The organism is Nocardioides sp. (genome assembly GCF_964229035.1).
GTDB lineage: Bacteria > Actinomycetota > Actinomycetes > Propionibacteriales > Nocardioidaceae > Nocardioides.
Genome location: NZ_CAXRAZ010000056.1, coordinates 1 through 53,839, shown reverse-complemented (window position 1 = coordinate 53,839; position 53,839 = coordinate 1). Strand labels below are relative to the sequence as shown.

The window sequence follows — 53,839 nt, the reverse complement described above, 5'->3', positions numbered from 1 at the left end:
GCAGCGCCGCGACCCCGTCGTAGATGGGCCCGTAGACCGCGTCAGCCGCGTCCGGCGCGCGCTCGAGGGGCGGGTTGGTGAGGGACGGCGGACACCGCCCGAGACGCCCCCCGGCGGTGCGCCGGGGGGCTTCTCGGTCGGAGTCGAGGGCGCGTGCGGGCGTGACGCTGGCGTCCCGCTCGACCGCGACCTCTGGCTCAGGCGTTGACGTTGACGACGATCTCGTGCAGGCCGCTGGCACCGTTCGGGAACGGCTCGGCGCGCGCGGCGGTCTGCGCCTCGCCGGTGCCGGCCACGGCGCGGGCGGCGATGCTGTGCGAGCCGTCCTCGGCCGACCACTTGTAGAACCACTGGCGCCAGTAGTTCTCACCGCCGTCGGGGCCGAGCTCGGCGTCCATCCACGGGCCACCGTCGATGCGCACCTGCACCTTCTCGATGCCGTCGCGCTCCTGGGCCCAGGCCACACCGCCGATCACGACGTCGCCAGGCTTGGACGACGACAGCGGCTTCGGGGTGTCGATGCGCGCCGAGATCTTGATGGGGGCGTCGGTGTCCCACTTGCGCTGGGTCCAGTACGCCTTCTGGTCGGCGTAAGTGGTGAGCGTCAGCCGCTCGAGCCACTTGGTCGCGCTGATGAAGCCGTAGAGGCCCGGGATGATCATGCGCACCGGGAAGCCGTGCTCGCGCGGGAGGGGCTTGCCGTTCATGCCCACCACGATCATCGCGTCGCGGCCGTCGGTGGCGAGGTCGAGCGGCGTGCTGATCGTCATGCCGTCGAAGTCGGTGGAGAGGATCTGGTCGGCCTTGGTGTTCTTGTAGCCGGCCATGTCGAGGACGTCGGTGAGCTTCACACCGAGCCAGGTGGCCGAGCCGACGTACGGTCCGCCGACGCTGTTCGAGACACAGGTGAGCGTGATGTCGCGCTCGATCATCGGCATGTCGAGCAACTGCTGGAAGGTGATCACGGTCTTCTTCTCGACGTCGCCATCGATCGTGAGCGTCCAGTCCTCCGCGCCCACGACGGGGGTGTCGAGGCGGGTGTCGACGCGGTAGAAGTCCTTGATCGGGGTGCGGAAGGGCGTGATGCCCGGCACCTGCTGGTCGAGGCCGCGGGGAAGCGCCGGCGCCGGCGAGGCGGGCGTGGGGAGCTTGATGTCCTCGGGGCGCAGGCGCAGGTTGCCGATCACGCGACCGGCGACACCGCCGGCCAGCGCGACGGCGCCGACACCGGCGATCGTGAGCAGCACCGTGCGTCGTCCACCGGTCTCGGTGGTGGCCGCCTTCTCGTTGGCCCGCGCGAGCAGCACCAGGCCGGCGGGGCCGGTGATCGCTGCCACGAGGGTGGGGATGACGTCGACGAGCTCGACGCTGGGCCGGGTGAGCACCGCGGTGCCCGCGATGGCCACGAGGACGACGAGCATGCCGGCGCCGACCGCGAGACGGCGGCGGGCCAGCACACCGGCGACGGCGGCGAGCAGCAGCACGCCGGTCATCACCGAGCCGACGAGGATCACCTTGTCGGCGCTGCCGAAGTTGCGGATGGCCCACTCCTTCATCGGGGTGGGGGTCAGGTCGATGACGGCCGAGCCGACAGCGAGCACCGGCGAGGACGCCGGGTCGATCAGCGCGGCGACGACGTGCGCCAGGCCGATCCCGAAGAGGGTGGCCAGGACGCCGTACCACGCCCAGAGGAGGAATGACTTCATGACAGTTGTTCGGCGCCGGTCGGGGGCGCGGATGGGAAGCAGAGCCCATCGATTGCGGTGATCATCAGGGGCTCTCGCGATCAGGAGGGGGTGGGAGCCCGGCGATACCCCGCGGAGAGCCGCTGATCCGGGCGCCCTCAGTCGACGGGATCGTCGCTCGCGGCGAGCGGCGACAGCACGTCGTCCCGGGGGTCGGGCGCAGGCACCTCGACCGGGTCGGGCGCGTCGGGCACCGCGATGTGCACCAAGGCGTCGCCGGCGTTGACGATCGGCGCTCGGGTGACGCCGATGACGATGCCGGCCCGATCGGCGTGGACGAGGCGGACGCGTCGTCCGAAGGTGTCGCTGAGACCGCCCAGGCGCCGTCCCTCCTCGACGTACTCGCCGAGGCGCACCTCGAGGTGGAGGATGCCGGTGCCGCGGGCACGCACCCAGCCGCTCGCGCGGGCGGCCACCGGGCGGGGCGTGTCGGCGGGCGGCTCGGAGATCTGCGACGGATCGCCGGCGGGATCGTCGAGGCGCTCCCCGGCGGGGTCGTCGGGCACGTCGTCCGGGGGGAGCATGCCGAGCGAGCCCATCACCCGCAGCACGCCGGCCACGCCGACGGCGATCGGCTCGTCCTCGAAGCGCAGCGCCTCGCCGGCCTCGTAGAGCAGCACCCGCGCGCCCGCGTCGCGCCCGGCCTGGCGCAGCGAGCCGTCGCGCAGGCGCGCGTGGAGCATCACCGGCGCGCCGAAGGCCTCCGCGAGGCGCAGCGTGCCGGGGTCGTCGAGGTCAGCGCGGATCTGCGGGAGGTTCGCGCGCCGGTCGGCGGCGGTGTGGAGGTCGATGCCGACGTCGCACTTGCTGACGACCTCGGTCATGAACAGGTGCGCGATGCGGCTGGCCAGCGAGCCGCGCGCGGAGCCGGGGAACGAACGGTTGAGGTCGCGACGGTCGGGCAGGTAGCGATCGCCGGCCATGAAGCCGAGCACGTTGACCACCGGCACCGCCACGAGAGTGCCGCGCAGCGTGCGCGGCGATAGCGCCGCCACCACCCGGCGGATCACCTCGACACCCATCACTTCGTCGCCGTGGATCGCCGCGTTCACCCAGACGGTCGGCCCGTCCTCGCGGCCGTGCACGACGCGGACCGGGAGGCTGACGTCGCCGCCGGTGACGAGGCGGGTGATCGGCAGCTCGACCTCCTTCATCGAGCCCGCGCGCACCCGCACCGACCCGATCGCGAAGGACTCGCGGGGCATGCTCAACGCCCCCGGTTCTTGCGGCGGACCCGGCGCGGCGGGCGTCCGCCGAGGTAGGAGCGGGCGGCGTCCACCAAGAAGCCCTGGCGCAGCGCCTCGCGCCCCACCAGCATCCGGAAGCCCATCTCGTCGCGGCGGGTCAGCGTGATCTCGGCGGTGACCGTGCGCCCCAGCAGCTCGATGGGCGCGAGGACGACGATCCGCTCCTGCGCGTGTCCCGTGGAGCTGCGCACCACCCGGCGGTCGTGCACGGGCCACTCGACGGTGACCGCGTCGTCGTCCGAGCGCTGCCACGGGTGGACGGCGAAACGCACCCACGCGGCGCCGTCGCGCTCGAACTCCTCGGTGTCGAAGGTGTGGAGTGCCGAGGACCGGGCACCGGTGTCGAGCTTGGCCTTCACCGAGCCGACCCCCCACGCGGGCAGACCGACCCACTCGCGCCAGCCGGCCGCGACCGGACTGCTTAGATGGGTGTCGACCACACCGCAATCCAATCAGGTCGGGAATGAAGCTCGCGATCCTCTCCCGCGCTCCGCGGTCCTACAGCACGCAACGTCTGCGCACGGCGGCCCTCGACCGGGGTCACCACGTCAAGGTCCTCAACACCCTGCGCTTCTCCATCGACCTCTCCGGCGAGGAGCCCGACCTGCAGTTCCGGGGCAAGCAGCTGAGCGACTACGACGCCGTGCTGCCACGCATCGGCAACTCGATCACCTACTTCGGCACCGCCGTCGTGCGCCAGTTCGAGCAGATGGACGTCTACACGCCCAACACCGCCAACGGCATCAGCAACTCGCGCGACAAGCTGCGCGCCTCCCAGATCCTCTCGCGCCACAACATCGGCATGCCCGAGACGACCTTCGTGCGCGACCGCGCCGACGTGATCCCGGCGATCGAGCGCGTCGGCGGGGCGCCCGTGGTGATCAAGCTGCTCGAGGGCACCCAAGGCATCGGCGTGATCCTCGCCCCCGAGATCAAGGTCGCCGAGGCGATCATCGAGACCCTGCAGAGCACGCGCCAGCAGGTCCTCATCCAGCGCTTCGTCGCCGAGTCGAAGGGACGCGACATCCGCGCGCTCGTGGTCGGCGACCGCGTGGTGGCCGCGATGCGCCGCGTCGCCAAGGGCGACGAGTTCCGCTCGAACGTGCACCGCGGCGGCTCCGTCGAGCCGGTCTCGCTCGACGAGGAGTACGAGCGGGTCGCCGTGCGCGCCGCGCAGATCATGGGCCTCAAGGTCGCCGGCGTCGACATGCTCGAGGGCGACGACGGGCCGCTGATCATGGAGGTCAACTCCTCCCCCGGCCTCGAGGGCATCGAGCAGGCCACCAAGCTCGACGTCGCCGGCGCGATCATCGACTACATCGACAACCAGGTCGCCTTCCCGCAGATCGACGTGCGCGAGCGCCTCAGCGTCTCCACCGGCTACGGCGTGGCCGAGCTCGTCGTCCACGGTGACGCCGACCTCGTCGGCAAGACGCTCGGGGAGTCGGGACTGCGCGAGCGCGACATCACCGTGCTCACCCTCCACCGCGGCACGACGGTGGTGCCCAACCCCTTCGATCGCCACCTGCTCCAGGCCGAGGACCGACTGCTGTGCTTCGGCAAGCTCGAGGAGATGCGCTCGATGATCCCCACCCGCCCGAAGCGCCGACAGCGGGTGAAGAAGCTGCCGAAGAAGCCGATCATCGAGGGGTGAACTCCCGCGTTGGCGGTGGGTGCGCCGGTTGTCGGAGGGTTGCGGTTTGGCGCCAATCCGCAGCATTCGGCCCCGATCGGTTGCGGTTTGCCACCAATCGGCGCCCGTATGGAGCGCGCTCGGCACAGCCGGGCGGCGCCACGGCAGGATGAACCCATGACCGACACCACCGAGCGTCCCGAGCTCGTGCACCTCGACGTCGCCGACGCCGTCGCCACCATCACCCTCGACTCGCCCCACAACCGCAACGCGCTCTCGCGCCAGCTGATCACCGAGCTGCGCGCGCACCTGGCCACCGTCGAGGACGACGCGTCGGTGCGCGTCGTCCGCCTCGTGTCGTCGGGTCGGGTGTTCTGCTCGGGTGCCGACCTGTCGGAGGCCTCCACGGTGCCGATGCAGGAGGGGGCTCGCGCGATCTGCGACCTCCAGCGCCAGATCGTCGCCCTGTCGAAGCCGGTGGTCGTCGTCGTGAGCGGGGCGGCACGCGCGGGCGGCATCGGGATCGTCGCGGCAGCGGACGTCGCCGTGGTCGCCGAGGACGCCACCTTCGCGCTCACCGAGGTCAAGCTCGGGCTGACGCCCGCGGTCATCTCGCTTACCGTGCTGCCGCGGCTGACCTCGCGGGCGGCATCGCTGACCGCGCTCGGGGGCGAGGTGTTCACCGGCGCCGAGGCGGCCGCCTACGGCCTGGTGACCCGCGCCGTGCCGGCCGATCAGCTCGACGCGACCGTCGACAGCATCGTGGCCTCCCTCGCCACCGGCGCCCCCCAGGGACTCGCCGAGACCAAGAAGCTGCTCAACGCCGATCTCCTGCACCGCATCGACACCGGCGCCGACGATCTCATCGAGCTCAGCGCCCGCCTCTTCGGCTCCGACGCCGCCCGCGAGGCGATGACGGCGTTCCTCAGCCGCGGCAAGGGCTGAGCGGCCGCGCCGGCGGCCTCTCGACCCCGACCTCGACCAAAGAAGAGGACGACGCGTCAGGCGCCGCGCAGCTTGTCGACGAACGTGGCGTCGGCGCGCTGCGCCAGGCCGGCGAGGACGACGTCGAGGTCGTCACCCACGACGGCGTCGTCGATCACGTCCTGGCGCACGAACCCGGCGTCCACGAGCCCCTGCAGCGAGTGCAGGAACGGCTGCCAGAAACCGCCCACGTCGAGGAACGCGACGGGGTCGGCGTTGAAGCCGATCTGGCGCCAGCTCCAGACCTCGATGATCTCCTCGAGGGTGCCGAGGCCTCCGGGCAGGCAGAGGAAGGCGTCGGCGAGGTCGGCCATCAGCGCCTTGCGCTCGTGCATGGTCTCGACCACGTGGAGCTCGGTGAGGTCGTCGCGACCCCACTCGCGCTCGACCATCGAGCGCGGGATCACGCCGACGACCTCGCCCCCGGCATCGAGCGCGCCCTGGGAGACCGCGCCCATGAGCCCGTGCCCCCCGGCGCCGTAGACGAGGCCGATGCCGCGCTCGGCGAGGCCCCGGCCGACGGCGGTGGCGGCGTCGACGAGCGCGGGGTCCGAGCCCGAGGCCGACCCGCAGAACACCGCCACCCGACTCAGCCGGCGCACGGTCGATCGTGATCGAGACGACTCCGGTTGCGAGATCCCTGCCATGGCGTGCAGTGTCGCAGCAGCCGGAGTCGTCCGGTCAGGACCGGTCCTCCAGGTAGGCGGTCAGCGCCGACACGAGCGTGCGGCGCGCCCGGTCGGGATCGGTCGGCGCGCCGAGCAGCGTGTCGGTGCGGAAGCCGCGCAGACCGCTGGCGAGCACCACGGCGACGTCGCGCAGGCGCTCCTCGTCGACGTCCAGGCCGTGGAGGAACTTCACGAACGCCCGCGACCATCGCTCGTCGAGGTCGTGCAGCACCGCAGCGGTGCGCGGATGCGTCTCGACGAGGACGTCGAAGTTGCGCGGCAGCGCGGCCCGCACGGTCTCGACGGCCACGCCGTGAGGCGATCCGAGCACCTGCAGGTAGAGGTCGGCGACCTCGGCCAGGCGGCCGCCGACGGTCGCGCTGGTCGGAGCGGCCCACATGCTCGGGCCCGCCTCGATGATCGAGGCGACGACCGCGGCCCAGAAGCCGTCGGCGTCCTCGAAGAGGTTCTGCACCGAGCCCCAGCTGAGCCCGGCCTCCTTGGCGATGAGATTGACCGAGGCCGCCTCGGTGCGACCGGACGCGAGTTGGTCCAGCGCGGTATTCATCAATTTCTCGCGCGCTGCGATTCCGCGCTTGTTCGGGCGCTTGGGCGCGCGACTATCCGTTACCCCCACTACAACCCCCCTTGTTGTGGTCGGCGATGGCGACATTAGAGCAGGGATCGTGAGGTGGTGTGATCCGAGGCACGCCGGTGGACGCCTGCCCCTTCACGAAAGGAGCCACACCTTCAATTTCCTTTGTCGAAAGGAAATTCAGGAACGCCGAGCGGAGGGTGACAAATACTGCTCCCACCCCGGCCGGCGTTCTCGATCACCGACACGACGACCGCCCGTCGCCGTCCGCGCGGGGCCGGGCGACTACAGTGAGGCGCTTGCCGCAGGGCGGTGAGCCCGACCCGCACGGGTCGGGGAGGCAACGGGAGCACAGGGGCGTCGAGCGGTGGCAGAGGAGCTCGTGGAGCGCGAGGTCGCGGCGGAGCAGACCTTCGTCGACCGGGTCTACCAGCAGCTGGAGAAGGCCGGGCGCAATGCGGAGGAACTCGCCCGCGAGGGCCACTCGCGCGGGCGGCTGGGCCACGAGGGCGGTCTCGTCGAACGCGACGCGATGGTCTTCCAGGCCGCCAAGCGCATCGCGCAGCTGGATGCCGCCCACGAGGGCCTCGTCTTCGGTCGCCTCGACCTCGACGCCGCCGTCGACCCCGAACCCCGCTACGTCGGCCGCATCGGCCTGCGCGACGAGGACCGCGACTCCCTGCTCATCGACTGGCGCGCCCCCGCGGCCGCGGTGTTCTACCAGGCCACGGCCGCCGAGCCGCAGGGCGTGATCCGACGCCGGGTGCTGCGCAGCACGGGCCGCACGGTGGTCGGCGTCGAGGACGAACTGCTCGACGCCGAGGCGCTCAGCGCCGCCGAGCAGGAGGGCCGCGAGCTGCCGATCGTCGGCGAGGGAGCGCTCATGGCGCAGCTCTCCCGCGCCCGCGACCGCTCGATGCACTCGATCGTGGCCACCATCCAGGCCGAGCAGGACAAGGCGATCCGCGCACCCGGCAAGGGCGTCGTGTCGATCTCCGGAGGTCCAGGCACCGGCAAGACGGTCGTCGCACTCCACCGTGCGGCCTACCTGCTCTACAGCGACCGCGCACGCTACGAGCGCGGCGGCGTCCTCGTGGTCGGACCATCGGGCGTCTTCATGCGCTACATCGAGCGCGTGCTGCCCTCCCTCGGCGAGACGGCGGTGGCGCTCCGCAGCCTCGGCGAGGTCGTGGACGACGTCCGCGCGACGCGTCATGACGAGCCCGCCGTGGCCGACATCAAGGGCGCGGCCCGGATGGCGGAGCTGATGCGCCGCACCGCGCGCCAGCAGGCCCCCGGGAGCCCGCGCGAGTTCCGCGTGTTCTGGCGCGACGACGTGCTCCGCCTCGACCGCGGCCGCCTCGGCCAGCTGCGCCGCCAGCTGATGTCGCAGGGGCTACGCAACAGGCAGCTGCCGCGCATCTCCCGCGCGCTGCTCGACGCGCTCTGGCGTCAGGTGCGCAGCGAGCGGGGCCGCGAGGAGGGGCGGGAGAAGTTCGATGACGAGATGCTCTCGCGCGAGGACTTCCTCGACTTCGCCCTCGGCTGGTGGCCGCCGCTCGACGCGGCCACGGTGCTGTCGTGGCTGGGCGACGCCGAGTTCCTGGCCCGCGTGGGCGAGGGGCTGCTGAGCGCCGAGGAGCAGGCGCGCGTGGTGAAGACGTGGGAGGGCATCGACCCCGCACGCCCGATCGGTCCGCAGATCTCGATCGAGGACGTGCCGCTGCTCGACGAGCTGCGCTACCTGCTCGGCGACCTGCCGGCGAAGGCCGACGACGAGCGCGACGACCCGGTCGGGCTCATCGAGGGTGCCGTCGACATCCAGGAGCTGATGACCGCCGCGGATCGCGAGTTCGCACCCGCCGGCCGCTCCTGGCGCCCGCCGACCTCGAGCATCGAGGACGACGGCTACGCGCACGTGCTGATCGACGAGGCGCAGGACCTCACGCCGATGCAGTGGCGCATGGTCGGACGCCGCGGCCGCACTGCATCGTGGACGATCGTGGGCGACCCCGCGCAGTCGTCGTGGCCCGTGCCCGCCGAGGCCGCCGCCGCCCGCGCCGAGGCGCTCGAGCGCAAGCAGCTGCACGAGTTCCACCTGTCGACGAACTACCGCAACTCCGCCGAGATCTACGCCCACGCGGCGGCCTACGCCCGTCGCGTCGGCCTCGACGCGGACCTCCCCGACGCCGTGCGGCGCACCGGCGAGGAGCCTCGTCACGTGGAGGTCGACGAGGCGGACGGGGCCGACGGGGCGCTCGAGGCCGCCACCCGCGCAGCCGTGCTCGAGGTCGCCGGCCGCGTCGCCGGCACCGTGGGCATCGTGGTGCCGGTGGCCCGCCGCTCGGAGGTCAACGCCTGGCTCGCCGGCTGGCCCGAGCTCGCCGCCGACGCCCCCGGCGCTCGCGCCGCCGTCGACTCCACCGTGCAGCCCTCCGGCGAGGACCGCGTCGTCGTCCTCACCGGCCTCGACACCAAGGGCCTGGAGTTCGACGCGATCGTGGTGGTGCGTCCGCAGGAGATCGAGGACGAGTCCGCCACCGGCCGCGCCACGCTCTACGTCGTCCTCACCCGCGCCACTCAGCTGCTCACGACCGTCGGTTGAGGGCGGCGGCCGGGGGCGGATTCACCGGCCGGCCGGTGAAACTGGCACTGGGACGACGGAGTTCCATCGGCCAGGTGCTAGAAACGTCGTCCCAGTCGCGGCAGAAACCTCGGCCGGCCGGTGAAACTGCCGCACGGCCGAGCGCCGCTCAGCCGCCGTCGGGCAGGGCCATCTCGAAGCGGGCGAGGGCGGGATCGCGCAGGCCGACGGCGTCGTGTTCCCACCACACCTCGCGGTAGACGACCCGCCCGGTCATCCACGGCTCGTGCGCCGAGAGCGCGGCCACCTGGAAGGCGGGGCCGGGGATGCGCGGCGACGGGGCGTCGATGCCGTAGGCCGATGCGGGCACGAAGCCGTGACGGCTGTAGTAGCCCGGTGCCCCCTCGAGGACGACGAACGGCGCGCCCGAGCGGTCGGCCTCCGCGAGGGCGGCCGCGAGCAGGCCGGCACCGATCCCACGGCGCTGCTGCCCGGGGGCGACCGCGAGAGGGCTCAGCAGCAGGACGTCGAGGCGCTCGCTGCGGGTGTCGAGCCAGGCGTGGCTCAGAGCGACGTGCCCGACGACCGTGGACGACGCCCCACGGCCGCCGCTCGGGATCTCACCCGCGGGGGCGAGCGCCACCAGCTCGACGCCGACGAGCTCGCGCGCGCGGACGTCGTCCACGAGGTCGGCGACCGCGGGCCCCTCGTCGGCGAACGCGGTGCGCAGCAGGGCGGTGATCGCGGCGTGGTCCTCAGCGGTCACGGCGCGGACGGGGACGGGGCCGTCGGGGGCAGCACTGCTCACCCGCCGACCGTAGCGCCAGCCGTCGGTCGGCGCGGTCACCTCCCGCCGTCTCGTTCCGCCGGCGCCCCGGCAGTGCGGCGACTTCATCCGTGAGACGCGCGGGTCGTGTCGGGGGAGTGTCGTACGGTGCGTGACGCCGATCACCTCACGGCGTCGGCGCCCTCGTCACCCCACGCGGGTGTGCCACCCGGCCCACCCGTTCCGGTGCCCCCCGGAAGGAACACCCATGCCTCGTCGTCCTCTGCTCGCTCGACTCACCGCACTGGTGGGCCTGCTGCTCGCCGCCCTCGGCGCCACCACGCTGGCGCCCGCACCCGCGCGCGCCGCCGACGCGCCGCTGCCCGTGCCCTACGGCTTCCTGCCCGCGGCGATCCTGGGCGGCACGCCCGGAGCGAACGCCCCGGGCACCAACGACTTCACCTGCAAGCCGAACGCGGCGCACCCGCGGCCCGTCGTCCTCGTGCACGGCCTGCTCGGCAACCGCTCGACGAACTGGCCGACCTTCGGGCCCCTGCTGAAGAACGAGGGCTACTGCGTCTTCGCGCTCACCTACGGCGTGCAGCTGACCACCATCCCGGGCGCCGACACCTTCGGCGGGGTGGGCGACATGCGCGTCAGCGCCCGCGAGCTCGCGACCTTCGTCGACAAGGTCCTCGCCGCCACCGGCGCCAGCAAGGTCGACCTCGTCGGCCACTCCGAGGGCACCGTGATGCCGCAGTACTACCTGAAGTTCCTCGGCGGCGCGGCGAAGGTGCAGAACTACATCGGCATCGCCTCGATCTACCGGGGCACCGCGATCGCCGGCACCCCGCAGCAGCTGCTGGGGCCGCTGCTCCCGGCGGGCTACGCGAACCCGCTGTGCGTCTCGTGCCTGCAGTTCTCGCCCACCTCGGACTTCTACGCCGAGCTCAACTCCGGCAACGGCATCCTGCAGCCGGGGGTCAGCTACACGAGCATCGTCACCAAGTACGACGAGCTCGTGATCCCCTACACCAGCGGCATCTACCCCGGCGTCAACAACATCGTGCTGCAGGACGTCTGTCCCACCGACCTCTCCGAGCACTTCCAGATCGTCTCCAGCCGCACCACGGCGCAGATCGTGCTCAACACCCTCGACCCGCAGCGCCGCAAGCCGGTCACCTGCTCGGTGGTGCTGCCCTTCCTGGGTGAGCTGGTCCCCGGCCTGCTCTGAGGTCGGGTCAGGCCGATCCGGGGAAGCGAGCCGAGCTGGCCACCAGCATGAAGGCCAGCAGGATGCCGATCGCCGCCGCCAGGAGCACCTCGCGACCGAGGCGGCGGCGAGCCGGCAGCGCCAGCAGCACCAGACCGACCACGCCGCCGAGCGTCGGGATGATCGGCAGCGGCGAGAGGGGCTCGATCACGGCCGAGGCCACGCCGAGGCCGCCGCCGATGGCCGCGACCCGGGTCAGGCTGACCGGCTGCGCACTGCGCGGCAGCGCGACGGTGGTGACGGGTCCCCCGGAGGCCAGCTGGTCGGGCGCCAGCGTGCGCAACAGCAGCGTGGACGACGCGGGGTCGACGACGACGACCACGTCGCGGTAGCGGTCCTCCATCGCGTGGCGGCGCACCAGCGTGTCGAGCTGGTGACCGCGGTCGGCGGGCGGGAAGCGCACCGGGGCGAGGAGGAGCTCGACCTTGGGCTGCGCGCCGAGCTGCTTGACCACGCGCGCCGCCTCGGGAGTGGGGCCGGTGAGGACGAGCGGGTCGCGCCCGAGGCGACCGCGGATGCGGGCGAGCTCGGCGTCCTCGACGCCGACGCTGACCACGCGGATGAGCTGGCGTTCGGGCACGTCTCGACGATACGCGGGGGTTCCCAGGGCCGGCGGCCGCGATCCCGGTCGGAGCGACGACGACCGGGCAGGGCAGCGCCCGTCGTCCACCGGCATCGGCGGTGCGGGCCGGAGAGCGGAACCGGGCGGCGTGGGAGCCGCGGGCGCGCCTAGGCTTCGCCCATGTCGTCCGCGCCTGCGCCCCGCACCGCCCTGACCGCCCGGGAGGCCATCGCGGCCGTCCAGGGGCACGAGGCGTGGGCGATCATCCGGCGCTCGACCCGGGCCGGCGACCGCGACACCGTGGGTGTGCTCGGCGGCACTCGCAGCGTGGTCGAGCAGATCATGGACATCCCGCTCAGCGAGGGCGCTCCGGCCCCCGGGCGCACCTGCGACCGCCTGGTCGCCGTCCCCTTCCGCCAGGTCACCGAGCGCGGATTCGACGCCCACGACGACGGCACCCCGCTCGTGGTGGTGGACGTGGCCGAGGAGCACGAGTTCTCGGTCGCCGAGGTCGTCGAGGCGATCGACGAGGTGCCCGTGGAGTTCGCCGACCGCGGCGGCTTCGACCTGGACGACGACGCCTACGCCGCCATGGTCGAGCGGATCATCCGCGACGAGATCGGCCAGGGCGAGGGCGCCAACCTCGTCGTGGGTCGCACCTTCCGCGCCCGGGTGGCCGACTGGGGCGCAGCCACCGCGCTCGAGGTCTACCGCCGCCTGCTCGAGCGCGAGCGCGGCGCCTACTGGACCTACATCTTCTTCACCGGCGATCGTTACCTCATCGGCGCCAGCCCCGAGCGCCACGTGTCGGTGCACGGTGGCGACGTGCGGATGAACCCGATCTCCGGCACCTTCCACCTGCGCCCGCCGGCCGGCGAGAAGCGCTCGACCGAGGAGCGGCTCGCGGCGTTCCTGCGCGACGAGAAGGAGATCTACGAGCTCTTCATGGTGGTCGACGAGGAGCTCAAGATGATGTGCGACATCTGCACGGAGGGCGGGCAGGTGCTCGGGCCGTTCCTCAAGCCGATGACCCATCTCATCCACACCGAGTACCTGCTCGCGGGGCGCACCACGCGCGACGTCCGCGAGGTGCTGCGCGACACGATGTACGCCGCCACCGTCACCGGTTCGCCGGTGGAGAACGCCTGCCGCCTGATCAAGGCCTACGAGCCGGAGGGACGCGGCTACTACGCGGCCGCCCTCGCCCTGTTCGGTCGCGATGGCGACGGCGCGCCCGTCGTCGACTCCCCCATCGTCATCCGCACCGCCGACGTCGACCTCGACGGCAACCTGAAGGTCACTGCCGGCGCCACGTTGGTGCGCGACTCCGTGCCCGCCTACGAGGTGGCCGAGACCCATGCCAAGGCAGGCGGCATCCTGTCGGCGTTCGGGCTCGTGCCGCCGGCGCCGGTGCCCACCACCGACGTCGCCACGCTCGTGGCCGACGAGGAGGTGCTCATCGCCCTCGCGAGCCGCAACAACCGGCTCTCCGGCTTCTGGCTCGCCGACCAGGCCGGAACCCCGGTCGACCCGCGGCTGATCGGCAAGCGCGCAGTCATCCTCGACGGCGAGGACGACTTCGTGAACATGCTGCGCCACATGCTCACCCGCATGGGCGTGAGCAGCGCGGTGGTGCGCCACGAGGACTACGCCGACGGCGTCCTCGACGACTACGACCTCGTCATCGTCGGCCCGGGTCCGGGCGACCCGCGCGCGGACGACGACCCCAAGATGGCCAACCTGCGGGCGGCCGTGGCGCGCCTGCTCGAGCGGCAGCAGCCGTTCCTCGCCGTGTGCCTGGGCCACCAGGCGCTGTGCCACCAGCTCGGCATCCCGCTGGCCTACAAGGACATCGTCTTCCAGGGCACGCAGGCCCAGGTGTGGCTCGACGGCAGGCCGCAGCGGGTGGGGTTCTACAACACCTTCGTCGGCCGCCCGGACGACGCGACCGTGCTCCCTGCCGGCGTGCGCGTCGACGCCGACCCCGACACCGGCGACGTCCACGCCGTCGCCGGACCGCACTACCGGGGCGTGCAGTTCCACGCCGAGTCGATCCTCACCGAGCGCGGATTCGAGATCGTGCACGACCTCGTCTGCGCGGTGCTGCTGGGCTGAGCGGCGCGAGGCGAGCGTGGCCGCGCGGGCTCCCGACGTCGTCGTGGTCGACCACCACGACTCCTACACCTGGAACCTGGTGCATCTCGTCGCGCAGGTGACCGGCGTGCTGCCGAGCGTGGTGCAGCACGACGAGGCCGAGCCGGACGACGTGCTGGCCCACGAGTTCGTGGTGCTCTCGCCGGGGCCGGGACACCCCGCGGTCGAACGCGACTTCGCGGTGGGTCGCGCGGTCCTCGCGGCGGGGCGTCGTCCGGTGCTCGGGGTGTGCCTGGGCCTGCAGGGGATCGTGACGACCTTCGGCGGCGTGGTCGACCGGGTCGCGCCCGGGCACGGCGTGCTGGCACGGGTGCGCCACGCCGGCACCGGACTGTTCACCGGCGTGCCCGACGGTTTTGCCGCCGTTCGCTACCACTCGCTGGCCGCCCTGCGCCTGCCGGAGTCGCTCGCCGCCACGGCCACTGACGAGCACTCGGACCTCACGATGGCCGTGGCCCACCGCGACCTCCCCGTCGCGGGCGTCCAGTTCCACCCCGAGTCGGTGCTGAGCGAGTACGGGGCCGCGATCGTGGCGAACTTCCTGGCGGGACGATGAGCGCCGCGGCGGGCACAGCGGGCAGCAGCGCGGAGGAGTTCTTCGCGCAGGTCGCCGCACAGCATCGGCGCTGCGTGTGGCTCGACGGCGGTGGCGCGCGGGACTGGTCGCGTCGCCGCTCGGTGATCGGCTGGCTCGACGACGACGACGTGTCCCTCAGCTACAGCGCAGCGCGGCGCGAGGTCACCCGGCACGCCGCCGGGCGCTCGGAGGTGGTGGGCGACGACCCGTTCGTCGTCCTCGAGGCGGAGCTGGCGGCCCCGGGCGGGCGACCCGACCAGTGGTTCGGCTACTTCGGCTACGCCGCCCGCACCGACCTGCCGGCGCGCCCCGACCCCGACCTCCCGGACGCCGTGTGGCTGCGGCCCTCGCACCTGCGCTCGTTCGAGCACGACGCCGACGGTGTCACATCTGCCCCACAGGCCCCAGTGGGACGAGGTTTCTGGCACATGGACGACGGAGTTCCGTCGTCCATGTGCCAGATTCACCGGCCGGCCGGTGAATCCGGCCCCTCGGCCGCCCCCGACTACGTCGCCGCCTTCGCCCGGGTGCAGGAGGCGCTGCACGCGGGCGACTCCTACGAGGTCAACCTGACCCGCCGGCAGCAGGTGACGAGCGTCCACGGGCCGGTGGCGGCCTACCTGCGCCTGCGCGCGATGAACCCCGCCCCCTACGCCGGCTTCCTGCAGCACGACGTGGACGACGCCCGCGCTTGGCTGCTCAGCAGCTCGCCCGAGCGCTACGCCCTCATCGACGCCGACGCGCGGGGCCGCGTGATCGAGACCAAGCCGATCAAGGGCACCACCCAGCGCGGTGCCACGGCAGCCGAGGACGACGCCGCGCGGGCCCACCTGGCCAGCGACGCGAAGTTCCGCGCCGAGAACCTCATGATCACTGACCTCCTGCGCAACGACGTCGCGATGGTGAGCGAGCCGGGGTCGGTGGAAGTGCCGGCGCTGATGGAGGTCGAGTCGTACGCCAGCGTGCACCAGCTGGTCTCGACCGTGCGCGGCCGGTTGCGCGACAACATCTCGACCCTCGGCGCGTTGCGGGCGCTGTTCCCGGCCGGATCCATGACGGGTGCCCCGAAACTGCGCACGATGGAGATCATCGACGCCGTCGAGGCCACGCCGCGCGGCGTCTACTCGGGGGCGTTCGGCTGGATCGCCGGCGACGGCCGGGCCGACCTCGGCGTGGTCATCCGCAGCCTCGTCACCGACGGCACCGTGGACGACGCCGGGCGCACCGCCTACACGCTCGGCACCGGTGGCGGCATCACGGTCGCCAGCGAGGTGGGCGACGAGTGGGCCGAGACGTGCTGGAAGGCCGAGCGGCTCCTGCGCGCGCTCGCCGAGTGACCGCTACGCCGCTGCCCGCCCCGGGCGCGACCGCCGCCGGCCGCGGCCTAGATCGAGGGCGGCAGCTGCAGGCGCTGGGTGGGCTCCTCGGCAGCCTCCGCTCGCGGCGGGAGGCCGGGGATGTGCTGCTTGATGACCTTCTCGGTACGCGGGTCGAGGACGATCTCGTGGGTGTCTCCGTCGCGGCCCTCGAAACGCACCGACACCGTCTCGAAGCCCTTGTGCCGCTGGGTCTGGGCGTACATCGCGTAGGCGCGGCGGTCGGCGTCGGTGAGGTCGACGGCATCCGTGAACGGAGTGAGCAGCGCGCGGGGCCACAGCCGTCGCGCGAGGACGACGTTGACCTCGATGCCCAGCACGCCGGCGACGGCGAGGATGTAGAGCAGGCCCATCAGACCGAGCACCAGACCGAAGGTGGGGTCGATGCCGTTGCGGTCGGTGGAGTTCAGGGTGTTCTTCACATAGAGCGTTCCGAGGTGCTGGGCGATCTGCCACAGCACCGCGATCGTGTAGCCGCCGGGCGCGGCGTTGACCACCTTGGCCCGGGTTGCCCGGGCCGCGGCCAATCGCAGCAGCACCGTGAGACCGGCACCGAGGAGGATCACCGTGACGATGCGCACCAGCCAGGTGAACCACCACTGGTCGGAGATCGAGCCGATGAGATTGGTGGAGGTGAGGATCGCCGAGCCGACCGAGACGATGAGGATCAGCGTGCCGGCTGTGGCGAGGAGCACCAGGCTGTTGAGGCGGGTCATCACGGGGTGCGGGCGGGTGTTGCGCGGCACCGCCCAGGCGGCTGATTGCACGTTCTGCAGCGCCAGCCCGAGGCCGACCGCACCGTAGAGCGCGCCGAGGGCACCGATGATGACGCCACCCGTCGATCCCTGCAGGCCGTCCGGTCGACCGAGCCGGTCGCCGATGATCGGGAACTGGGCCAGGGCCGAGTCGAGCACCTGCTGCTGCAGGTCGGGGTTGCCCTGCAGGACGAAGCCGAGGATCGAGGTGCCGAGCAGCAGGAGCGGGAAGATCGCGAGGAAGGCGTAGAAGGTCAGGATCGCCGCGAGGTAGTTGCCCTGGTCGTCGAAGAACTTGTAGATGACCGCCAGCGGGAAACCGACGACCGAGCGCTTGCGCTGCGCGCGGTCGAGATCGCCGACGAAACCCACGGGGGCAACTTAGGGCATCGACCCCGCGGCACCGGGGAGGACCCAGGTTCGCGGGGCCGAGCCCAGCTCGACCTAGCGCCGGGGACGGTCGCGGACCTGGCCGACGATGCTCTCGCCGACCGCCACGCCGATCACGACGGCGATCGCGGTGAGCCCGAGCGTCACCACCTTGCCGCCGGCCGAGTCGTCGCTCAGCAGCGTGGTGACGAGGGTGATGAGAAAGATCAGGACGCCGGCCAGGCGGCCGGGGTGGTCGATGAGGTGCTGCACCGGTGCGGGGCGGGCCATGGGGGATCCTTCGCGTGGACTGGGTGGACCTTGACGGAAACGGGTGGACAGGGAAAGGGACCGCGCGGGGCTGGTGACCATCAGACCACCCGCCCCCGACGCCCGGGTCCACTCCTCCCCAGGGACTCCCGGGGAGGAGTGGTGGCCGTCGCGGTCAGAGACGCCGGGCACGTGATGGTGCCGCCGGTGTCACCTCTTCTCGAAGTAGGTGGCGTACGGCGGCGTGAGTCGCGAGGTGAGGCGGTAGCCGCGGTTGTAGTAGACGTCGACCGTGGCGTCCGAGACGTACTTCAGCGCCTGGAAGACCGTAGCCGCCGCGGCCGCGCACAAGGCGACCTGGGGGCCGGCACAGAGAGTGCCGAGCGCGGCGCCGGTGGCGGTGAGGCCGAGACCGGCCAGCTTCTTGGCCTCCGAGCGCGACCAGTGGGCGAACAGGCCGGTCCACCCGACCTTGAACGACGGGTCCGCGGTGATGGGGTAGACGGTCGACTCGGTCGGCGTGACGGTCTGCAGGAGCGTCATGCCGCGCACCTCGTAGCGGGTGGGCACGGGGGCTCCGGTGGCGTCGAGCGCCCAAGGAGCGGCGAACTCGCCGACGACGGCCTCGCCCGCGGCCTCTGCCCCGGCACCCGCCGCAGCCGCATCGACCGCGTCGACGCTCGGCGCCACGAGATCGACGGTGCCGTCGTCGTCCGCGACGAGGCGTGCACCCTCGCCGGCGCTCACCGGGAAGGACAGCGAGTGCGGCGCCTGCGGGGAGGCGAGCACGGCGACCAGCTGCGTGCCGCCCTCAGCGGTGGCGGTGGCAAGCAGGCTGGCGTCGGGGGCGACCCCGGTGTAGACGGCGCCGCCCGCGGCGTCCTGCGCGGGCGCATCGCCGCTGCCCGGCAGCCCGATCTCGACCGCGTTGCCGCCGCCGGAGATCTGCACCGCCCCGGACGCGTCGGAAGGCAGCTGGACTGCCGCGTCGGACGTGGCGGGCACGGTGGCCTCGACGAGTTCGCCGGCGGCCTCGACGGCCTGCTCGACGGCTGTGACCGAGGGCGCGCCGCTCGCGGCGATCGCCGGTGAGGTGGCCGAGGGAGCGAGGACGCCGAGCACGGCACTCCCCGCGAGGAGAAGGGCAGCAGGGGCCCGATGGAAGTACGACATATCCCGAGAGTTCCGTTTCAGTGCTGGGCCGAAGCCCGCAGTCGACCATCGACTGGTGACCACATCAAAGTGTCACCATCTTCGTATGTCAATGCTCGTCTGATCGGCTGTGGAGAACCGTGGCGCGAGGACGACGCTGCCCCGCCGGCGACACCGGCGGGGCAGCGAGGAGGAGCAAGGTGCGGCTCAGTACGACTTCGGCAACCCGAGCGAGTGCATGGCCACGAAGTTGAGGATCATCTCGCGGCTCACCGGGGCGATGCGGCCCAGGCGCGCGGCCACCAGCATGTTGCCGAGGCCGTACTCCTGGGTGAGGCCGTTGCCGCCGTGGGTGTGGACGGCGACGTCGGTGGCGTTGCAGGCAACCTCGCCGGCGGCGTACTTGGCCATGTTGGCGTACTCGCCGGCGGTGAAGTCGTCGCCGGCGTCGTAGAGCGCGGCCGACTTCTGCATGAGCAGGCGGGCCTGCTCGAGCTCGATCTTGATCTTGGCCAGCGGGTGGGCGATGCCCTGGTGGGCGCCGATGGGGGTGTCCCTCCACACCGAGCGCTCCTTGGCGTAGGCCACGGCCTTGTCGAGCGCGTACCTGGCCATGCCGAGGCTCATCGCGGCACCCATGATGCGCTCGGGGTTGAGGCCGGCGAAGAGCTGCCAGAGTCCGCCGTCCTCGTCGCCGATGAGGTGGTCGGCGGGCAGGCGGACGTCGTCGATGAAGAGGGTGAACTGCTTCTCCGGCGCCGACCACGACATCGGGATCACCTGCTTGGTGAAGCCCGGGGAGTCGGTCGGGACGACGAACAGCGCGGGCTTGAGCTTGCCGGTCTTGGCGTCCTCGGTGCGCGCGACGATGAGCACCGACTGCGCCTCGTCCACACCGGAGATGTAGGTCTTCTGACCCGACAGCACCCACTCGTCGCCGTCGCGGCGCGCGGTGGTGGTGATGTTGTGGGAGTTCGAGCCCGCGTCGGCCTCGGTGATGCCGAAGGCCATGAGGTGGGTGCCGTCGGCGATGCCGGGCAGCCAGCGGCGCTTCTGCTCCTCGGTGCCGCAGCGGGCGATGATCGAGCCGTTGATGGCGGGCGAGACCACCATCATCAGCAGCGGGGCGCCGGCGGCACCGGCCTCCTCCAGCACCGCGGCGAGGTCGGCCATGCCGCCGCCACCGCCGCCGTACTCCTCGGGGATGTTGACGCCCAGGAAGCCGTGGGCCCCCATGTCGAGCCACATCTCCGTCATCTTGCCGCCCTCCTGGGCCTGCTTGACGACGTACTCCTGGCCGTACTTGCCGGCGAGCTTCGCCACGGCCTCGCGCAGCGCGACGCGCTCCTCGGGCTCGGTGAACATGGTCTCGGTCATCACTGCTCTCCTTGTGCTGCGCCGGCGGCGGCCGACTCTGAACCGGATTCAGCGGCCGCCTCGGCGGCCGGCTCGACGACAGCGAGCACGGCGCCCGCCTCGACCTGCGCCCCGGCCGTGGCCGGGAGCTCGCTGACGGTGCCCGCGTAGGGCGCCGAGATCGTGTGCTGCATCTTCATCGCCTCCATGACGACGATGGGCTGGCCCTCGGCCACCACGTCGCCCACCGATGCCCGGACGGCGACGACGCTGCCCGGCATGGGCGCGAGCAGCGACCCGGCCGCGACCTGCGAGGCGGGGTCGACGAAGCGCGCCACCTTGGTGAGCGGGTAGTGCCCGGCGGGCGAGTCGACGTCGACCCGGTCGCCGTCGATGCTCACCTCGATCGTGGTGGCGAGACCGTCGTGGACGACCTCCACCTCCCACCCCGTCGCCGTACGCACGGCACGGGGGGCGGTGAGCCCCTCGACCTCGCCGTAGGCGTCGACGAAGCGGTAGCCCCCGCTGCGCTCGGGCCGCCACCCGACCTCCACCTCGGTGTCGCCCAGCGCGAAGCGGACGACGCGCGGGCCGGCGTCCACGGTGCGGAAGCCGGGGCGGATGCGCTGCTGCACACCGCGCCGCTCGACGGCCGCCTGGGTCCACGCGACGGCGGCCGCGAACAGCGCGGCGGCCTGGTCGACCGGCCGGCCGGGGGTGCCCGGGCTCAGCGATCGCAGGTCCTCGGTGTCGAGGAAGGTGGTGGTCATGCGGCCCTCGACCACCACCGGGTGGCGCAGCAGTTCGACGAGGAGGTCGCGGTTGGTGGCGATGCCGTGCAGCCGCGAGCGCTGGAGCGCCCCGGCGAGGCGGCGCAGCGCCTCCTCACGGGTGGGCGCGTAGGCGATCACCTTGGCGATCATGGCGTCGTAGAAGGTGCCGATCGCATCGCCGGTGCCGACGCCGGAGTCCAGGCGCACGCCCGCCTCCGCCGGGCCGGCGAAGGAGGCGACGACGCCGGGCACCTCGAAGCGGGTGAGCCGACCGCTCTGCGGCTGGTAGCCGTGGGCCGGGTCCTCGGCGTAGAGGCGCACCTCGACGGCGTGCCCGCGCGGCTCGCCGACCTCGACGTCGGGCACGCGGCCCTCGGCGACGGCGATCTGGAGCGCCACGAGGTCGAGGCCGTAGACCGCCTCGGTGACGGGGTGCTCGACCTGCAGGCGGGTGTTCATCTCGAGGAAGTAGAAGCGGTCCTTGGCGGCGTCGTAGAGGAACTCCACCGTGCCGGCGCCTCGGTAGTCGATGGCCTCGGCGGCCGCCTTGGCCGCTGCGTGCAGCGCCGTGCGGGTGGTGGCGGGCAGGCCGGGCGCGGGTGCCTCCTCGATCACCTTCTGGTGGCGGCGCTGCACCGAGCAGTCGCGCTCGCCGAGCACGATCGTGCCCTCGGGGGTGCCGAGCACCTGGACCTCGATGTGGCGGCCGGTCTCGACGTACGGCTCGACGAACACGGTGCCGTCGCCGAAGGCCGAGACCGCCTCCGAGGAGGCCTGCTCGACGACGTCGCCGAGGTCGTCGAGCCGGCGCACGATGCGCATGCCGCGCCCGCCGCCGCCCGCGCTGGCCTTCACCAGCAGCGGGAGGTCGGCCTCGGTGGCGGTGTCGGCGGTGAGGTTGCCGAGCACCGGGACGCCGGCGGCCTCCATGAGCTTCTTGGACTCGATCTTCGAGCCCATCGACTCGATGGACGCCGGGTCCGGGCCCACCCAGGTGAGGCCGGCGTCGACGACCGCGCGGGCGAACGCGGCGTTCTCGGACAGGAAGCCGTAGCCGGGGTGGATCGCGTCGGCTCCGGCCTTGAGCGCGGCGGCGATGACGAGGTCGCCGCGCAGGTAGGTCTCGGCCGGGGTGTTGCCGGGGAGGCGGACGGCGACGTCGGCGTCGCGCACGAACGGCAGGTCGGCGTCGGCGTCGGAGTGCACGGCGACGGTGGCGATGCCGAGGTCGCGGCAGGTGCGGAAGACGCGACGGGCGATCTCGCCGCGGTTGGCGACGAGGAGCCGGGTGATGGTGGTCATGGCTGCTCTCCCTCAGAGCCTGAAGACGCCGAAGTTCATGGCGCCCTCGATCGGCTGGTTGGCGATCACGCTCAGGCAGATGCCCAGCACGGTGCGGGTGTCGCGCGGGTCGATGACGCCGTCGTCGTACACCAGACCCGAGAGCACGTACGGCAGCGACTGCTCCTCGATGGTGGCCTCGACCATCGCCTTCACGCCGGCGAAGCCCTCGGCGTCGAAGGGCTGGCCCTTCTTCTGCGCCGACTCGCGCGCGACGATCTCCATGACGCCGGCCAGCTGCGCCGGACCCATCACGGCCGACTTGGCCGAGGGCCAGGTGAAGAGGAAGCGGGGGTCGTAGGCGCGTCCGTTCATGCCGTAGTTGCCGGCGCCGTAGGAGGCGCCCATGATCACGGTGAGGTGCGGCACGGTGGAGTTGGAGACCGCGTTGATCATCTGCGCGCCGTGCTTGATGATGCCGTTCTGCTCGTACTCCTTGCCGACCATGTAGCCGGTCGTGTTGTGCAGGAACAGCAGCGGGGTGTCCTTGGCGTTGGCCAGCTGGATGAACTGCGCGGCCTTCTGCGCCTCCTGGCTCATCAGCACCCCGCGGGCGTTGGCGAGGATGCCGATCTCATGGCCGTGCAAGCGCGCCCACCCCACGCACAGGGCCGTGCCGTAGAGCGGCTTGAACTCGTCGAAGGCGACCTCGTTGCCGGGCCCCGCGCCGTCGACGATGCGCAGGATGGCCTCGCGCGGGTCGAAGGGCTCCTTGAGGTCGGTGGGGATCAGGTCGAGCAGCTCGTCGGGGTCGAGGTCGGGCTCCGCGTAGTCCGTGGACGGCGTGGGGCCGGCCTTGCGCCAGTTGAGCCGGGCCACGGTGCGGCGCGCCAGGCGGATCGCGTCGCGCTCGTCGACGGCGAGGAAGTCGCTCAGTCCCGAGGTGCGCGAGTGCATCTCGGCGCCGCCGAGGCTCTCGTCGTCGGTCTCCTCGCCGGTGGCCATCTTCACCAGCGGCGGGCCGGCGAGGAAGACCTTCGCGCCCTCCTTGACCATGATCACGTAGTCGCTCATGCCCGGGATGTAGGCGCCGCCGGCCGTGGAGTTGCCGAAGACCACCGAGATCGTGGGCTGCTTGCGCGCGGAGGCGCGGGTGAGGTCGCGGAAGCCGCGGCCGCCGGGGATGAAGAGGTCCTTCTGCGTGGGCAGGTCGGCGCCGCCGGACTCGGTGAGGTTGATGACCGGGAGGTTGTTCTTCTCCGCGATCTCGTTGGCGCGGAAGGACTTGCGCAGCGACCACGGGTTGAGGGCCCCGCCCTTGACGGTGGGGTCGTTGGCCACGATGAGGCACTCGACGCCCTCGACGACGCCGATGCCGGTGACGAGCGAGGCGCCCACGGCGAAGTCGCTGCCCCAGCCCGCGAGCGGCATCAGCTCGAGGAAGGCGGCGTCCTCGTCGATGAGCAGCTCGATGCGCTCGCGCGCGGTGAGCTTGCCGCGCTGGCGGTGGCGCTCGATGTACTTGCCGCCCGCCTCCACGGCCTTGGCCAGCTCGGCGTGCAGCTCGTCGAGCTTGGCCTCCATGGCCGCGCGGCGGGTCTCCTCGACGCTCGGCTCCGGGTTCGACCCAGGCCCGGGCCCGGGTGCCTGCTGCTCGTCCTGGACGGCGGTCATGCGCCGGCTCCCTTCTGCTGCTCGACGACGGCGCGCATGCGCTCGAGCGTGGTGCGCATGCCGCGCTCGTTGGTGCGGCTGCGCAGCGGGCCCAGCAGCGTCCAGTAGATCCGCACCGGCAGGGCCGGGCTGAGGCGGAAGTACTCGGTGACCCGGGTGCCGCCGTTCTCGGGCTGGATGCGGTAGCCCCAGGTGTTGATGGGGTTCTTGTCGAGCCCGACGGAGAACTCGAAGCGCTCGTTCGGCACGCAGTCGGTGACGGTGCACGGCGTCCAGTAGGTGGGGCCGACGCCGTTGCGCTTCACGTGGCCGCGGAAGCGCGCGCCCTTCGCGGGGCCGGTGGCGCCGTGGGTCCACTCGGCCTCGAAGGTCTCGGGCGAGAACTCCCCGATGCGCGTGACGTCGCTGATGAGGGCCCACACCTGCTCGACCGGGGCCGCCATGTGCACGGTGACCTCTCCGCCGAGCGGCCTGATGAGCCCCTTGAGCGCGGCCATCAGGCGTAGCCCAGCATCTTCGCGGCGAGGTCGGTGAGCACCTCGGTGGCGCCGCCGCCGATGGGCAGCAGGCGGGCGTCGCGGTAGTGCCGCTCGACCTCCATGCCGTGCATGTAGCCGGCGCCGCCGAAGAGCTGCACCGCCATGTCGGACACCGCCACCGCGGCGTCCACGGCCGTCTGCTTGGCCAGGCAGGCCTCGGCGATGACCTGCTCGCCCGCGACGTGCCGGGCGGCGACGTCGAGGGTGTAGGTGCGCGCGACCTCGGCCTGGCGGCGCATCTCGACGAGCTTCGCGCGCACCACCTGGTTCTTGATGAGCGGCTTGCCGAAGGTCTCGCGGTCGCGGGCCCACTGCGCGGCCAGATCGACGCAGCGCATCGCGTGGCCGTAGCCCATGAGGGCGAGGAAGATGCGCTCGACGACGAACTGCTCGGCGATGTAGTAGAAGCCGTGGTTCTCCTCGCCGACGAGGTTCTCCACCGGCACGCGGACGTCGGCGAACGACAGCTCTGCGGTGTCGGAGCAGTGCCAGCCCATCTTCTTGAGGCTGCGCTGCACGGTGAAGCCGGGCGTGCCCTTGTCGACCACGATCAGCGACACCCCGGCGTGCCCGGCCTCGCCGGTGCGGCAGGCGGTGACGACGAAGTCGCCGCGCACCGCGGAGGTGATGTAGGTCTTGGCGCCGTTGATGACGTAGTGGTCGCCGTCGCGCACCGCGCGGGTGGTGATGCCCGCGACGTCGGAGCCGCCGCCCGGCTCGGTGATGCCGAGCGAGCCGATCTTCTCGCCGGCGAGCGTCGGACGCACGTAGGTATCGACGAGGTACGGGCTGCCGTTGGCGATCATATGCGGCACTGAGATGCCGTGGGTGAACAGCGAGGCCATCAGACCGCCCGACGCCCCGGCGTCCATGAGCCCCTCCTGCAGCGCGCAGGCGTCGAGCAGGTCGCCGCCGTCGCCGCCGAACTCCTCGGGGTAGCCGACGCTCAGCAGCCCCGCCTTGGCGGCGGCCTGGGTGAGGCTGCGCGGCAGCTCGCCGGCGTCCTCCCACTCCTGCAGGCTCGGCACGATCTCGCGGTGGGCGAACTCGGTGGCGGCGGCCTTGAGCGCGGTGCGCTCCTCGTTCCAGCGCATTCAGCGCTCCTTCGGGTGGGTGGGGTGGGTGGCGGGCCGGGGGTCGTCGATTGGTGCCAAACCGCAACAAAAGCCCGGCAAATGTTGTGGTTTGGCGCCAAACCGCAACCCCCGACCAACGAGGGCGGCGGACCGCACAGCGGCGAAATGGGTCATACGAGGTCCTCCTGCACGTGCACGATGCGGCTGCGCAGCCACTCACCGAGGCCCTTGGCCTGGGGGTCGAAGCGCGTGGACGCCGCGACGCCGTCGCCCAGCAGGCCCTCGATGACGATGTTGACGGCGCCGAGGTTCGGCAGGAGGTAGACCTCGACGGGCAGGTCGCGGGCCTCGGGCACGAGCTCGCGCACCTTGCGGGGCTTCATCAGCTTGGCCAGCCACTGCACGCGCGCGGCGTGCTTCGGCGAGCCGTCGTTCTTGACCCAGAGGCCGATGTTGGCGTTGCCGCCCTTGTCGCCGGAGCGGGCGTGGACGAAGGTGCCGAGCGGCATCCGGCGGGTGATCGAGTCGGCGGGTGCGGGGTACGGCGACGGGCGCACACCGAGCTGCGGGTCGAGCTCGTCGGGAGCGGTGTGCTCGACGAAGACGGTGGGGTCGGCGATCACCTCCCGTCGTCCGTCATGGTGGACGACGGTGTGCTCGACCGCGGATCGCTCGACGTACTCGGGCGTGTAGACGCCGAACGGGGACGGCTTGCCGGGAGGGCCGGTCATCGTGAAGCCCGGGTAGGAGGCCAGCGCCAGCTCGACGGCGGGGCCGGTGAAGGGCTTGCCGACCGGGCCGGGCTGGGGGTCCTTCGCGATGCATCGCAGGAGCACCGAGGCGCCCTCCTCGGTGTCGGCGTCGCCACCGCGGGCCGGTGTCTGGGTCCAGGTGACCTCGGCGGCGGTGAAGGCATCGTCCAGCTGCAGGCGCAGCCAGTCGGCCTTGGCGTCGACGTCGAGCCCGGTCAGCACGAACTCCATCTGGTTGCGGTAGCCGCCGAGCTTGTTGACCGCGACCTTGAGCCTCTCGGCCGGCGGCAGGCCCTGCACGCCGCTGATCTCGACGCGGTCGTCGCCGACCTCGCGCAGGCGGATCGTCTCGAGCCGGGTGGTGACGTCGGGGTTGAGGTAGCGGGTGGTCTGGATCTCGTAGAGCAGCTGCGCGGTGACGGTGTCGATCGTGACGGCTCCGCCGGTGCCCTCGTGCTTGGTGATCACGCTCGTGCCGTCGGCGGCGATCTCGGCGATCGGGAAGCCGAGGGGGGCGCCGAGGCGACCGGCGCGGGCGAGCTCGCGGAAGCCCGAGAAGTTGCCGCCGGTGGCCTGCGTGCCGCACTCGATCACGTGCCCGGCCACTACCGCACCGGCCAGCGCGTCGAGGTCGTCGTGACCCCAGCCGTGGTGGGCGATCGCGGGGCCGACGACCACGGAGGCGTCGGTGACGCGGCCGGTCACCACGACGTCCGCGCCCTCGCGCAGGGCGGCGGCGATGCCGAACGCGCCGAGGTAGGCGTTGGCCGTGAGGGCGCCGTCGAAGCGGCCGGTGGCACGCAGGTCGTCGCCCTCGACATGGGCGACCTTCACCTCGACCCCGAGCCGCTCGGCCAGCTCGCGCACCTTCGCGGCCAGTCCGGCGGGGTTGAGCCCGCCGGCGTTGGCGACGATGCGCACCCCGCGCTCCAGGGCCGTGCCGAGGGTGTCCTCGAGCTGGGTGAGGAAGGTGCGGGCGTAGCCGAGGCCGGGATCCTTGAGGGTGTCCATGCCGAGGATGAGCATGGTGAGCTCAGCGAGGTAGTCGCCCGTGATGACGTCGACCTCGCCGCCCTCGAGCTGCTCGCGCAGCGCAGAGAGCCGGTCGCCGTAGAAGCCGGAGCAGTTGGCGACGCGCAGCGCCGTGCTCATGCCGCACCTCCCGTCGCCGCGCGCCCGCCGCCGGCCGGCCCGGCGAAGGCCTGCGCGATGCGCAGCCACTGCTCGGCGCCCTCCCCCGCGGCGACGAGGTCGGTGTCGTCGCGGTGCACGCGCTGGGTGACCAGGCGGCAGAAGTCCCACGCGGATCCGCTCACCCGCTCGCTCGCGTCGTCCGCGCCCCAGGTCCACACCTCGCCGTTCGGCGCGGTGAGCTCGACCCGCACCTCGCCCCCGGGCGCCTCCAACCCGTTGTTGGCGAACGAGAAACCCCGCGTGCGGACGCCGATGTGGGCCACGTGCCGGATCCGGTCGCTCGCCTGCGCGGGCACCCCGAGGGCGTCGTGGACGTCGAGCGCGTGGGCCCAGGTCTCCATGAAGCGCGCCGTGGCCATCGAGGTCGGCGACATCGGCGGCCCGAACCACGGCATCTTCTGCCCCTCGGGCACGGCGTGGAGCGCGGTCGCCAGCGCGGCGCGGCCGGCGTCCCAGCGGGCGAGGAGGTCGGCGGGAGCCGTGGCGCCGACGGTGAGCGCGCCGGCGTCCACGAAGCCGTCGGGGTCGGCGATGGCTCCGAGGACGACGTCGTCCCAGGCGGCCTTGCCCTCCGCCGTGTGGGCGCCGGCGGCGAGCACGGCGACCTCGTCGGTCCACGCGAGGTGGCCCACGGTGGTGGCGATCGACCAGCCCTCGGCCGGGGTGGGCCTGGCCCAGCCAGCGTCGTCGAGACCGGCCACGAGCGAACGCAGCGCGTCGCCCTCGGCGGTGAGATCGGCCAGGACGTCGTCGAGGACGCTCATGCCTCGCCTTCCGGTGTCGCGAGGGCCGCGTCGAAGGTGCGCGCCCACTCGGTGAGGATGCGCCGGCGCCGGGCGGCGTCGTCGCTGATCGTGTTGGCGAGGCCGAGTCCGCGCACGAGGTCGAGGGTGGCCTGCACCAGCTCGCGGACGCCGGGTCGCGACTCGTCGGCACCGAGCAGCTCGACCGTGAGCCGGTGGGTCTCGCGACCGACGTGCTGCTCGAGCGGGGCGACGGCGGCCAGCAGCGTGGCGTCGGAGCGCGCGGCCACCCACAGCTCGAGGGCGGCGGTGAACACGGGCGAGCTGAAGTGCTCGCCGAGCATGTGCATCACGGCCTCGGTGCGCCCCGGGCCCTGCGGCAGGCGCGCCGCAGCAGCCTCGAGTTCCGAGCCGCGGATCTCGGTGATGTGCGCGACCGCCGCGACCACCAGGTCGTTCTTGGTCGGGAAGTGGTGAAGCTGGGCGCCGCGGCTCACCCCGGCCCGCTCGGAGACGAGCGTGGTCGTGGTGCCCGAGAAGCCGCGCTCGACCAGGAGCTCGACGGTGGCCTCCATGAGCCGCAGCCGCATGACGCGGGTGCGCTCCTCCTGGGGCACCCGCGTCGTCGTCATGCGACCAGGATGGGCCCGTCACTTACAAACAGTCAAGCCTGACTTTAAGTTGTCCCGCTGGCCGACGCCCCCTCAGTCGATCCGAGCCACGAGGGGCAGGCGACCGCGGGCGGCGAGGCCGACGGCGCCCGCGGTGAGCAGCGGCAGCCCGAGGACGACGATCGCCACCTGCAGCCACGGCACGGCGAAGACGTCGCCGGCCTGGGAGGCGCCGATCGCGTGGCCGATCGTCAGGCCCGGCACGAAGCCGACCCCGGTCCCGAGCACGGCACCGACGCCGCCCACCACCAGCGCGTAGGACGCCGCGACCCGACGCCGTGTGCGCGGCCGGGCGCCGACGGCCGCCATGGTGGCGAGGTCGGGACGGGCGTCGGAGAGCGCGAGGAAGGTGGCGGTGAGGGTGCCGCCGAGCATCAGCACGGCACCGAGGAGCACGAGCACCCAGCGGATGATCCGCGACGCGTCATCCGGCTGGTAGCCGCGCTCGACGTAGAAGTAGCCGCCGCTGCCGATCGCGGCCACGCTCTCGCTCACGGCCTTCTGCTCCTCCGCGCTGATGCCGGGCGGCACGACGAGGCCGGCCGGCGTCGCGGTCAGCTTCAGCCGCGGGAGCAGCGAGGGCGGGACGATGCCCGACGCGGAGGTGTAGGTCGCATCGATCGCCACCACGTGCACGGGTGCGGTGAGCGTGGTCTGGGTCTGCTCGCCGGACTCGGCGAAGAGGTCGACGGTGAAGCGAGCGTCGGGGATCTCGCGCGAGCCCTCGTTCGCGGCGGGAACGAGCGCCACCACCTCGCCGCGCCCCAGGGCCGCGCGGGCCGCGCGCTGCTGGCCGTCGGGCACCCCGAGGAAGGCCGGCACCGCGTCGTCGACCACCCACGACGTGCCGAGGGAGGAATAGGTTCCGAAGGGCAGGGACTCCTCGCCCTCGCTGATCGAGAGGTCGCTGAACTCGACCCCGTCGCGCGGCGAGGCCAGGCCGGAGACCGTCGTGGCCCGCCCCGGCCCGAGCTCGCGGACGACGGCCCCGAGCGTCGCATCGATGTCGGCCGAGCCGGTGGTGACCGCGCCCCACCCCATCGGCAGCTGCGCGGTGTAGTCGCGGTCCTGCGCGGCGTCCTGGGTCGAGAGCGCGATGCCGAGGGTGACGACCCCGGCCACCGATGCCGCCACTGCCGCCACCGCGGGCACGGTGCGGGTGCGGTGGCGTGCGGCGTCGCGGGCGGCGAAGCGCACCGACAGAGGCAGCCGGGAGGCGGCACGGGACAACCCGGCGACGCTCACGCCGACCAGACCGATCATGCCGAGAACCGAGAGCAGCGCCGAGGCGGCCACCAGCGGCGGCGACACCGAGCCCGACCGGGAACCGAGCACACCGCAGGCGACGCCGGCGCCGATGAGCACCAGGCCGATCGCGGGCGAGCGACCCGACACCCGCCCCTCGCCGCGTCGTCCGCCGAGCACGGCGACGACGTCGAGGCGCGAGGCCGAGACCGCGGGCACCACCGCGGCCGCGACGGCGGCGACGAACCCGAAGATCGCCACGATCGCCAGCAGGGGCCACGGCACCTCGAAGGGCCCGAACCACGCGAAGGAGGTGCGCTGCGCGATCGGCACCGCCAGCGCGCCCAGACCGATGCCGAGGAGGATCCCGGCGACTCCGCCGACGGTGCCGATGACCACGCCGGAGGCCAGCACCGTGCGTCGGGCCTGCGCGGGCGTCGCGCCCACGGCCGCCACCAGCGCGAGGGTGCGCGCCTGCGCCTTGGCGCGGACGGCGAAGGCCGGCCCGGCCAGCAGCACGACCTCGAGCAGCACCATGGTGACGACGAGGGCGAGCGTGGTCACGACGATCTCGTCGACCGGCTCACTGGTGTCGGCGATCTCGGGCGCCAGCGCGCTGTCGGGCGGCGGGTCGGAGAGGACGGCGCGGGAGTCGGCGAGCAGTCCCACCGCGTTGAGGCGCTGGACGTCGTCCCAGCTGACCGGAGAGCCTCCCACCAGCCACGACTGCTGGACGAGCGGGCTGCCGTCGGGCAGGAGCACCGGTGCGCCCAGCGCTCCCGGCACGACGCCGAGGATCGGCCCGCCGCGAGCGGCGGCGTTCTCGGCGACGCCGACGATGCGCAGCGTCGCGCGCCGCTCGCCGTCGGGTGTCTTCTGCACCGTCGTCAGGGTGTCGCCGATGCTCTGGCCGCGCTCGACCACGCGGGGGTTGACCAGGACCTCGCCCCGGGCGGTGGGGTAGCGGCCGGACTCGAGGCGGAACAGGCCCCGCGTGAGTGGGTCGCCGAACGCGGTCTCGACGTACCCGGCGGCGGCGCGGCCCCCGGGCACCTCGAAGTCGATCGCGTCCTTCACGATCGGGGCGACCGGGCGTCGTCCGAGCACCTTCTCGATGGCGGCGCGCGTCGCGCCAGCCGAGGCGGTGCTCGGCTCGCCGTCGCTGAAGGTGGCGTCCTGGGAGTCGAAGGCCTGGGCCACCCTCGCAGCGCCACCGGGCGTCACGATGGCCTGCGCGGCGCCCATGCGGCGATCGATGCCCTCGGCCGTTGACACGTCCGCCGTGCGCCACACCACGGCCGCGGCCGACACCGCGACCACCGGCAGCATGACGAGGAGCAGCATCAGCGCCGTCTGGCCGCGACGGCGCAGCGCCTCGCGGCGAGCCAGGCGCAGTGCGATGCGCCAGCTCGCGACCCGACCGGCCATCAGGCCGAGGCCTCGGAGTGCACGAGGACGTCGACCGGGTCGGCGCCCGTCTCGTCGACGACGACGCCGTCGCGCAGGAACACCACGCGATCGGCCCAGGCGGCGTGGCGCGCCTCGTGGGTGACGAGGACGCCGGCCGCGCCGGCGTCGCAGCGCGCGCGGATCAGGCGCAGCACCTCCTCGCCGGTCTCGGTGTCGAGCGCGCCGGTGGGCTCGTCGGCGAGGATCAGCCGCCGCTCGCCCACCACGGCGCGGGCGATGGCGACGCGCTGCTGCTGACCGCCCGACATCTCGTCGGGGAAGCGGTCGGCGAGCTCGCCGAGCCCCACCTCCTCGAGTGCCGCGCGCGCCTCGGCTCGGGCCTGCTTGGCTCCGATGCCGTCGAGCTCGCGGGGCAGCGCGACGTTCTCGGCGGCGGTGAGCGCGGGCACCAGGTTGTAGCCCTGGAAGACGTAGCCGATGGAGGTGCGCCGCATGCGGGCGCGGCCGGCGGTGTCGAGGCCGACCAGGTCGGTGCCCTCGACGAGCACCGCGCCGGACGTCGGGCTGTCGAGGCCGCCGGCGATAGTGAGCAGCGTGGACTTGCCGGAGCCCGAGGGCCCCATGACGGCCACGAGCTCGCCGGCGTGGGCGGAGAAGGTGATGCCGCGCAGGGCGTGCACCTCGGTGGCGCCGGAGCCGTGGACGCGCGTGACGTCGCGCAGGTGGAGCAGGGGGTTCATCGAGTACCTCCGAGGGGGGTCGGCGGGGTGGGACGGAGCGGGTCGGCGGAGGAGGAGTCGTCGTCGGCCGCGACGAGGTGGACGTCGTGGGTGCGGCGCAGGCGGGCGCGGGCGTCGTCCAACCAGCGCCGCTCGGCGCGGTCGAGGCGACGGACCTGGGGCTGCAGCAGTGCGCTCATCGGCCGACCTCCTCGCCCCGGGGGCGGTCGACGGGGGCGGACGCCGGCCCGGGAACGGCGTCCACGCCCCGCTCGCCCGAGCGACGCTCGACCGCGGCCCGGCGCAGGCGCGCCTCGCAGTGGTCGAGCCACCTGACCTCCGCCTCGGCGGCGAAGACGAGGGAGTCGAGCACCAGGCTCCAGGCGAGGTCGGCGGGGGCCAGATCGCCCGGGGCGCCGGCGCCGCGCTTGAGGCGGGTGTAGTCCTGCAGGGCGGCCATCGTGGCGCTGCGCTGCTGCTGGATGACCGTGCCGACGTCGACCCCGGGCACGGTGACGGCCAGCGCGAGCTTGATCGCGAGCTCGTCACGCGGAGGCTGCGTGCGCGCCACCGGCGTGGTGAACCAGGCGCTCACCTCGCCGCGACCGGACTCGGTGATCCGGTAGACGACGTGGCCCTCGTCGTCCTCGCCCTCGACGGCGACGAGGCCGTCGCGCTCGAGGCGGGTGAGGGTCGTGTAGACCTGGCCGACGTTGAGCGGCCAGGTGGTGCCGGTGCGCTGCTCGAACTCGGCGCGCAGCTGGTAGCCGTACATCGGCTCCTGCTCGAGCAGGGCGAGGAGTGCGTGCTTGACGGACATGGGGCCTCCCGAGGGGCTGGACCACCCGGCGTGCATACCGGGTATGGCGATACGCGGACGCTATACCCGGTATAGGGGGCTTGTCGAGACTCCTCGTCGACCGGCGTGGCGCATCGACCACACTGGCGCCATGGCCGCACCCACGATCCTCATCACCGGCGCGTCGAGCGGGCTCGGCGCCGAGATGGCCCGCCAGTTCGCTGCGAAGGGCTACGACCTCGCGCTCGCCGCCCGCCGCCTCGAGCTGCTCGAGGAGCTGCGCGGCGAGATCGTCGCCGCGCACCCCGAGCGGCGCGTCGTCGTCCGCGCGCTCGACGTGACCGACCACGATGCGGTGTTCGAGGTGGTGCGCGGCTTCCGCGACGACCTCGGGCGCCTCGACCGCATCGTCGTCAACGCCGGGCTCGGCAAGGGCGCGAAGCTCGGCACCGGTCGCTTCGACGCCAACCTGCAGACCGCGATGACCAACTTCGTCGGCGCGCTCGCCCAGACCGAGGCGGCGATGGAGGTGTTCCGCGCCCAGGAGGCCGGTCACCTGGTGATGATCTCGTCGGTGTCGGCCCTGCGGGGCATGCCGTCGGCGATGACCACCTACGCCGCCACCAAGGCCGGCGTCGCGCACCTCGCCGAGGGCGTGCGCACCGAGCTCTACGGCACGAAGCTGCAGAAGAAGATCAAGGTCACCGTGCTCTACCCGGGCTACATCCGCTCGGAGATGAACGCCCACGTCGACCAGGCGACGCCGCTCATGGCCTCCACCGAGAAGGGCGTGGCCTCGATGGTCGCGGCCATCGAGAAGGAGGTCGCCGACGCCTGCGTGCCGCAGCTGCCGTGGACGCCGCTCGGCCAGGTCATCAAGCACGCGCCGCTGGCCGTGGTGAAGCGGCTGATCTGACGGCCTCAGCGGTAGGTGACGAGCTCGCGCGGCAGGTGCGGGTGCTCGTTGAACGTCAGTAGCCGCGCGCCGGTGGGCCCGACGATCACCCGCGTCACCGCGGAGTTCACCACCACGGTGTTGAAGCGCGACCAGGTGGGGCCGAGATCTGCTGCGGCCGGCAGCACGAGTGAGGCGGCGAGCGCGGCGATCACGCCTCCCGAGGTGAGGACCAGCGTCGGCCCGGGACGCTCGGCGGCGGCGTGGAGTGCGCGGGCGGCGCGGGTGGCGAACGTCGTCCACGACTCGGGGTAGACGCCCTCGGACGCGCCCGTCCAGTGCGCGGTGGCCTGCTCGAAGTGGGCCTGGAAGGTGCGGCGGTCGGCGTCGTGGGGCACCACCGCGCCGGTGAGCTCGGCGTAGCGGGCGAGCACCGCCAGGTGGTCGAACTCGGCCCAGTCGGCGTCCTCCTGCACGGCCTCGCCGTCCGCCGGCCAGTGCGCTCCCTCGGCGATCGCCTCCCAGCTCTCGCGATGGCGCCGCATCCCACCGTGCACCACGCTCGCGGGCACCGGCCCGTGCTCGGCCAGCCAGCGCCCGAGCGTCCGCCCCTGCTCCCAGCCCGTGGGTGAGAGGACGTCGTAGTCGTCGGCGCCGAAGGAGGCCTGCCCGTGCCGCACGAGCAGCAGCACGCCCATCAGGCCGCGCTCACGAGGCGCCGGCGAGGATCGCGCGGCAGCGCTGCTCGAGGTAGGCGACCGCCGGGCCGAAGACCGCGTAGGCCTCGTTGGTGGTCTGCTTCGTGGCGTAGCGATACCAGATCTGCTGGGCGATCACGGCGAGGCGGAACAGCCCGTAGACCTCGTAGAAGCGCCACTGCGCGTCGGTGAGCGAGCGCCCGGTGCGCTCGAGGTAGGCGTCGACGACCTGCTGGCGGGTCCACATGCCCGGCTCGGTGGTGGGCTGGCGCCGGAAGGCGAGGAAGAATTCGTCGTCGCCCGCCTCCACCCAGTAGGCGAGCGTGCACCCGAGGTCCATGAGCGGGTCGCCGACGGTGGCCAGCTCCCAGTCGAGCACGCCGACGATGCGGGTGGGGTCGTCGGGGTCGAGCACCATGTTGTCGAAACGGAAGTCGTTGTGGATCATCGCGACGCCGACGTCGCCCGGCTGGTGTGCGGCCAGCCAGTCGGTGATGTCGCTCCAGTCGCCGGTGTCGTCGGTGCGGGCGTTCGCGAGGCGCGTCGTCCACCCGGAGATCTGGCGGGCCACATAGCCATCGCCCTTGTGCAGCGCGGCCAGGCCGGGGACGGCGGCGACGTCGACGGCGTGCAGGGCGACGAGGGTGTCGACGGCGGCGCTGCACAGGGCATCGGCCTGCGCGGGCGTCACCGGGAAGCCGAAGTCGCGGCGCGGGATGAGGCCGTGCAGGCGCTCCATCACGTAGAGCTCGCTGCCGATCGGGCTCGCGTCGGCGTCGGTGTGGGCGACCATCGTGGCGACCTGCGGGAACACCGGCGCGAGGGCGGCCTGGATGCGGTACTCGCGGCCCATGTCGTGCGCGCCGCGGGCCTTGGTGCCCGCGGGCGGGCGGCGCAGGATCAGCTCGGGACCCTCGGCCATGCGCAGCAGGTAGGTGAGGTTCGAGGCGCCGCCGGGGAACTGGCGCACCTCGGTGATCGGCCCGCGCCCCAGCCAGGCCTCCACGGCCGCGACGTCGAACGCATCCTCCTCGCGGACCGGTCGCGACTCCTCGCGCTCCTCGCTCATCGGGCCTCCTCCTGCTCCTCGCCGGCGGCCGAGGCGGCGGCGATCTGGTCCAACCGCTTCGCCTGGTGGCGCATCACCGCGTCGTAGCCGGCGCGGTCGTGCTGCTTCAGCGCGTAGGCGCCGCGGGCGGCCTCGTCGGGCACGATCAGCTCCTCGCCCCGTTCCAGCCCGGCGAGGACGGCGGCCGCGATGTCGTCGGCGGAGATCGGTGAGTCCTCGACGAGTCGCGCCATGACCTGCTGCAGGGCGGCATCGCGCCCCTGCACGCCCGCCATGAGGTTGGTGCGGAAGTAGGAGGGGCACACCACGTGCGCCGTGACGCCGTGGGCGGCGAGCTCGTGGCCGGTGGTCTCGGTGAGCGCGACGACGGCGGCCTTGGTGGCGTTGTAGCCGGCCATGCCGGCAGGGTGCACGAGCCCGGCCAGCGAGGCGATGTTGACGATCCGCCCGCTCCCCTGGGCCTTGAACATCGGAGTGAAAGTGGCCGTGCCGCGCACCGCACCCAGCAGGTTGATATCGACGAGGCGCTGCCACTCGTCGATGCCGCTGACCTCGAGCCGCCCGCCACCCGCGATGCCGGCGTTGTTGACCAGGACGTCGAGCCCGCCCCACTCCCGCTCGACGTGGGCCAGCGCCCCCGCCCAGTCGTCGTCCGAGGTGACGTCCAGGGCCAGGTCCGCGCCCGGGGTGCGGTCGGTGCGCAGCACCCGCGCCCCCCGCTCCTCCCAGGCCTGCGCGAGAGCCGCGCCGAGTCCTGAAGCGGCGCCGGTGATCAGGACGCGCGGTGTGGTGCCGTTCACATCGGCGACCCTAACGGGCGCGGCCGCATGGGGCAGATTCACCGGCCGGCCGGTGAAACCCCCGCTTGGACGAGGGAACTTCGTCGTCCAAGCGGGGGTTTCGTCGTCCAAGACGACCGATCAGGCGGGGAAACCCTTGCCCGAGGCCGCCAGCTCGCGCAGCCACGGGGTGGCGGAGAAGCGGTCGCCGTACTTCGCGGCCAGCTCGTCGGCGCGCTTGAGGAAGGCGTTGAGGCCGATCTCGCCGGTCTCCTTGTCCTCGTAGCCGGTCATGAACTGGGCGGCGCCACCGGTGTTCGGGGGGAAGCCGATGCCCATGATCGAGCCGATGTTCGCGGCGGCCGCCGAGGTGATGACGCCCTCCTCGAAGCACTTCGCGGTCTCCAGGGCCTCCGCGAACAGCATGCGGTCGCGGATGTCCTGGATGTCGGGCTGCTCGTCGGCGACGGGGAACTGCTCGGCGAGGCCGGACCAGATCGAGCCGCGCTTGCCGTCGACGTACTCGTAGAAGCCGGCACCGCGCAGACGACCCGGGCGACCGAGCTCGAGCATCTTCTCGACCACGGCGATGCCCGGGTGCTCGGGCGTGGTGACGCCGTCGCGCTCGTTGGCCTCGCGGGTGGCCTTGGCGATCTTGGCCATGAGCTCCATGTTGAGCTCGTCGGTGAGCTGCAGCACCGGGGCCGGGTAGCCGGCCGAGGTGGTGGCGCGCTCGATCGAGTACGGCGCCACGCCCTCGGCGAGCATCGCCAGGCCCTCGTTGACCATGAAGCCGATGACGCGCGAGGTGTAGAAGCCGCGGCTGTCGTTGACCACGATCGGCGTCTTGCGGATCTGCAGGACGACGTCGTAGGCCTGCGCGAGCGCCTCGTCGGAGGTCTCCTTGCCGGCGATGATCTCGACGAGCGGCATCTTGTCGACGGGGCTGAAGAAGTGCAGGCCGATGAAGCGGGGGCGGTGCGCCTCGTCCTCGAGACCGGCCGCCAGCTCGCTGATCGGCAGGGTCGAGGTGTTGGAGCACAGCAGGGCGCCGGGCGCGAGGTGCGGCAGGATCTCGGCGAACACCTTGGCCTTGAGCGAGGGGTCCTCGAAGACGGCCTCGACGACGAGGTCGGCGCCCGCGGCGTCGGCGGCGTCGGCGGTGGCGGTGATGCGGCCGAGCAGCTCGGCCTTCTTCTCCTCGGTGGACTTGCCGCGGCTGATGGCCTTGTCGAGGATGCCCTCGGAGTAGGCCTTGCCCTTCTCGGCCGCCTCGGTCGAGATGTCCTTCAGCACGACCTCGACGCCCGACTTCGCCAGCACGTAGGCGATACCGGCGCCCATCATGCCGGCACCGAGGACGACGGCCTTCTTGGCCTTGTAGGGCTCGATGCCCTGCGGGCGCAGCGAGCCGGCGTTGATCGCCTGCAGGTCGAAGAAGAACGCCTGGATCATGTTCTTCGAGCCCTGGTTGACGATCAGGTTCGTCAGGTAGCGGCTCTCGATGCGCGAGGCGGTGTCGAAGTCGACCAGCGCACCCTCGACCGCGGCCGAGAGGATCGCGCGGGCCGCGGGGTAGACTGCACCCTTGGTCTGCTTGCGCAGCAGCGCCGGGAAGGCGGGCAGGAAGCCGGCCAGCGCGGGCGACTTCGGCGAACCGCCCGGCATCTTGTAGCCGGGGGCGTCCCACGGGTTGAGGGCGGCCTCGGGGTTGGCCTTGATCCACGCCTTCGCGGCGGGGATCAGGGCGTCCTGGCTGTCGACGACCTCGTCGATGACACCCTTCTTCAGCGCCGCCTCGGGGCCGAACTGCGCGCCCTGGAGCAGGATGTCCATGAGCGCGGTCTGCAGGCCCCACTTGCGCACGGCGCGGGTGACGCCGCCGCCGCCGGGCAGCAGGCCGAGGCTGGCCTCGGGCAGACCGATCTTGATCTTGGAGTCGTTGACGGCGATGCGGTGCTGGGCGGCCAGCGTGATCTCGTAGCCGCCGCCGAGCGCGGCGCCGTTGATGGCGGCCACGACGGGCTTCGGGAAGAGCTCGAGGCGGCGCAGCGCCTTCTTCACGTTCTCCGCCATCGCGAGGACGTCGGTGGCGTCGGCCGGGGTGGCCTCCACCATGCCCTTGAGGTTGCCGCCGGCGAAGAAGGTCTTCTTGGCCGAGGCGATGACGACGCCGGTGACGTCGTCGGCCTCGGCGTAGAGGCGCTCCACGGCGTCGGCCATCGAGCTGATGTACAGCTCGTTCCTGGTGTTGGCGCTGGCGTTGGGGTCGTCGAGGGTCAGGGTGACGATGCCGTCGGCGTCACGCTCGTAGCGCACGGCGGTCTGGGTGTCGGTGCTCACTGTTGTTCCTGTTCGTTCAATGAGGAGAGATCGAGGACGGTCCGAGGGGGCCGTCGAGTCAGACGCGCTCGACGATCGTCGCGATGCCCATGCCGCCGCCGACACAGAGCGTGGCGAGGCCGCGGCGCAGGTCGCGACGCTCGAGCTCGTCGATGAGCGTGCCGAGGATCATCGCGCCGGTCGCACCCAGCGGGTGGCCCATGGCGATCGCACCGCCGTTGACGTTGGTGATCTCGTGGCTGATGCCCATGTCGCGCATGAAGCGCATGGCGACGGCGGCGAAGGCCTCGTTGATCTCGAACAGGTCGATGTCCTCGACACCCAGGCCGGCGACCGCGAGCGCCTTGCGGGCGGCCGGGGCGGGGCCGGTGAGCATGATGACGGGGTCGGCGCCCGACACAGCGGTGGCGATGATGCGCGCGCGGGGGGTGAGGCCGAGGTCCTTGCCGACCTGCTCGTTGCCGATGAGGGTGAGCGCGGCGCCGTCCACGATGCCCGAGGAGTTGCCGGCGTGGTGGACGTGGTTGATCTTCTCGAGCCAGTGGTACTTCTCGAGGGCGACGTCGTCGAAGCCGGCGTCCGCGCCGAGCTGGGCGAACGAGGGCTTGAGGCCGGCGAGGCCCTCGACGGAGGTGTCGGGGCGCACGGTCTCGTCGCGGTCGAGCACGGTGATGCCGTTGATGTCCTTGACGGGCACGAGGGCGCCGTCGAAGTAGCCGTTGGCCTGGGCCTTGGCGGCGCGGTGGTGCGACTCGGCGGCGTAGGCGTCGACGTCCTCGCGGTTCCAGCCCTCGACCGTGGCGATCAGGTCGGCGCCGATGCCCTGGGGCACGAAGCTCGAGCGGAAGGCGGTGGCGGGGTCCTGCGCCCAGGCGCCGCCGTCGGAGCCCATGGGCACGCGGCTCATCGACTCGACGCCGCCGGCCAGGATGAGGGTCTCGAACCCACCGCGCACGCGGCTGGCGGCCTGGTTGACGGCCTCCAGGCCCGAGGCGCAGAAGCGGTTGAGCTGCACACCGGCGACGGTGTCGGGGTAACCGGCGGCCAGCGCGGCCGTCTTGGCGATGTCGCCACCCTGGTCACCGACCGGGGACACGACGCCGAGGATGACGTCGTCCACGCGGTTGGTGTCGAGGCCCGGGTTGCGCTCCTTCACGGCGTCGAGCAGACCGACCGCCAGGTCGATCGGCTTGACCTCGTGGAGGCTGCCGTTGGCCTTGCCGCGACCCCGGGGGGTGCGGAGGTGGTCGTACACGAATGCTTCTGCCATGACCGTCCTTGTCCGTGACTGTTGCCGCCCGGCGCAGATCGGCCGGTGCGAGAGGCGCGCCGCGCGAGCGCAGCGGCGCAGGGAGGACCCCGGACTGATTGTGACACTATTGGTGTCATGGTCAAGAGCACGGGCCCGACGGATGGTCCGCCCGAGGGTGTGACGCGCGCGACATCGGCGCGCTCCGGCGCCTCCGGCCCCGCCCCCGTGGACGACGGCAGCGAGCTGCTCACGCTCGACGAGCTCACCCGCCGCACCGGCCTGAGCGTGCGCACCGTGCGCTTCTACACCGCCAAGGGCCTGGTGCCGCCGCCCATCCGCCGCGGCCGCTCGGGCTACTACTCCGCACTGCACCTCGCGTGGTTCGAGCTGGTCACCGAGCTGCAGGGCCACGGCTTCACCCTCTCGGCCATCGAGCGCTACGTCGACGGCATCCCCGACGAGGCCACGCCCGAGGACATCGCGCTGGCCCGCACGATGCTCGCGCCCTGGCAGGCCGACCTGCCGGTGGAGATGACCCACGAACAGCTCGAGACCCGCGCCGGGCGCGAGCTGAGCAGCGAGGACGTCGCGACGCTGCAGGCGCTCGGCGTCCTGCGGCTGCGCGGGGAGGCCTACCTCGTGGCGAGCAACCAGCTCGGCCTCGGCGTCCGCCTGCTCGAGCTCGGCTTTCCCCGCGAGGTGGCGGTGGCCGCGGCCGCGATCTACCAGGACCACGGCGAGCAGATGGCCAAGGAGCTGTTCGAGATGATCGCCGACCGGCTCGCCCCGCTGTACCGCGACGAGCGCTCGGCCCACTTCCGCGAGGTGATGGAGCGGCTCAAGCCGCTCTCGGTGGGTGGCCTCGTCACCGCCTACGAGGCAGCGATCGCGCGTGTCGCGCGGGTGCCCCGGGCGCGCCGACCGGAGGTCAGCGACCCGCAGTGAGCGCGCTCTGCGGCGCCGGCACGACGAGCTCGCGCCGCACCAAGAGCGCCCGACGCTCATCGCCCGACGCCGGCGACGCCGTGAGCAACACCTCGAGGTCGAGGGTGGCGTCGCGGACCTCGTCGTAGCCGAGGACGACGGTGCCGCCGAGACTGCCCGGGCCCCGGTCGGTGGCCCCGAGCCCCTCGACGTCTCCCCCGGCCTCGGCCTGCCCCAGCTCGACCTCGCGACCGCCCACCGTCACCGCCTGCACCTGCAGGCGGGTGACGTCGACGACCAGCCACGGACGCCCGGGGGGCGCCCATCCGCGCCCCGGCCAGTAGGGCGTCCACCCCGTGACGGCCAGGTCGCACGCCACGCGCGCCGTCGCGCGGGGCCCCGCACCGACCACCTGCCATCCGGTACCGGGACACGAGGGCGGGGCCGGACGGTCCGGGGTGAGCGCTGCCAGCGTGGAGCCGGCGCCCGTGGGCGCTTCGCCGGCCGCCGCCTGCTGCTCCCCGGCGTCGTAGCGGACGGTCACGGTGATCTCGCCTGCATCGGGCCGTCCTGGGAACACCGCATAGAAGGTGGTGTCGGCGACCGACGAGATTGAGCGGCCGGTGGCACCCACGCGGTAGGGCGAACCCAGCTCCCGACGCTCCCCCTGCGCCTCGAGGACGACGCTTGCCCGCCGAGGCGTGGCGGCGAGGAGCCCCGCCCACGGCATCCGGTCGACGGGCGGGGGTTCGACGTGCACGGGCACGAACGACGAGCCCGCGGGGGCGTCGCGACGACGGCCGTCGCGCACCAGGTCGGCGCGGAGGCTGGCCGTCGGCCTGCCGACGGTGACCGCGATCGGGCCGACCGGCAACGAGAAGCGGCTGGTGGCCCCGGACACCGACTCGGCTCCGCCGCCGATGACGGCGTCGGCGTCGACGGTGTCGTTGGTGTCGTTGGTGTCGTCGGAGCAGGCCGCTGCACCCGTCGCGAGGACGACCGCGGCCAACGTCCCGGCGAAGGCTCGCACCGCACCGATGACCCCGCTCGGGGCGCGCCCCGACGTCCGGTCGGGCTCGGCGGTATCGACTCTCGGCATGTGGCCTTTCCTCGCTCGATCCAGGCCCGCTCGGTCGGGCCTGCTCCTCGAAGGCTCCCCAGCGCGCCCGCGACGAATCATCCGACCCGGCGCCCGGGTACGCTGAGCGCCCTCGGGACCAATTCTCTATCGATCTGCTCGACAATTCGTCGGGCCCGTCCCCAGGAGTGCGTCCGATGCCCCACCTCCGGCCCGCCACCCGCGTCCTCGCCGCCCTCGCGGCCGCTGCCGCCCTCACCCTCAGCGGCTGCGGCTCGGACGACGGCGGCTCGTCGTCTGCGACCAGCGACGGCGAACTCGCCACGCTGACCCCGGGCAAGCTGACGATCGCCACCGGCGACCCCGCCTACTCGCCGTGGGTCGAGGACGACAAGCCCGAGTCGGGCAAGGGCTTCGAGGCCGCGGTCGCCTACGCCGTGGCCGACGAGCTCGGCTTCGACAAGGCCGACGTCACCTGGGTGCGCACCACCTTCGACGCCGCCATCGCGCCCGGCCCCAAGGACTTCGACTTCAACCTGCAGCAGTTCTCGATCACCGACGAGCGCAAGAAGGGCGTCGACTTCTCCTCGCCGTACTACACGACCGTGCCCGCGCTGGTGTCGGTCGAGGGCAGCAAGGGCGCCGACGCCACCGACCTGGCCGGCGTCAAGGACAGCCTGATCGGTGTCGCCACCGGCACCACCACCCTCAAGGCGGTGGAGGACCTGGTGAAGCCCAGCCAGAAGGTGAAGATCTTCAACTCCAACGAGGACGCCGTGCAGGCGCTGAAGAGCAAGCAGATCGACGTCCTCGCCGTCGACCTGCCCACCGCCTTCTACCTCGCGGCCGCCGAGCTCGACAACGGCAAGGTGATCGGCCAGCTCGACACCAGCGAGGGCGGCGACCAGTTCGGTCTCGTGCTGCCCAAGGGCTCCGACCTCACCGCCGCGGTGACCAAGGCCGTCGACACGCTCCGCGAGAACGGCACGCTCGACGAGCTCGCGCAGGAGTGGCTGGCCGACAAGGTCGACGCTCCGGTGCTCAAGTAGCGCTCGCGTCACCGATGTCACTGCTCACCCCACGGAGGGAGCCGGTCGACCGGCCGGCTCCCTCCGCCGTGGAGCTCGAGCGCCGCGCCTACCGGCGTCGCGCCCAGATCCGATCCGTGGTCGTCGGCACCGCCAGCACCCTGGCGTTCGCCGGCGCCGTCGTCCTCGCGCTGCGGTTGAGCCCGGGCTGGGAGGACGTGAAGTCGTCGTTCTTCGACGTCTCCATCGGCCTCGACGCCCTGCCGGCGATCCTCGACGGCCTCTGGCTCAACATCCGCGTGCTCGTCGTGGCCACGGTGGCCGTGGCCATCGTCGGCAGTGCCCTCGCGCTGGCGCGCACCCTGCGAGGCCCGGTGTTCGCGCCGGTGCGCCTCGCGGCGGCGGCCTACACCGACATCTTCCGCGGCATGCCGCTGCTGATCGTGCTCTACCTCGTGGGCTTCGGCGTGCCGGGGCTCAACCTCTTCGGCCGCGTGCCGGCGGAGGTGTGGGGCACCGTCGCGATCACGCTGACCTACTCCAGCTACGTGGCCGAGGTGCTGCGCGCCGGCATCGAGGCCGTGCATCCCTCGCAGCGCCTCGCCGCGCGCTCGCTCGGCCTCAGCCACGGTCGCACCATGCGGCTCGTGGTGCTGCCGCAGGCCGTGCGCAAGGTGACCCCCGCCCTGATGAACGACTTCGTCTCCATGCAGAAGGACGTCGGCCTCATCTCCATCCTCGGCGCGGTCGACGCCATCCGCAGCGCCCAGCGCGTGGTCACCGACACCTACAACTTCACGCCCTACGTGGTGGCCGGCCTGGTGTTCGTCGCGCTGTCGTGGCCTCTCATCAGAGTCAGCGACTGGCTCAGCGCCCGCGCCCGGGCGCGCGAGCAGATCGGGGGTGCGGTGTGAGCAGCGAGGCAGCGGCCGGGGCAGCGGCCACGAGACCCACCGCGCTGTCGGTGCGCGGCGTGCGCAAGTACTTCGGCGACCACGCCGTGCTGCAGGGCATCGACCTCGACGTGGCCGAGCACGAGGTCGTCGTCCTCATCGGGGCGTCGGGGTCGGGCAAGTCCACCCTGCTGCGCACCGTCAACCTCCTCGAGCCCGTGGACGACGGCCAGATCTTCCTGCGCGAGGACGACATCACCGACCCCCGCGCCGATCCCGACGCCGTGCGCGCCCGCATCGGCGTCGTCTTCCAGCACTACAACCTCTTCCCGCACCTGCGGGTGATCGACAACGTGACGCTCGCCAGCCGCAAGGTGTTCAAGGTGTCGAAGGCCGAGGCGGAGGCCAAGGGACTCGCACTGCTCGAGCGCATCGGACTCGCCGACAAGGCCCGCTCGTACCCCGACCGCCTCTCCGGCGGCCAGCAGCAGCGCGTCGCGATCGTGCGCGCCATCGCCACCGATCCCGAGCTGCTGCTGCTCGACGAGATCACCAGCGCCCTGGACCCCGTGCTCGTCGGCGAGGTGCTCGACCTCGTGCGCGACCTCAAGGAGGGCGGCTCGACGATCCTCATGGCCACCCACGAGATGGGCTTCGCCCGCCGCGTCGCCGACCGTGTCGTGTTCCTCGCGGGCGGCCGCATCGTCGAAGCCGGCACCCCCGAGCAGATCTTCAACGCGCCCGAGCACGCCGAGACGCGGGAGTTCCTCGCGCGCTTGCACCTGTAGGTCGGCTGCGGCGGCTCCAGGCGGGGCGCGGAAGGGTTGCGGTTTGGCGCCAATCCACGACATTTGCCGGTGAATCGTTGCGGTTTCCCACCAATCGACGCCCCTCGCCGGCGTCCCTCCGAGGACGGCGGACGCCCGCTCCCCGCGCGGACGCTGCGCGCCGACCTCGCTCGACCCCGCTCAGCCCAGCTCGGCCTGGACCGCCACTCCCCGCGCGATCAGCCCGTCGACGTCCTCGACGCCCCAGGCCGACAGCGCCTCGCGCGTGTGCGCGCCGGCGCCGGGGGCGGGCGGGTGCGACAGCGTGGCGGCGGTGCGGGAGAAGCGCGGGGCGGGCTGCGGCTGCAGCACCCCCTCGTGCTCGACGAAGATCTCGCGGGCCTTGATGTGCGGGTGGTCCTTGGCCTCGGTGAGCGTCAGGATCGGCGCGACGCAGGCGTCGGTGCCGTCGAAGATCGCACACCACTCCTCGCGCGTCCTGGTCTTGAAGGTCGTGGTGAGGAGCTCGCGCAGCTCGCCGGTCTTCTCGAGGTCCCAGCGGTCGGGTGCGACGTCCTTGATGCCGAGCAGCTCGAGGAAGAGGTCGTAGAACTGCGGCTCGAGAGCCCCCACCGACATGTGATGGCCGTCAGAGGTCTCGTAGATGTCGTAGTAGGGCGCGCCGCCGTCGAGCAGGTTGGCCGCCCGCTCCTCCTTGTAGCCGCCACCGGCGAGGAAGGCCGCGGTCATGGCGTTGAGGTTGGCGGTGCCGTCGACGATGGCGGCGTCCACGACCTGGCCCTGGCCGGACAGTCGGGCCTCGAGCACGGCGGCGAGGATGCCGATGACGAGGTAGGTGGAGCCGCCGCCGAAGTCGCCGACGAGGTTGCCCGGGAACTGCGGCTTGTCCTTGACCTGGCCGAGGCCGAAGAGCGTGCCGGTGATCGCGATGTAGTTCATGTCGTGCCCGGCGGCGTGCGCCCACGGTCCGTCCTGACCCCAGCCGGTCATCCGCCCGTAGACGAGCTTCGGGTTGCGCTCGAGGCACACCTCGGGCCCGAAGCCGAGACGCTCGGCCACCCCGGGGCGCATGCCCTCGACGAGGATGTCGGCCTGCGCGACCAGGTCGAGCACCGTGGCGACCGCGTCGGGGTCCTTGAGGTTCAGCGCCACGCTCGGCCGGCCGCGGTTGAGCAGGTCGTGCGAGCCGCCGGCGAGCATCTGCCCGCCCGGGCGCTCGATGCGGATCACGTCGGCGCCGAGGTCGGCGAGGATCATGCACGCGTGCGGGCCCGGGCCGATGCCGGCGATCTCGACGACCTTCAGGCCCTTCAGCGGCCCCGTGCCCTGCCCCAGTTCGAACGTCATGCGCCGATCATGGCATGACTGTGACAGTAGTGCTGTCATCGTCCGCGATGGGCGACGACTGGTCGACCGAAACTCGTGCTGGTCGGCTGAAGCTTCATGCGACCAGCACGAGATTCACCGGTTCACCGGTGAATCCCGACCCGGAGGCCGCGACCGGGGGGCGGAGCGACGACCGCTCAGCCGCGCTTGCCGGGGTTGACGATGCGCTGCACCTCGAAGTGCATGGGGTCGGTGTAGGCCCAGTCGCCGCCCCAGCCGAAGCCCCAGCGCTTGAAGATGGCGACGACGTTGCGGTCCATCTCACCGACGGTGCCGCGCTGGTTGCCGGGCACGTTGAAGTCGAGCGCCAGACCGAAGGAGTGGTTGGACAGGCTGGAGGAGCCGGCGATGAAGCGGGGGTAGTAGCACCCGGCGTACTCGCGGGGGTTGATCTTGTCGGCCAGCTTGCTCTGCACGACCTCGGAGAGCGCCGCGCGCAGCTGCGGGATCATGTACTTGTTGCAGGTGACCCGCCCGAGGATCGGCACGTCGGCGGTGACGATGTGCTCGCGCACCCATGCGGGGTCGGGGGCGATGCGGCCGCCGCCGATCGGGGTGTAGCGGAAGACGCCGACGGCGTCGCGGAAGGTGCCGACTGGCACGACGGTCTGGAAGGTGTCGAGGTCGATGCCGGCCTGGGCGACGATGTCGAGGGCGGTGATCGAGTAGGAGGTCTTGCCGACGGCCTTCTCGATGGCGGCGCGCACGGCCTGCGGCGAGGTGATGCCGGTGTTGATGAGCACGGCGTTGTTGCGGGGCAGGTCGAGCGCCGCGCCCCACTTGGCGTTGACCATGGCGTCGACGTTCTCGACCTCGGACGGCGACCACGCGCCCACGTGGATCCGCTCGCCGCCCACCTCGAGGAAGCCGTCGTCGCCGAGGGCGATGTCCTTCTGCAGACTGCGCGACACCGCGATCTCGCCGTCGGCGATGCGGTCCCACTGCTCCTGGAAGGCCGCACTGCGCCCACCGGTGAAGGCCCGGAACTTGCCGGGATCGACCGCGGCGATGTTGTAGAGCTTGTTCTCCAGGGGGGCCTGGCCGTAGGAGAAAGGCTGGTAGGCCGCGACCCCGCGCTTGCCGCGCACGGTGACGCCGACGATCTTCTTCATCGCCGCCGGGTCGATGGTCGAGTCGGCAACGACGAGGAGGTCGTCGCCGAAGAGCCGACCGGAGAACGGGCCCGGCTCGGGCACGGCGTTCTTCGTGGCGTCCTTGCCGCCGGTGGCGGCGGTGTCCTCCACCGAGGTCGTGGACGACGCACGGCTGGGGGTCTCGTCGGTGGTGGCGTCCCCGCCGCGCTCGGCGCCGCTGCACCCGGCGATCAGGGTCGCCGCCAATACGGCCGACAGCGCCGCTGCCTGCCGTACGCCTCGTCGCGCCCGGTGCATGATCCCCTCCCGGTCGCCGGCCTGCCCGACGACACCGTGCAACCGAGGGTAGTCGACACCCGGGACCGAAGCCCGGGCCTGGACATCATCACGGCCGATCACGACCGATCCGACCCGATCGGACGATGGTCCTGGTCCGAAATGACTACGTCGCTGGGGATGTCTCGGCGGACGACGCTCAGGCTGACGGGCCGGTGCTGCCGAGCACCTGACCTGCGATCCAGGCGATGTCGTCGCCGGTGCGGGCGGGCTCGCCGGAGGGCTGCATGATGTGGCTCAGCACCAGCCGCACCACCATGTCGATGCTCGCCTCGAGCCGCTCGGGAGGCAGCGACACGTCGTACTCGGCCACGCGCGCGGCCACCACCTGCTTGGCGCCCTCGAGCAGCGACTCGCTGTGGGTGGTGAGCAGGGGCAGCAGCTCGGTGTCGGCGCCGTGCGTGGCTGAGACCACGGCGTGCAGGAGCGCGTTGTCCTGGGCGTACTTCAGGACCCGGCGTGCGGAGTCGCGGATCGCGGCGACGAGGTCGCCGGGGTTCTCGTCGAAGGAGCGGGTGACGCCGGCGAGGAAGTTGTCGAGCTCGCGCAGGATCATCGCGCTGGCGAGGTCGGCCTTCGTGCCGATCTCGTTGTAGACCGTCTGCCGGCTCACCCCGACGTCGTCGGCGAGACGCGCCATCGTGACCTTCGCCCACCCGGACGTGGTGGTCAGGCGCACGGCCGCGTCGACGAGCCGGTCGTGCAGCGAGGAGGTGGCCACCCGCACGAGGGTAGCCACCTGCCTCGCCGTCATCGCGGGTGCCTCACCCCTCCAGGGTCAGCGCCAGCACCGGGCAGGCCTGCACCGCGGCGTAGACGTGCGCGCGGTCGCTCTCATCCGGGCTGTCATCGAGGACGACGACCTTCTCGGCGTCCTCGTCGACCTCGAAGTAGTCGTTGGCCATGGCCTCGCACATGCCGAGGCCCTCACACTTGTCGTAGTCGGCGACGATCTTCACGGTGCCTGCACCTTCTCGGGGTCGAACGGGACGAAGTCGATCTTCTCGCGCACACCGCAGTCGGGGCAGCACCAGCTGTCGGGGATGTCCGCCCAGGCGGTGCCTGCGGCGAAGCCCTCGTGCTCGTCGCCGGCGGCGACCTCGTAGGTGTAGGAGCAGCCGGGGCACTTCGCGGCGAGCACCTCGCCCTCGAAGGTCTGGGCGAAGAGGTCCTCGGTCTGCACCGCGTGCTCGGCCGGCGGCGGGAACTTGGCGAGGTACTTGGCCTCCTTGCCGGGCGCGATGTTGGCGAGGGTGACGTCGCCGTCGTAGTGGGCCACGACGCGCTTGTCCATCACCAGGCGCCACAGCGGCGGGATGAGGGCGAGGTCGATCATGCCGGCGTAGCCGGTGGGCAGCGCCGGGCTCTCCTTGAAGTCGCGCAGGGTCTGGTAGCGCCGCGTGGGGTTGGCGTGGTGGTCGCTGTGGCGCTGCAGGTGGTAGAGCAGCACGTTCGTGGCGATGTTGTTGGAGTTCCACGAGTGCATGGGCAGCACGCGCTCGTAGCGCTGCTTCTCGCCGACCTTCTGGCGCAGCATGCCGTAGTGCTCGAGGTAGTTGACGACCTCGAGCAGCGAGAACCCGACGACCATCTGGAGCAGCAGGTAGGGCAGGGTCTCGACGCCGAACGCGGCGATCACGACGCCGAAGAGCACCGCCGACATCACCCAGGCGTTGAGCACGTCGTTGCCGAGGTGGAACGGGTGGGTCTTCTTGCGGCGGTAGCGCTTGGCCTCGACCTCCCAGGCGCTCTTCAGCGAGCCCGACACGGTGCGGAACCAGAAGGTGTAGAAGTTCTCGCCGAGACGGCTGGAGGCGGGGTCCTCGGGGGTGGCGACGCGCACGTGGTGGCCACGGTTGTGCTCGATGTAGAAGTGGCCGTAGAAGGCGGGCGCGAGGGCGATCTTCGACAGCCAGCGCTCCACCGACTCCTTCTTGTGGCCGAGCTCGTGGGCGGTGTTGATGCCGATGCCCGAGATCATGCCGAGCGAGGTCGCGATGCCGATCTTGTCGAGCACGGAGAGGTCGAAGTCGCGCACGAGGTCGGCGCTCACGTTGGCGGCGATCCACTCACGCGCGCCGAAGAGGTCGGCCACGCCCTGGAGCGGGTTGCCGCCGGCGACCATGTACATCACGCCGAAGAAGGCGAGGTACTGCAGCGGCAGGTAGGCGAAGACCACCCAGCGGTAGTACTTGTCGTTCTCGAGCTCCTCGATCACGTCGTCCGGGGGGTTCGTGGGGTCGAGGCCGACCAGGAGGTCGAGCACCGGCACCACGCCGAAGACGATGATCGGGCCGATCCACAGCAGCGCGGACCAGCCGAGCAGCGCGTAGCTCACGAACGCGATGAGGCCGAGTCCGGGCACCACGAGCCCGATCAGCCACAGGTAGCGCTTCTTGTCCTTCCACTTCTCGGTGGAGCCCTCGGGGACGGTCTGGCCGATCGCCGCAGATCCGCTCATCTCTTCCTCACCTTCGTACGCCAGGGGGGCGCGCGGCGCCCATCGCTTGACATGAAGGTAGGACTTGTCAAGGAAATTGACAAGTGGTTATGACTTGTAAAGTGGCCGAGGTCACATCCGGGGGGACGACGCTCAGCCCGTCGTCACCGGCAGGTGTTCGAACCCGCGCAGCACACGGGTGGGCCGGCGTCGTCCGGGCCCGGCCAGGCGCAGGTCCGGGTGGCGCTCGTAGAGCCGTCGCAGCGCCACCGCCGCCTCGAGCCGGGCCAGGCTCGAGCCGAGGCAGAAGTGCACGCCGGCCGAGAACGACAGGTGCTGGTCGGCGTTGGGGCGGGCCACGTCGAAGCGGGCGGGGTCCTCGAACACCTGGGGATCGCGGTTGGCCCCGGCCAGGTAGAGCAGGACGCCGTGGCCCCGCGCGAAGCGGCGACCGGCCACCTCCGTCGTCCGCTGGGCGATGCGCATGGTCAGCTGCACCGGCGCCTGGAGGCGCAGCACCTCGTCGACGGCGTTGGGCCACAGGTCCGGCTCGGCGAGCAGGCGCTCGCGCTGGTCGGGGTGGGCGTCGAGCAGCGCGACGGCGTTGCCGATCAGGTTCACGGTGGTCTCGAAGCCCGCCGCCAGCACGAGCAGCCCGACCTGGTGCAGCTCGACCGGATCGAGGCGGTCGGGCCCCTCGACCTTCACGAGCTGGCTGAGCAGGTCGTCGCCGGGGTCGGCCCTCAGGCGCTCCACGTGGCCGCGGAACCAGGTGTGCAGCTCGCGCAGCGCCCGCTCGGCCCGGCGGAACTCCGCGAGCGTCAGGCCAGGGTCGAGGGTGACGGCCGCCTCGTTGCCCAGCACGAGCAGGCGGTCGCGATCGGCCTCCGGCACGCCGAGCAGGTCGGCGATCACGGTGACGGGCAGGCGCCCGGCGTACTCGGTGATGAGGTCGAAGCCGAGGCCGTCGTCCTCGCGGGGGCCGAGCGCGGCACGGCGCTCGATGTCGTCGAGCAGCCCGTCGGCGACCTCACCGACCCGGTCGCTCAACCGGCCGACCTTGCGGGCGGTGAAGGCCCGGGCCACCTGCTGGCGGTAGCGGGTGTGCTGGGGCGGGTCGACGGCGAGCATCGACGGCCGGTCGATCGGGCCGAGGGTGTCGTCGTCGCGGGTGCGCTGCAGCAGCCACTGCACGGGCGCCGGCAGCTGGCCGTCGGTGCCCGCCACCCCGAAGGCGTCGCTGCGCAGCACCTCGTTGCACACCGCGTGATCGACCGACCCCGACACGTACCGGTTGGCCGTGATGCGCCCGCGCGAGCGCAGCTCCTCGTAGGCGCCGAACGGGTCGGCCCGCAGTGCCGGATCGCTGACGAGTCGGCTGATCAGGTCGCCCGTGCGGGCGTTGCGCTCGATGAGCGCCTTCTGCAGGCCGTGAGCGAGCACCCATGAGGCGAGCGAGCGCGGCTGGTCGAGGGCGGCGCGCCACGGCAACAACCCGCGCGAGCCGGGCAGCGGGCGAGTGGTCGCGCGGGTGAGGACGACGGGTTCCACGGCGATGCGGCTCTCAGCTGCCGGTGGTCGGACCCGAGGCAGGGGGCAGCACGCCGTCGCCGCCGCCGAGACCGGACTGCGCCCGCTCGACCGAGCGGTGGATGAGCGACTCGAGGTCGAGTCCGGTGGAGGTCTTCAGCATCTGCAGGGTCTGCACGACGTTGTCGGTGACCTGCTTGGGCAGCGCGCCGGCACCGTCGGTCGAGAGCACGGTGAGCTGGTCGATCGCGGCGATCGGCGCGGCCACCTCCTTGGCGATCTGCGGCAGCACCTCGATGAGCATCTGGAGCACGGCGGCGTCGTTGTAGCCGGCGAAGGCGGCGGCCCTCTTGTCCATCGCCTCGGCCTCCGCCTGGCCGACGGCCAGCGTGGCGGCCGCCTGGGCCTCACCCTCGGCACGGACGGCCTCGGCCTCGGCGACGCGTCGGGCCTTCTCGGCCTCACCGCGCTTGGCTCCCTCGATCGCCTCGGCCTCGGCGAGCGCTGCCCGGCGCAGCTTCTCGGCCTCACCGGTGAGTCGGGCCTTCTCGGCGTCGGCCTCGGCCGCTGCGATCGTGGCGGCCTTGCGGGCCTCCGCGGCGGCGATCTCGGACGAGCGCCGCGCCTCGGCCTCCTGCTCGACGCGGTACCGCTCGGCGTCCGCGGGCTTGCGCACCTGGGTCTCGAGCTGCCGCTCGGTGAGGGCGGCCTGGCGCACGGCCACCTTCTCCTGCTCCAGCAGGATCGCCTGGTCGCGGTCGGCCTGCGCGAGCGGACCCGAGGCCGCCGCCTGCGCGGACGCGGCGTCGGTCTCGGCCTTGATCTCGGCCTGCTTGAGCGCGAGCGTGCGCTGGGCGACCGCGATCTCCTGCTCGGCGGCGATCTGCGCCTGCTCCGCGGCCTGGCGGGCGTTGGCCTCCGCGATGCGCGCCGCCTGGCTGGCGCGCGCGGCCTCGGGGCGGCCGAGGTCGGCGAGGTAGGTGCCGTCGTCGGTGACGTCCTGGATCTGGAAGGCGTCGAGGATGAGGCCCTGACCGGTGAGCGAGCTCTCCGACTCGTCGGCGACGCGCTGGGCGAAGGCGGCGCGGTCGCGGATGATCTGCTCGACGGTGAGGCCACCGACGATCGAGCGCAGCGCGCCCGCGAGCACCTCCTGCGTGAACGGCTCGATGTCGGCCTGCTGGCTCAGGAAGCGCTGCGCGGCCAGGCGGATCTGGTCGGCGTTGCCGCCGACCTTCACGATCGCGACGCCGTCCAGGTTGAGCTTGATGCCCTGGCCCGAGACCGCGCCGCGGATCTGCACCGAGATCCGCCGGCTGGAGAGGTCCATCGTGCCGAGCTTCTGCACGAACGGGACGACGAAGACGCCGCCGCCCAGCACGACCTTCTGACCCGACAGGTCGGTGGTGAGCTCGCCCGTCTCGGGATTGATCACCGCCTTGCCCTTGCGGCCGGTGACCACGAACGCCTGGTTCGGGCCGGCGACCTTGTAGCGGCTCGTGACCAGCAGGAGGAGCAGGACGAGGAGGACGACGATCCCGCCGACGGGGATCAGGACTTCAGGACTCACGGCGCTTCCTTCGCTGGGGGCACGGGCGGGGTGTGGGGTGGGTGACGGATCAGGAGGTGGACGCGGGCGGTCCGCCGAGTCCGGCATCGAGGCGCCACACCGGGGCGACGTTGACGGCGGTGGGCGAGACGACGCCGGTGACGTCGACGTCCGCGCCTGCCTCGACCGCAGCGGCGGATCGCGCGTTGAGCTGCAGGCTGTGACCGCCGACGACCACCCGGACGACGCCGTAGCCGTCACTCGGGATCGCGGTGACCACGCGGGCGGTGCGGCCGACGGCGTCGGCGACCGTGACGGTGCCGTCGCTCGGGCCGTCCTTGAGCACGCGCGTGAGCCACAGGGCGAGCCAGCCGACCGCGGCACCGCTGACGGCCCCCACGGTGAGCGCGAGCGGCAGGGGGAGACCGCCACCGTCGGCCGCCGCGGCGCCGAACCCGAACGCGGACACGAAACCGCCCACGGCGGCGGTCGAGATCCAGTCGGCCTCGAGGGCCGAGAGGGCGCCGTCCAGGAGGTCGCCGACGACGAGCGAGATCGCGATGACGGCGAGACCGAGCACGCCGAGCACCAGGAAGACGCCCATCGTCAGCTCCGATCCGCCGAGGTCAGGCCAGGCAGCCTAGCGACGACGCGCGTCCGGTGCAGCCTCGATAGGAGGGGGCGGGGGCGGACGGCGAGCGGGGCGCGGGCGCGGGGGCGGACGGCAAGCGGCCCGCTCAGCGCGGCCGCCGATGCGCCGATTGGTGGCAAACCGCAACGCCCAGCCCCGCAATGTTGCGGGGGGGCGCCCACCC

At 72.3% G+C, this 53,839-nt stretch carries 48 protein-coding genes and 1 pseudogene; 13 read left to right on the top strand and 36 right to left on the bottom strand.

Annotated features, from left to right (window positions below; all coding sequences use genetic code 11):
• Positions 1–197: 197 nt before the first annotated feature.
• The 3 genes from ACERUN_RS17220 to ACERUN_RS17210 all read right to left on the bottom strand — a co-directional run bounded on the left by ACERUN_RS17220 (position 198) and on the right by ACERUN_RS17210 (position 3,432).
• On the bottom strand, positions 198–1,706 hold the full coding sequence (locus ACERUN_RS17220) for a molybdopterin-dependent oxidoreductase (protein ID WP_370291274.1): 1,509 nt from the start codon (positions 1,704–1,706) through the stop codon (positions 198–200).
• Between the two features lie 137 nt (positions 1,707–1,843).
• Entirely contained in the window at positions 1,844–2,950 is a 1,107-nt protein-coding gene (locus ACERUN_RS17215) for a succinylglutamate desuccinylase/aspartoacylase family protein (RefSeq protein WP_370291272.1), read from the bottom strand.
• A gap of 2 nt (positions 2,951–2,952) precedes the next feature.
• Entirely contained in the window at positions 2,953–3,432 is a 480-nt protein-coding gene (locus ACERUN_RS17210; RefSeq protein WP_370291271.1) for an ATP-dependent zinc protease, read from the bottom strand.
• A 23-nt stretch (positions 3,433–3,455) separates the two neighbouring features.
• Between ACERUN_RS17210 and ACERUN_RS17205 the strand changes: the two are divergent.
• The 3 genes and pseudogenes from ACERUN_RS17205 to ACERUN_RS17195 all read left to right on the top strand — a co-directional run.
• A pseudogene (locus tag ACERUN_RS17205) lies at positions 3,456–4,316 on the top strand (RimK family alpha-L-glutamate ligase); the annotation flags it as partial.
• Between the two features lie 27 nt (positions 4,317–4,343).
• Complete coding sequence (locus ACERUN_RS17200; protein WP_370291276.1) at positions 4,344–4,646, top strand: cation:proton antiporter regulatory subunit; 303 nt, start codon at positions 4,344–4,346, stop codon at positions 4,644–4,646.
• A gap of 156 nt (positions 4,647–4,802) precedes the next feature.
• Positions 4,803–5,570 carry an enoyl-CoA hydratase-related protein gene (locus ACERUN_RS17195; protein ID WP_370291270.1) on the top strand — a complete coding sequence of 256 codons (768 nt, stop codon included), beginning with the start codon at positions 4,803–4,805 and terminating at the stop codon, positions 5,568–5,570.
• A 56-nt stretch (positions 5,571–5,626) separates the two neighbouring features.
• On the opposite strand, the gene ACERUN_RS17190 is transcribed toward ACERUN_RS17195, so the two are convergent.
• Both ACERUN_RS17190 and ACERUN_RS17185 read right to left on the bottom strand, forming a co-directional pair.
• Entirely contained in the window at positions 5,627–6,211 is a 585-nt protein-coding gene (locus ACERUN_RS17190) for a TIGR00730 family Rossman fold protein (RefSeq protein WP_370291269.1), read from the bottom strand.
• A gap of 79 nt (positions 6,212–6,290) precedes the next feature.
• Complete coding sequence (locus tag ACERUN_RS17185; RefSeq protein WP_370291267.1) at positions 6,291–6,845, bottom strand: hypothetical protein; 555 nt, start codon at positions 6,843–6,845, stop codon at positions 6,291–6,293.
• 394 nt (positions 6,846–7,239) lie between these two features.
• On the opposite strand from ACERUN_RS17185, the gene ACERUN_RS17180 reads away from it, so the two are divergent.
• Positions 7,240–9,477, top strand: a complete 2,238-nt coding sequence (locus ACERUN_RS17180) for a UvrD-helicase domain-containing protein (protein ID WP_370291265.1) — start codon at positions 7,240–7,242, stop codon at positions 9,475–9,477.
• Between the two features lie 148 nt (positions 9,478–9,625).
• Here ACERUN_RS17180 and ACERUN_RS17175 read toward each other — a convergent pair whose 3' ends face one another.
• Positions 9,626–10,264, bottom strand: coding sequence for a GNAT family N-acetyltransferase (locus ACERUN_RS17175; RefSeq protein WP_370291264.1), 639 nt, complete (start codon positions 10,262–10,264; stop codon positions 9,626–9,628).
• 226 nt (positions 10,265–10,490) lie between these two features.
• Here ACERUN_RS17175 and ACERUN_RS17170 point away from each other — a divergent pair, with 226 nt between their 5' ends.
• Entirely contained in the window at positions 10,491–11,456 is a 966-nt protein-coding gene (locus ACERUN_RS17170; RefSeq protein ID WP_370291263.1) for a lipase family alpha/beta hydrolase, read from the top strand.
• 7 nt (positions 11,457–11,463) lie between these two features.
• On the opposite strand, the gene ACERUN_RS17165 is transcribed toward ACERUN_RS17170, so the two are convergent.
• The gene (locus tag ACERUN_RS17165) at positions 11,464–12,075 is read right to left on the bottom strand and encodes a hypothetical protein (RefSeq protein ID WP_370291262.1); all 612 of its coding nucleotides are present in this window, start codon (positions 12,073–12,075) and stop codon (positions 11,464–11,466) included.
• A gap of 162 nt (positions 12,076–12,237) precedes the next feature.
• Here ACERUN_RS17165 and ACERUN_RS17160 point away from each other — a divergent pair, with 162 nt between their 5' ends.
• From ACERUN_RS17160 to ACERUN_RS17150, 3 genes are read left to right on the top strand one after another with little or no spacing between them, the layout of a single operon-like run.
• Positions 12,238–14,172, top strand: coding sequence for an anthranilate synthase family protein (locus ACERUN_RS17160; RefSeq protein ID WP_370291260.1), 1,935 nt, complete (start codon positions 12,238–12,240; stop codon positions 14,170–14,172).
• 16 nt (positions 14,173–14,188) lie between these two features.
• On the top strand, positions 14,189–14,767 hold the full coding sequence (locus tag ACERUN_RS17155) for an aminodeoxychorismate/anthranilate synthase component II (protein ID WP_370291259.1): 579 nt from the start codon (positions 14,189–14,191) through the stop codon (positions 14,765–14,767).
• The gene (locus tag ACERUN_RS17150) at positions 14,764–16,125 is read left to right on the top strand and encodes an anthranilate synthase component I family protein (protein WP_370291258.1); all 1,362 of its coding nucleotides are present in this window, start codon (positions 14,764–14,766) and stop codon (positions 16,123–16,125) included. Before ACERUN_RS17155 ends, ACERUN_RS17150 begins: the two co-directional genes overlap by 4 nt.
• Before the next feature lie 47 nt (positions 16,126–16,172).
• Here ACERUN_RS17150 and ACERUN_RS17145 read toward each other — a convergent pair whose 3' ends face one another.
• The 15 genes from ACERUN_RS17145 to ACERUN_RS17075 form a co-directional block, all read right to left on the bottom strand.
• Positions 16,173–17,291 (bottom strand): YihY/virulence factor BrkB family protein, encoded by a 1,119-nt coding sequence (locus ACERUN_RS17145; RefSeq protein WP_370291257.1) that lies wholly within the window; start codon positions 17,289–17,291, stop codon positions 16,173–16,175.
• Positions 17,292–17,363: 72 nt separating this feature from the next.
• Entirely contained in the window at positions 17,364–17,579 is a 216-nt protein-coding gene (locus ACERUN_RS17140) for a hypothetical protein (RefSeq protein ID WP_370291256.1), read from the bottom strand.
• A 189-nt stretch (positions 17,580–17,768) separates the two neighbouring features.
• Complete coding sequence (locus ACERUN_RS17135) at positions 17,769–18,731, bottom strand: hypothetical protein (RefSeq protein ID WP_370291255.1); 963 nt, start codon at positions 18,729–18,731, stop codon at positions 17,769–17,771.
• A 186-nt stretch (positions 18,732–18,917) separates the two neighbouring features.
• Positions 18,918–20,087 (bottom strand): acyl-CoA dehydrogenase family protein, encoded by a 1,170-nt coding sequence (locus tag ACERUN_RS17130; RefSeq protein WP_370291254.1) that lies wholly within the window; start codon positions 20,085–20,087, stop codon positions 18,918–18,920.
• Complete coding sequence (locus ACERUN_RS17125; RefSeq protein WP_370291253.1) at positions 20,087–22,141, bottom strand: biotin carboxylase N-terminal domain-containing protein; 2,055 nt, start codon at positions 22,139–22,141, stop codon at positions 20,087–20,089. Before ACERUN_RS17125 ends, ACERUN_RS17130 begins: the two co-directional genes overlap by 1 nt.
• A gap of 12 nt (positions 22,142–22,153) precedes the next feature.
• Positions 22,154–23,704: an acyl-CoA carboxylase subunit beta gene (locus tag ACERUN_RS17120; protein WP_370291275.1), complete on the bottom strand. Its 1,551-nt coding sequence runs from the start codon at positions 23,702–23,704 to the stop codon at positions 22,154–22,156.
• An 86-nt stretch (positions 23,705–23,790) separates the two neighbouring features.
• On the bottom strand, positions 23,791–24,291 hold the full coding sequence (locus ACERUN_RS17115) for an SRPBCC family protein (protein ID WP_370291252.1): 501 nt from the start codon (positions 24,289–24,291) through the stop codon (positions 23,791–23,793).
• Entirely contained in the window at positions 24,291–25,427 is a 1,137-nt protein-coding gene (locus ACERUN_RS17110; protein WP_370291251.1) for an acyl-CoA dehydrogenase family protein, read from the bottom strand. The genes ACERUN_RS17115 and ACERUN_RS17110 overlap by 1 nt, the downstream gene beginning before the upstream one ends.
• A gap of 152 nt (positions 25,428–25,579) precedes the next feature.
• Positions 25,580–27,313, bottom strand: coding sequence for an acyclic terpene utilization AtuA family protein (locus ACERUN_RS17105; protein WP_370291250.1), 1,734 nt, complete (start codon positions 27,311–27,313; stop codon positions 25,580–25,582).
• Entirely contained in the window at positions 27,310–28,119 is an 810-nt protein-coding gene (locus ACERUN_RS17100; RefSeq protein WP_370291249.1) for a TIGR03084 family metal-binding protein, read from the bottom strand. Before ACERUN_RS17100 ends, ACERUN_RS17105 begins: the two co-directional genes overlap by 4 nt.
• Entirely contained in the window at positions 28,116–28,730 is a 615-nt protein-coding gene (locus tag ACERUN_RS17095) for a TetR/AcrR family transcriptional regulator (RefSeq protein ID WP_370291248.1), read from the bottom strand. The genes ACERUN_RS17100 and ACERUN_RS17095 overlap by 4 nt, the downstream gene beginning before the upstream one ends.
• 72 nt (positions 28,731–28,802) lie before the next feature.
• Positions 28,803–31,442 carry an FtsX-like permease family protein gene (locus tag ACERUN_RS17090; RefSeq protein ID WP_370291247.1) on the bottom strand — a complete coding sequence of 880 codons (2,640 nt, stop codon included), beginning with the start codon at positions 31,440–31,442 and terminating at the stop codon, positions 28,803–28,805.
• A complete protein-coding gene (locus ACERUN_RS17085) occupies positions 31,442–32,164 on the bottom strand; it encodes an ABC transporter ATP-binding protein (RefSeq protein WP_370291246.1) in 723 nt (240 codons plus the stop codon). The genes ACERUN_RS17090 and ACERUN_RS17085 overlap by 1 nt, the downstream gene beginning before the upstream one ends.
• Positions 32,161–32,343 (bottom strand): hypothetical protein, encoded by a 183-nt coding sequence (locus ACERUN_RS17080; protein ID WP_370291245.1) that lies wholly within the window; start codon positions 32,341–32,343, stop codon positions 32,161–32,163. Before ACERUN_RS17080 ends, ACERUN_RS17085 begins: the two co-directional genes overlap by 4 nt.
• A complete protein-coding gene (locus ACERUN_RS17075) occupies positions 32,340–32,963 on the bottom strand; it encodes a PadR family transcriptional regulator (RefSeq protein ID WP_370291244.1) in 624 nt (207 codons plus the stop codon). Before ACERUN_RS17075 ends, ACERUN_RS17080 begins: the two co-directional genes overlap by 4 nt.
• A gap of 130 nt (positions 32,964–33,093) precedes the next feature.
• Between ACERUN_RS17075 and ACERUN_RS17070 the strand changes: the two genes are divergently transcribed.
• The gene (locus ACERUN_RS17070; protein WP_370291243.1) at positions 33,094–33,858 is read left to right on the top strand and encodes an SDR family oxidoreductase; all 765 of its coding nucleotides are present in this window, start codon (positions 33,094–33,096) and stop codon (positions 33,856–33,858) included.
• A 5-nt stretch (positions 33,859–33,863) separates the two neighbouring features.
• Here the strand turns inward: ACERUN_RS17070 and ACERUN_RS17065 are convergent, their stop codons facing one another.
• The 5 genes from ACERUN_RS17065 to ACERUN_RS17045 all read right to left on the bottom strand — a co-directional run bounded on the left by ACERUN_RS17065 (position 33,864) and on the right by ACERUN_RS17045 (position 39,996).
• Entirely contained in the window at positions 33,864–34,535 is a 672-nt protein-coding gene (locus ACERUN_RS17065; protein ID WP_370291242.1) for a histidine phosphatase family protein, read from the bottom strand.
• A gap of 10 nt (positions 34,536–34,545) precedes the next feature.
• Positions 34,546–35,604: a phosphotransferase family protein gene (locus ACERUN_RS17060; RefSeq protein ID WP_370291241.1), complete on the bottom strand. Its 1,059-nt coding sequence runs from the start codon at positions 35,602–35,604 to the stop codon at positions 34,546–34,548.
• Positions 35,601–36,404, bottom strand: coding sequence for an SDR family NAD(P)-dependent oxidoreductase (locus ACERUN_RS17055; RefSeq protein WP_370291240.1), 804 nt, complete (start codon positions 36,402–36,404; stop codon positions 35,601–35,603). Before ACERUN_RS17055 ends, ACERUN_RS17060 begins: the two co-directional genes overlap by 4 nt.
• A gap of 120 nt (positions 36,405–36,524) precedes the next feature.
• Positions 36,525–38,726 carry a 3-hydroxyacyl-CoA dehydrogenase NAD-binding domain-containing protein gene (locus tag ACERUN_RS17050; protein ID WP_370291239.1) on the bottom strand — a complete coding sequence of 734 codons (2,202 nt, stop codon included), beginning with the start codon at positions 38,724–38,726 and terminating at the stop codon, positions 36,525–36,527.
• Between the two features lie 58 nt (positions 38,727–38,784).
• The gene (locus ACERUN_RS17045; RefSeq protein ID WP_370291238.1) at positions 38,785–39,996 is read right to left on the bottom strand and encodes an acetyl-CoA C-acetyltransferase; all 1,212 of its coding nucleotides are present in this window, start codon (positions 39,994–39,996) and stop codon (positions 38,785–38,787) included.
• Positions 39,997–40,113: 117 nt separating this feature from the next.
• On the opposite strand from ACERUN_RS17045, the gene ACERUN_RS17040 reads away from it, so the two are divergent.
• Positions 40,114–40,923: a MerR family transcriptional regulator gene (locus tag ACERUN_RS17040; protein WP_370291237.1), complete on the top strand. Its 810-nt coding sequence runs from the start codon at positions 40,114–40,116 to the stop codon at positions 40,921–40,923.
• Here the strand turns inward: ACERUN_RS17040 and ACERUN_RS17035 are convergent.
• Positions 40,907–42,001 carry a hypothetical protein gene (locus ACERUN_RS17035; RefSeq protein WP_370291236.1) on the bottom strand — a complete coding sequence of 365 codons (1,095 nt, stop codon included), beginning with the start codon at positions 41,999–42,001 and terminating at the stop codon, positions 40,907–40,909. The two genes, ACERUN_RS17040 and ACERUN_RS17035, sit on opposite strands and share 17 nt — an antisense overlap.
• A 176-nt stretch (positions 42,002–42,177) precedes the next feature.
• On the opposite strand from ACERUN_RS17035, the gene ACERUN_RS17030 reads away from it, so the two are divergent.
• Genes ACERUN_RS17030 through ACERUN_RS17020 form a run of 3 tightly spaced genes read left to right on the top strand, consistent with a single transcriptional unit; the run spans position 42,178 to position 44,689 of the window.
• Positions 42,178–43,029 carry an ABC transporter substrate-binding protein gene (locus ACERUN_RS17030; RefSeq protein WP_370291235.1) on the top strand — a complete coding sequence of 284 codons (852 nt, stop codon included), beginning with the start codon at positions 42,178–42,180 and terminating at the stop codon, positions 43,027–43,029.
• A 14-nt stretch (positions 43,030–43,043) separates the two neighbouring features.
• Complete coding sequence (locus ACERUN_RS17025; protein ID WP_370291234.1) at positions 43,044–43,922, top strand: amino acid ABC transporter permease; 879 nt, start codon at positions 43,044–43,046, stop codon at positions 43,920–43,922.
• A complete protein-coding gene (locus tag ACERUN_RS17020) occupies positions 43,919–44,689 on the top strand; it encodes an amino acid ABC transporter ATP-binding protein (RefSeq protein ID WP_370291233.1) in 771 nt (256 codons plus the stop codon). The genes ACERUN_RS17025 and ACERUN_RS17020 overlap by 4 nt, the downstream gene beginning before the upstream one ends.
• Positions 44,690–44,869: 180 nt before the next feature.
• Here ACERUN_RS17020 and ACERUN_RS17015 read toward each other — a convergent pair whose 3' ends face one another.
• The 8 genes from ACERUN_RS17015 to ACERUN_RS16980 all read right to left on the bottom strand — a co-directional run bounded on the left by ACERUN_RS17015 (position 44,870) and on the right by ACERUN_RS16980 (position 53,628).
• Positions 44,870–46,036 (bottom strand): CaiB/BaiF CoA transferase family protein, encoded by a 1,167-nt coding sequence (locus ACERUN_RS17015; RefSeq protein ID WP_370291232.1) that lies wholly within the window; start codon positions 46,034–46,036, stop codon positions 44,870–44,872.
• A 176-nt stretch (positions 46,037–46,212) separates the two neighbouring features.
• A complete protein-coding gene (locus tag ACERUN_RS17010) occupies positions 46,213–47,466 on the bottom strand; it encodes a M15 family metallopeptidase (protein ID WP_370291231.1) in 1,254 nt (417 codons plus the stop codon).
• Between the two features lie 178 nt (positions 47,467–47,644).
• Positions 47,645–48,226, bottom strand: coding sequence for a TetR family transcriptional regulator (locus ACERUN_RS17005; RefSeq protein WP_370291230.1), 582 nt, complete (start codon positions 48,224–48,226; stop codon positions 47,645–47,647).
• A 43-nt stretch (positions 48,227–48,269) separates the two neighbouring features.
• On the bottom strand, positions 48,270–48,464 hold the full coding sequence (locus tag ACERUN_RS17000) for a ferredoxin (protein ID WP_370291229.1): 195 nt from the start codon (positions 48,462–48,464) through the stop codon (positions 48,270–48,272).
• Positions 48,461–49,966, bottom strand: coding sequence for a fatty acid desaturase (locus tag ACERUN_RS16995; protein ID WP_370291228.1), 1,506 nt, complete (start codon positions 49,964–49,966; stop codon positions 48,461–48,463). The genes ACERUN_RS17000 and ACERUN_RS16995 overlap by 4 nt, the downstream gene beginning before the upstream one ends.
• Before the next feature lie 132 nt (positions 49,967–50,098).
• On the bottom strand, positions 50,099–51,496 hold the full coding sequence (locus ACERUN_RS16990; RefSeq protein WP_370291227.1) for a cytochrome P450: 1,398 nt from the start codon (positions 51,494–51,496) through the stop codon (positions 50,099–50,101).
• 13 nt (positions 51,497–51,509) lie between these two features.
• The gene (locus ACERUN_RS16985; RefSeq protein ID WP_370291226.1) at positions 51,510–53,045 is read right to left on the bottom strand and encodes a flotillin family protein; all 1,536 of its coding nucleotides are present in this window, start codon (positions 53,043–53,045) and stop codon (positions 51,510–51,512) included.
• Positions 53,046–53,094: 49 nt separating this feature from the next.
• Complete coding sequence (locus tag ACERUN_RS16980; RefSeq protein ID WP_370291225.1) at positions 53,095–53,628, bottom strand: hypothetical protein; 534 nt, start codon at positions 53,626–53,628, stop codon at positions 53,095–53,097.
• Between the last annotated feature and the right edge of the window lie 211 nt (positions 53,629–53,839).

Coding starts and splice junctions, on each gene's coding strand:
- ACERUN_RS17080 (WP_370291245.1), bottom strand. CDS start 32,343: ATGAGCGCACTGCTGCAGCCCCAGGTCCGTCGCCTCGACCGCGCCGAG.
- ACERUN_RS17040 (WP_370291237.1), top strand. CDS start 40,114: ATGGTCAAGAGCACGGGCCCGACGGATGGTCCGCCCGAGGGTGTGACG.
- ACERUN_RS17060 (WP_370291241.1), bottom strand. CDS start 35,604: ATGAGCGAGGAGCGCGAGGAGTCGCGACCGGTCCGCGAGGAGGATGCG.
- ACERUN_RS17030 (WP_370291235.1), top strand. CDS start 42,178: ATGCCCCACCTCCGGCCCGCCACCCGCGTCCTCGCCGCCCTCGCGGCC.
- ACERUN_RS17170 (WP_370291263.1), top strand. CDS start 10,491: ATGCCTCGTCGTCCTCTGCTCGCTCGACTCACCGCACTGGTGGGCCTG.
- ACERUN_RS16980 (WP_370291225.1), bottom strand. CDS start 53,628: ATGGGCGTCTTCCTGGTGCTCGGCGTGCTCGGTCTCGCCGTCATCGCG.
- ACERUN_RS16995 (WP_370291228.1), bottom strand. CDS start 49,966: ATGAGCGGATCTGCGGCGATCGGCCAGACCGTCCCCGAGGGCTCCACC.
- ACERUN_RS17070 (WP_370291243.1), top strand. CDS start 33,094: ATGGCCGCACCCACGATCCTCATCACCGGCGCGTCGAGCGGGCTCGGC.
- ACERUN_RS17035 (WP_370291236.1), bottom strand. CDS start 42,001: ATGCCGAGAGTCGATACCGCCGAGCCCGACCGGACGTCGGGGCGCGCC.
- ACERUN_RS17085 (WP_370291246.1), bottom strand. CDS start 32,164: ATGAACCCCCTGCTCCACCTGCGCGACGTCACGCGCGTCCACGGCTCC.
- ACERUN_RS17185 (WP_370291267.1), bottom strand. CDS start 6,845: ATGAATACCGCGCTGGACCAACTCGCGTCCGGTCGCACCGAGGCGGCC.
- ACERUN_RS17025 (WP_370291234.1), top strand. CDS start 43,044: ATGTCACTGCTCACCCCACGGAGGGAGCCGGTCGACCGGCCGGCTCCC.
- ACERUN_RS17220 (WP_370291274.1), bottom strand. CDS start 1,706: ATGAAGTCATTCCTCCTCTGGGCGTGGTACGGCGTCCTGGCCACCCTC.
- ACERUN_RS17125 (WP_370291253.1), bottom strand. CDS start 22,141: ATGACCACCATCACCCGGCTCCTCGTCGCCAACCGCGGCGAGATCGCC.
- ACERUN_RS17105 (WP_370291250.1), bottom strand. CDS start 27,313: ATGAGCACGGCGCTGCGCGTCGCCAACTGCTCCGGCTTCTACGGCGAC.
- ACERUN_RS17120 (WP_370291275.1), bottom strand. CDS start 23,704: ATGGAGGCCAAGCTCGACGAGCTGCACGCCGAGCTGGCCAAGGCCGTG.
- ACERUN_RS17065 (WP_370291242.1), bottom strand. CDS start 34,535: ATGGGCGTGCTGCTGCTCGTGCGGCACGGGCAGGCCTCCTTCGGCGCC.
- ACERUN_RS17135 (WP_370291255.1), bottom strand. CDS start 18,731: ATGTCGTACTTCCATCGGGCCCCTGCTGCCCTTCTCCTCGCGGGGAGT.
- ACERUN_RS17075 (WP_370291244.1), bottom strand. CDS start 32,963: ATGTCCGTCAAGCACGCACTCCTCGCCCTGCTCGAGCAGGAGCCGATG.
- ACERUN_RS17095 (WP_370291248.1), bottom strand. CDS start 28,730: ATGACGACGACGCGGGTGCCCCAGGAGGAGCGCACCCGCGTCATGCGG.
- ACERUN_RS17090 (WP_370291247.1), bottom strand. CDS start 31,442: ATGGCCGGTCGGGTCGCGAGCTGGCGCATCGCACTGCGCCTGGCTCGC.
- ACERUN_RS17195 (WP_370291270.1), top strand. CDS start 4,803: ATGACCGACACCACCGAGCGTCCCGAGCTCGTGCACCTCGACGTCGCC.
- ACERUN_RS17100 (WP_370291249.1), bottom strand. CDS start 28,119: ATGAGCGTCCTCGACGACGTCCTGGCCGATCTCACCGCCGAGGGCGAC.
- ACERUN_RS17115 (WP_370291252.1), bottom strand. CDS start 24,291: ATGGCCGCGCTCAAGGGGCTCATCAGGCCGCTCGGCGGAGAGGTCACC.
- ACERUN_RS17010 (WP_370291231.1), bottom strand. CDS start 47,466: ATGCACCGGGCGCGACGAGGCGTACGGCAGGCAGCGGCGCTGTCGGCC.
- ACERUN_RS17110 (WP_370291251.1), bottom strand. CDS start 25,427: ATGCGCTGGAACGAGGAGCGCACCGCGCTCAAGGCCGCCGCCACCGAG.
- ACERUN_RS17150 (WP_370291258.1), top strand. CDS start 14,764: ATGAGCGCCGCGGCGGGCACAGCGGGCAGCAGCGCGGAGGAGTTCTTC.
- ACERUN_RS17045 (WP_370291238.1), bottom strand. CDS start 39,996: ATGGCAGAAGCATTCGTGTACGACCACCTCCGCACCCCCCGGGGTCGC.
- ACERUN_RS17130 (WP_370291254.1), bottom strand. CDS start 20,087: ATGACCGAGACCATGTTCACCGAGCCCGAGGAGCGCGTCGCGCTGCGC.
- ACERUN_RS17015 (WP_370291232.1), bottom strand. CDS start 46,036: ATGACGTTCGAACTGGGGCAGGGCACGGGGCCGCTGAAGGGCCTGAAG.
- ACERUN_RS17160 (WP_370291260.1), top strand. CDS start 12,238: ATGTCGTCCGCGCCTGCGCCCCGCACCGCCCTGACCGCCCGGGAGGCC.
- ACERUN_RS17215 (WP_370291272.1), bottom strand. CDS start 2,950: ATGCCCCGCGAGTCCTTCGCGATCGGGTCGGTGCGGGTGCGCGCGGGC.
- ACERUN_RS17140 (WP_370291256.1), bottom strand. CDS start 17,579: ATGGCCCGCCCCGCACCGGTGCAGCACCTCATCGACCACCCCGGCCGC.